Origin of the sequence: Anaeromyxobacter sp. SG64 (assembly GCF_022690745.1) — a bacterium.
Lineage (GTDB): Bacteria > Myxococcota > Myxococcia > Myxococcales > Anaeromyxobacteraceae > Anaeromyxobacter > Anaeromyxobacter soli.
Genome location: NZ_JALCZB010000034.1, coordinates 1 through 45,122 on the forward strand (window position 1 = coordinate 1; position 45,122 = coordinate 45,122).

At 73.9% G+C, this 45,122-nt stretch carries 45 protein-coding genes and 1 other RNA gene; 20 read left to right on the top strand and 26 right to left on the bottom strand.

What is annotated here, in order from left to right; genetic code table 11:
* The coding region (locus MNZ29_RS12050; RefSeq protein WP_374110805.1) for a tetratricopeptide repeat protein at window positions 1-1,040 on the bottom strand (1,040 nt) is incomplete at its 3' end.
* A gap of 69 nt (window positions 1,041-1,109) precedes the next feature.
* On the bottom strand, window positions 1,110-1,745 hold the full coding sequence (locus MNZ29_RS12055) for an excisionase family DNA-binding protein (protein ID WP_242338506.1): 636 nt from the start codon (window positions 1,743-1,745) through the stop codon (window positions 1,110-1,112).
* Window positions 1,746-1,774: 29 nt separating this feature from the next.
* On the opposite strand from MNZ29_RS12055, the gene MNZ29_RS12060 reads away from it, so the two are divergent.
* Complete coding sequence (locus MNZ29_RS12060; RefSeq protein ID WP_242338507.1) at window positions 1,775-2,587, top strand: carbon-nitrogen hydrolase family protein; 813 nt, start codon at window positions 1,775-1,777, stop codon at window positions 2,585-2,587.
* A 41-nt stretch (window positions 2,588-2,628) separates the two neighbouring features.
* Here MNZ29_RS12060 and MNZ29_RS12065 read toward each other — a convergent pair whose 3' ends face one another.
* The 10 genes from MNZ29_RS12065 to uppS all read right to left on the bottom strand — a co-directional run bounded on the left by MNZ29_RS12065 (window position 2,629) and on the right by uppS (window position 13,376).
* A complete protein-coding gene (locus MNZ29_RS12065; protein ID WP_242355380.1) occupies window positions 2,629-3,351 on the bottom strand; it encodes an MXAN_2562 family outer membrane beta-barrel protein in 723 nt (240 codons plus the stop codon).
* A complete protein-coding gene (locus MNZ29_RS12070) occupies window positions 3,348-4,256 on the bottom strand; it encodes a fibronectin type III domain-containing protein (RefSeq protein ID WP_242338511.1) in 909 nt (302 codons plus the stop codon). The genes MNZ29_RS12065 and MNZ29_RS12070 overlap by 4 nt, the downstream gene beginning before the upstream one ends.
* Window positions 4,257-4,410: 154 nt before the next feature.
* Complete coding sequence (locus tag MNZ29_RS12075; RefSeq protein ID WP_242338513.1) at window positions 4,411-5,433, bottom strand: aspartate-semialdehyde dehydrogenase; 1,023 nt, start codon at window positions 5,431-5,433, stop codon at window positions 4,411-4,413.
* Between the two features lie 76 nt (window positions 5,434-5,509).
* The gene (locus tag MNZ29_RS12080) at window positions 5,510-6,412 is read right to left on the bottom strand and encodes a TIGR01777 family oxidoreductase (RefSeq protein WP_242338515.1); all 903 of its coding nucleotides are present in this window, start codon (window positions 6,410-6,412) and stop codon (window positions 5,510-5,512) included.
* A gap of 2 nt (window positions 6,413-6,414) precedes the next feature.
* Window positions 6,415-7,866, bottom strand: coding sequence for a site-2 protease family protein (locus MNZ29_RS12085; RefSeq protein WP_242338517.1), 1,452 nt, complete (start codon window positions 7,864-7,866; stop codon window positions 6,415-6,417).
* Between the two features lie 169 nt (window positions 7,867-8,035).
* A complete protein-coding gene (tsaB, locus tag MNZ29_RS12090; RefSeq protein WP_242338519.1) occupies window positions 8,036-8,791 on the bottom strand; it encodes a tRNA (adenosine(37)-N6)-threonylcarbamoyltransferase complex dimerization subunit type 1 TsaB in 756 nt (251 codons plus the stop codon).
* A gap of 10 nt (window positions 8,792-8,801) precedes the next feature.
* Window positions 8,802-10,478: an RIP metalloprotease RseP gene (gene rseP, locus MNZ29_RS12095; protein ID WP_242338521.1), complete on the bottom strand. Its 1,677-nt coding sequence runs from the start codon at window positions 10,476-10,478 to the stop codon at window positions 8,802-8,804.
* Between the two features lie 105 nt (window positions 10,479-10,583).
* A complete protein-coding gene (locus MNZ29_RS12100; RefSeq protein WP_242355382.1) occupies window positions 10,584-11,741 on the bottom strand; it encodes a 1-deoxy-D-xylulose-5-phosphate reductoisomerase in 1,158 nt (385 codons plus the stop codon).
* 45 nt (window positions 11,742-11,786) lie between these two features.
* Window positions 11,787-12,620 (bottom strand): phosphatidate cytidylyltransferase, encoded by an 834-nt coding sequence (locus MNZ29_RS12105; RefSeq protein ID WP_242338525.1) that lies wholly within the window; start codon window positions 12,618-12,620, stop codon window positions 11,787-11,789.
* Window positions 12,621-12,623: 3 nt separating this feature from the next.
* Window positions 12,624-13,376 carry a polyprenyl diphosphate synthase gene (gene uppS, locus MNZ29_RS12110; protein WP_308197062.1) on the bottom strand — a complete coding sequence of 251 codons (753 nt, stop codon included), beginning with the start codon at window positions 13,374-13,376 and terminating at the stop codon, window positions 12,624-12,626.
* A gap of 101 nt (window positions 13,377-13,477) precedes the next feature.
* Here uppS and MNZ29_RS12115 point away from each other — a divergent pair, with 101 nt between their 5' ends.
* The 5 genes from MNZ29_RS12115 (at window position 13,478) to MNZ29_RS12135 (ending at window position 17,219) form a co-directional block, all read left to right on the top strand.
* The gene (locus tag MNZ29_RS12115; protein WP_242338527.1) at window positions 13,478-14,524 is read left to right on the top strand and encodes a serine/threonine-protein kinase; all 1,047 of its coding nucleotides are present in this window, start codon (window positions 13,478-13,480) and stop codon (window positions 14,522-14,524) included.
* Window positions 14,525-14,652: 128 nt separating this feature from the next.
* Window positions 14,653-15,075, top strand: a complete 423-nt coding sequence (locus tag MNZ29_RS12120) for a hypothetical protein (protein ID WP_242338529.1) — start codon at window positions 14,653-14,655, stop codon at window positions 15,073-15,075.
* Window positions 15,076-15,114: 39 nt separating this feature from the next.
* Window positions 15,115-15,513 (top strand): hypothetical protein, encoded by a 399-nt coding sequence (locus tag MNZ29_RS12125; RefSeq protein WP_242338531.1) that lies wholly within the window; start codon window positions 15,115-15,117, stop codon window positions 15,511-15,513.
* A 125-nt stretch (window positions 15,514-15,638) separates the two neighbouring features.
* Window positions 15,639-16,322 (top strand): hypothetical protein, encoded by a 684-nt coding sequence (locus MNZ29_RS12130; RefSeq protein WP_242338533.1) that lies wholly within the window; start codon window positions 15,639-15,641, stop codon window positions 16,320-16,322.
* 12 nt (window positions 16,323-16,334) lie between these two features.
* Entirely contained in the window at window positions 16,335-17,219 is an 885-nt protein-coding gene (locus MNZ29_RS12135; protein WP_242338534.1) for an ATP-binding protein, read from the top strand.
* 42 nt (window positions 17,220-17,261) lie between these two features.
* On the opposite strand, the gene MNZ29_RS12140 is transcribed toward MNZ29_RS12135, so the two are convergent.
* A complete protein-coding gene (locus MNZ29_RS12140; RefSeq protein ID WP_242355384.1) occupies window positions 17,262-18,425 on the bottom strand; it encodes an aspartate kinase in 1,164 nt (387 codons plus the stop codon).
* A 224-nt stretch (window positions 18,426-18,649) separates the two neighbouring features.
* On the opposite strand from MNZ29_RS12140, the gene rpoZ reads away from it, so the two are divergent.
* Window positions 18,650-18,916, top strand: a complete 267-nt coding sequence (rpoZ, locus tag MNZ29_RS12145) for a DNA-directed RNA polymerase subunit omega (RefSeq protein WP_242338539.1) — start codon at window positions 18,650-18,652, stop codon at window positions 18,914-18,916.
* A 136-nt stretch (window positions 18,917-19,052) separates the two neighbouring features.
* Here the strand turns inward: rpoZ and MNZ29_RS12150 are convergent, their stop codons facing one another.
* Both MNZ29_RS12150 and MNZ29_RS12155 read right to left on the bottom strand, forming a co-directional pair.
* Window positions 19,053-19,739, bottom strand: coding sequence for a hypothetical protein (locus tag MNZ29_RS12150; protein ID WP_242338541.1), 687 nt, complete (start codon window positions 19,737-19,739; stop codon window positions 19,053-19,055).
* Window positions 19,736-20,359, bottom strand: a complete 624-nt coding sequence (locus MNZ29_RS12155) for a hypothetical protein (protein ID WP_242338542.1) — start codon at window positions 20,357-20,359, stop codon at window positions 19,736-19,738. Before MNZ29_RS12155 ends, MNZ29_RS12150 begins: the two co-directional genes overlap by 4 nt.
* A gap of 396 nt (window positions 20,360-20,755) precedes the next feature.
* Here MNZ29_RS12155 and groES point away from each other — a divergent pair, with 396 nt between their 5' ends.
* The 4 genes from groES (at window position 20,756) to MNZ29_RS12175 (ending at window position 24,517) form a co-directional block, all read left to right on the top strand.
* The gene (groES, locus tag MNZ29_RS12160; RefSeq protein WP_242338544.1) at window positions 20,756-21,049 is read left to right on the top strand and encodes a co-chaperone GroES; all 294 of its coding nucleotides are present in this window, start codon (window positions 20,756-20,758) and stop codon (window positions 21,047-21,049) included.
* 39 nt (window positions 21,050-21,088) lie between these two features.
* The gene (groL, locus tag MNZ29_RS12165) at window positions 21,089-22,732 is read left to right on the top strand and encodes a chaperonin GroEL (protein ID WP_242355386.1); all 1,644 of its coding nucleotides are present in this window, start codon (window positions 21,089-21,091) and stop codon (window positions 22,730-22,732) included.
* A gap of 1,015 nt (window positions 22,733-23,747) precedes the next feature.
* Window positions 23,748-23,969 (top strand): hypothetical protein, encoded by a 222-nt coding sequence (locus tag MNZ29_RS12170; protein ID WP_242355389.1) that lies wholly within the window; start codon window positions 23,748-23,750, stop codon window positions 23,967-23,969.
* Window positions 23,970-24,313: 344 nt separating this feature from the next.
* Complete coding sequence (locus MNZ29_RS12175; protein WP_242338551.1) at window positions 24,314-24,517, top strand: hypothetical protein; 204 nt, start codon at window positions 24,314-24,316, stop codon at window positions 24,515-24,517.
* A 69-nt stretch (window positions 24,518-24,586) separates the two neighbouring features.
* On the opposite strand, the gene MNZ29_RS12180 is transcribed toward MNZ29_RS12175, so the two are convergent.
* On the bottom strand, window positions 24,587-25,027 hold the full coding sequence (locus MNZ29_RS12180; RefSeq protein ID WP_242338553.1) for a hypothetical protein: 441 nt from the start codon (window positions 25,025-25,027) through the stop codon (window positions 24,587-24,589).
* Between the two features lie 199 nt (window positions 25,028-25,226).
* Here MNZ29_RS12180 and MNZ29_RS12185 point away from each other — a divergent pair, with 199 nt between their 5' ends.
* Window positions 25,227-26,660: a hypothetical protein gene (locus MNZ29_RS12185; RefSeq protein WP_242355390.1), complete on the top strand. Its 1,434-nt coding sequence runs from the start codon at window positions 25,227-25,229 to the stop codon at window positions 26,658-26,660.
* Between the two features lie 101 nt (window positions 26,661-26,761).
* Here MNZ29_RS12185 and MNZ29_RS12190 read toward each other — a convergent pair whose 3' ends face one another.
* From MNZ29_RS12190 to MNZ29_RS12205, 4 genes are all read right to left on the bottom strand, one after another.
* Window positions 26,762-27,127: a metal-sensitive transcriptional regulator gene (locus tag MNZ29_RS12190; protein WP_242338557.1), complete on the bottom strand. Its 366-nt coding sequence runs from the start codon at window positions 27,125-27,127 to the stop codon at window positions 26,762-26,764.
* A gap of 8 nt (window positions 27,128-27,135) precedes the next feature.
* Window positions 27,136-29,538, bottom strand: coding sequence for a heavy metal translocating P-type ATPase (locus MNZ29_RS12195; protein ID WP_255821425.1), 2,403 nt, complete (start codon window positions 29,536-29,538; stop codon window positions 27,136-27,138).
* Window positions 29,539-29,540: 2 nt separating this feature from the next.
* Window positions 29,541-29,930 (bottom strand): cupredoxin domain-containing protein, encoded by a 390-nt coding sequence (locus MNZ29_RS12200; protein WP_242338558.1) that lies wholly within the window; start codon window positions 29,928-29,930, stop codon window positions 29,541-29,543.
* Window positions 29,931-30,142: 212 nt separating this feature from the next.
* Complete coding sequence (locus MNZ29_RS12205; protein ID WP_242338560.1) at window positions 30,143-31,045, bottom strand: DUF1207 domain-containing protein; 903 nt, start codon at window positions 31,043-31,045, stop codon at window positions 30,143-30,145.
* Window positions 31,046-31,697: 652 nt separating this feature from the next.
* Between MNZ29_RS12205 and MNZ29_RS12210 the strand changes: the two genes are divergently transcribed.
* Entirely contained in the window at window positions 31,698-31,997 is a 300-nt protein-coding gene (locus tag MNZ29_RS12210; protein ID WP_242338561.1) for a phospholipase D-like domain-containing protein, read from the top strand.
* 10 nt (window positions 31,998-32,007) lie between these two features.
* Window positions 32,008-32,367, top strand: a complete 360-nt coding sequence (locus MNZ29_RS12215) for a cupin domain-containing protein (RefSeq protein ID WP_242338563.1) — start codon at window positions 32,008-32,010, stop codon at window positions 32,365-32,367.
* A gap of 115 nt (window positions 32,368-32,482) precedes the next feature.
* On the opposite strand, the gene sucD is transcribed toward MNZ29_RS12215, so the two are convergent.
* Together sucD and sucC are read right to left on the bottom strand one after the other, a co-directional pair.
* Window positions 32,483-33,472, bottom strand: a complete 990-nt coding sequence (gene sucD, locus MNZ29_RS12220) for a succinate--CoA ligase subunit alpha (RefSeq protein WP_242338565.1) — start codon at window positions 33,470-33,472, stop codon at window positions 32,483-32,485.
* Window positions 33,473-33,506: 34 nt separating this feature from the next.
* Window positions 33,507-34,676, bottom strand: coding sequence for an ADP-forming succinate--CoA ligase subunit beta (sucC, locus tag MNZ29_RS12225; protein ID WP_242338567.1), 1,170 nt, complete (start codon window positions 34,674-34,676; stop codon window positions 33,507-33,509).
* 232 nt (window positions 34,677-34,908) lie between these two features.
* On the opposite strand from sucC, the gene prpR reads away from it, so the two are divergent.
* Both prpR and MNZ29_RS12235 read left to right on the top strand, forming a co-directional pair.
* Entirely contained in the window at window positions 34,909-36,840 is a 1,932-nt protein-coding gene (gene prpR, locus MNZ29_RS12230; RefSeq protein WP_242355393.1) for a propionate catabolism operon regulatory protein PrpR, read from the top strand.
* Between the two features lie 37 nt (window positions 36,841-36,877).
* Window positions 36,878-38,701, top strand: coding sequence for a glycosyltransferase family 39 protein (locus MNZ29_RS12235; protein ID WP_242355395.1), 1,824 nt, complete (start codon window positions 36,878-36,880; stop codon window positions 38,699-38,701).
* Window positions 38,702-38,733: 32 nt separating this feature from the next.
* Here the strand turns inward: MNZ29_RS12235 and MNZ29_RS12240 are convergent, their stop codons facing one another.
* From MNZ29_RS12240 to rnpB, 3 genes are all read right to left on the bottom strand, one after another.
* Window positions 38,734-38,880: a hypothetical protein gene (locus tag MNZ29_RS12240; protein WP_242338573.1), complete on the bottom strand. Its 147-nt coding sequence runs from the start codon at window positions 38,878-38,880 to the stop codon at window positions 38,734-38,736.
* Between the two features lie 147 nt (window positions 38,881-39,027).
* Window positions 39,028-39,789, bottom strand: coding sequence for an endo alpha-1,4 polygalactosaminidase (locus MNZ29_RS12245; RefSeq protein ID WP_242338575.1), 762 nt, complete (start codon window positions 39,787-39,789; stop codon window positions 39,028-39,030).
* Window positions 39,790-40,442: 653 nt separating this feature from the next.
* An RNA gene (rnpB, locus tag MNZ29_RS12250) (RNase P RNA component class A) lies at window positions 40,443-40,822 on the bottom strand.
* A 186-nt stretch (window positions 40,823-41,008) separates the two neighbouring features.
* On the opposite strand from rnpB, the gene MNZ29_RS12255 reads away from it, so the two are divergent.
* Window positions 41,009-41,683: a PadR family transcriptional regulator gene (locus tag MNZ29_RS12255; protein WP_242338577.1), complete on the top strand. Its 675-nt coding sequence runs from the start codon at window positions 41,009-41,011 to the stop codon at window positions 41,681-41,683.
* A gap of 31 nt (window positions 41,684-41,714) precedes the next feature.
* On the opposite strand, the gene nth is transcribed toward MNZ29_RS12255, so the two are convergent.
* Window positions 41,715-42,395, bottom strand: coding sequence for an endonuclease III (nth, locus tag MNZ29_RS12260; RefSeq protein WP_242338579.1), 681 nt, complete (start codon window positions 42,393-42,395; stop codon window positions 41,715-41,717).
* A gap of 242 nt (window positions 42,396-42,637) precedes the next feature.
* On the opposite strand from nth, the gene MNZ29_RS12265 reads away from it, so the two are divergent.
* The 3 genes from MNZ29_RS12265 to MNZ29_RS12275 all read left to right on the top strand — a co-directional run.
* Window positions 42,638-43,669 carry a low specificity L-threonine aldolase gene (locus MNZ29_RS12265; RefSeq protein ID WP_242338581.1) on the top strand — a complete coding sequence of 344 codons (1,032 nt, stop codon included), beginning with the start codon at window positions 42,638-42,640 and terminating at the stop codon, window positions 43,667-43,669.
* Between the two features lie 50 nt (window positions 43,670-43,719).
* Window positions 43,720-44,706 (top strand): M23 family metallopeptidase, encoded by a 987-nt coding sequence (locus tag MNZ29_RS24955; protein ID WP_242338582.1) that lies wholly within the window; start codon window positions 43,720-43,722, stop codon window positions 44,704-44,706.
* Between the two features lie 160 nt (window positions 44,707-44,866).
* Window positions 44,867-45,122, top strand: a 256-nt coding sequence (locus MNZ29_RS12275) for a hypothetical protein (protein WP_242355397.1), incomplete at its 3' end; no start/stop codon positions are given.

Sequence of the window (45,122 nt, forward strand, 5' to 3'; positions counted from 1 at the left end):
GCCGGGGCCGTGATCGCCCTCGCCGCGTCCACCACGCTCGCGTGGCAGTTGGCGCACTGGAGTCCCAAGCCGCCGACGTGGAACGTGTGCTTTCCGGTATCGGGCGGGCTGCCGTGACAGGAGGTGCCGCCCTCGCCGGCGGCGCGGGCGTAGCGCTCGAACCACTCGCGCGCCCGCGCGAGCTCTCCCGCCTGCGCCGCGAGCCTCCCCATCGCCGCGAGCGTCGCGGCGTCGTCCGGCTCCCGGCTCAGGATCGCGAGCCGGTCGTCGCGCGCCTCGCCCGGGCGGCCGAGGGCGTCGTGCGCCGCCGCGAGCAGGCGGAGGGACTCGAGCTCTCCCGGCTCGAGCTGCGCGGCACGGCGGAGGTGGCGCTCGGCGAGCCCCGCCTGGTCCCGGTCGAGCAGCGTCCGGCCGAGCTCGCGGAAACCCGCGCTCGCCTCCTCCGGCGCGCGCGCCGCGAGATCCTCGAGCGTGCGGGTGGCGGCCGCGTCGTCGCCGGTGTCGAGATACAGATCGGAGAGGACCCGCCACGGCGTCGGATCGACCTGCTCGCCGCGCGCCGCGAGCCCAGTCTCGACGCGGATGGCCTGGCGCAGGGCGAGCGTCGCCTCCTCGAGCCGGTCGCGCTCCACGGCGAGCCGCGCGAGGAGGACGTGCGCCTCGGAGGCGGCCCGGCCGGCGTCCCCTGCGCGCTCGACGGCCGCGCGCGCCTCGGTCTCGGCCGCGTCGAACCGCTCGAGCTCGAAGAGGGCGCCGGCGAGCGACACGCGCAGCTCCGGGCTCGCCGCGTCGTAGGCGACCGCGAGCGCCAGCGCGTCGGCCGCCCCCTGCGCGTCGCCGGCTCGCAGCCGCCGGTGTGCGTCCAGGTAGCAGGCGATGGCGCGCGCGGAGGCCCAGCGGCGCCCGCCGCCGTCGGAGCCCTCCGCTTGCCCGGCGCGGGGTGCCGTTTCGCCCGGGCCGGAGGCGGCGAACGCGGTCCCCGCGGTGCTCGCCAGGACGAGCACAGCGGCGACGAGGGCGGGGCGCGCGGCGGCGTTCATGACCGTGAGCAGGCGAGGGAGCGAGCGCTTCAGGAACGGGATCGAGCATAGCGACCCCCTTCCGGCGCATCAATCCGAGAGGGGGCGGCGCGGGGGGCGCCGGGTGCGGGTGGAGGTGGGCGAGCGCCCGCCATCGGCGCCGCGCTTCCCCGCCGGCGCGAGCGCGCTCGCGACGGCGCCCTCCAGCGCGCCGTCCGCGGGCGGAGCAGCCACGACCTCGGCACAGCCCGCCTCGCGCAGCGGCGCGAGCCAGTCGGGGTGCCCGACCGCCACGATCGGCGTCGCGCCGAGCTCGCGATCGGTGCGCAGGGAGCGCAGCACCTCGCCGCCGTCCGCCGCGGGCGCGTGGATGACGAACACGTCCGGCGTGAACCGCGCCGCGGCCGCGCCGGCGGCGAAGCCCGGCGACGCCTGGTCCACCGCGTAGCCGGCCGCCGCGAGCTGCCGCGCCGCGCCCTCGCGCGCCGGCCCGGGCTCGGCGATGACGAGCGCCTTGCGCCGGGCGTGCGCCGCGTCGTCGAGATCCGCAGGCAGCGGCATGCCGTGGCGGATCATGAACGTCGCGAGATCCTCGCGGGCGATGCGCCGGTGTCCACCCGGAGTGCGGTGCGCCTTGAGCCGGCGCGCCTTGATCCAGTTCACCACCGTGGGCAGCGAGACACCGAGGAGGCGGGCGGCCTCGAACGTCGTGTAGTAGCGGTTCATCGCGCCTCGAACATGGTAAGGACATCGACATGGCGCCGTCCGCTTACCTCATGGGCGCGGTCCAGATGACCTCCACCGCCGACCGGGCGCGGAACCTGGAGGTGGCGCTGCGTCTCGTCGAGGACGCGGCCGATCTGGGCGCGCGGCTCGTCGCCCTGCCAGAGAACTTCTCCTACATGGGCCCCGAAGAGGGGCGGATCGCCGGCGCCGAGCCGCTGGAGGGGCCCACGCTCGGCGCGCTCCGCGAGCTGGCCAGGCGGCGCGGGATCTTCGTCGTCGCCGGCTCCATCTCCGAGAAGGTGGACGACCCGCGACGCACGGCGAACACCTCGGCGCTCATCGCCGACGACGGCCAGATCGTCGCCGCGTACCGCAAGATCCACCTCTTCGACGTGAACATCCCCGACGGCGCACGCTACGCCGAGTCGGAGGGCGTCGTGCCGGGGGACAAGGTCGTCATCGCGCCCACGCCGCTCGGGCGGGTCGGCCTCACCATCTGCTACGACCTGCGCTTCCCGGAGCTGTACCGGAAGCTGGCGAGCCTCGGCGCGGAGGTGATCACCATCCCCGCGGCGTTCACGCTCTTCACCGGCAAGGATCACTGGGAGGTGCTCGTGCGCGCGCGCGCGATCGAGAACCTCGCCTACGTCATCGCGCCGGCGCAGGTGGGCCGCCACTCGGCGAACCGCCAGACCTTCGGGAACGCGATGATCGTCGACCCCTGGGGCGTCGTGCTCGCGCGCTGCCCGGACGGCGAGGGCGTGTGCGTCGCGCCGTTCCGGCGGGACCGGCTGGAGAAGGCGCGCCAGGAGCTGCCGGCGCTCAAGCACCGGAAGCTCTAGGTGCGGCGCACGAGGCCTGCCTGCGCCGGGCAGGCTCAACTTCAAAACACCAGCATCAGGCCGCCCTGCAGCGAGACGCCGTCGGTCGAGAGGTTCCAGCTCTTGCCGCTGCCGAAGTCGTCCACCTGGGCGCGGGTGACGTCGAAGAACAGGTACGTGTGGTTCACGCCCGTGTCGTTGTCGAGCTCGCGCGCGAGCCCGGGGTCGAAGGCGTCGAGGAGCAGCGCGGCGCCGCCCGTGACGGACCAGCCGTTCGTCGCACCCTTCTTGGACCAGTCGCCGGTGCCCCCCGTCACCCACCAGTTGTAGCGCTCGAAGGCCGCGCGCCCGTAGAACGACAGCGGCACGAAGCGGTAGTGCTCGGCGAGCCAGTCGAGGCGGAGCGTCACGGTCGCGCTGGTCGGGACGATGGCGAGGGTGGTCTTGTCCGGCGACGGGACGAGGACCGTGGTGCCGTCGGGGTTCGCCTGCTCGATGAGCCCCTTGCCGTTCTTCTGGAAGTACCCGGTCCGCAGCCCGACCTCGATCGCGCCGAGGTCGTTCGCGAAGATCGCCTTGGAGGCGCCGAGGCGGAACATCCAGCCGCTTCCGCCGCCGAGGATCCGCTCGTACGGCCCTGGCCTGGTCGCGAACTCCGAGTCGAGGTCGGGCGTGTAGGTGCCCGCGCCGATCTCGAACGAGCCCCACTTCGGGGAGCGGTCCTGCGCGGCGGCGGGCAGCGCGAGCGCCGCGAGGGCGAGGGCGAGGAGGAGCTTCGCGTTCACTTGCGCCTCCGGAACGCCAGCGCGAGCGCGGCGCCGAGGATGCCGAGCGCGCCGGCGGGGCCGCTCGCGCAGCCGCCCTGCTCCTGCCCGCCGCTCGAGTGGTAGTACTCCCAGAAGTCCTCCACCGGCTGCGGCGTCCCGGTCTTCGGCTCCGACGGCTGGCTCGCGTTGTCCGCCGAGGAGTAAGCAACCACGGTCACCTGGTACTCGACGAGGTTCGTGAGCCCGTCGATCCGGCCGCTGACCCGGCCGGTCTCGTCGAGGATCTTCCCGGACCAGTGATCCCGGGCGTCCTTCGTCGCGTCGGTCGCCACCGCGTGGATCTTGAAGTAGCTCGCGTCGGCCGCGCCGCCCGTGCCGTGATCCCACGAGACGCGCAACCCCTGCTCTCCCGGCTCGACCGTCACGTTGGCCGGGCTCGCGGGAGCCTTCAGGTCGAGCTTCATCGAGCCGTTCGCCGAGGCGCTCGCGTCGGTCTGGCCGGAGGGGACGAAGTGGACGCAGACGTAGATCGTGCGCGCCGTCGTCTCCGCGCAGGAGTAGCCCGTCGCGAGCACGAAGTCGGCGGTCCGGAAGTCGGCGCTCTGCGGGTTGGCGGTGGCGCTGATGTCCTCGCCGATCTGGGCCGCGCGCACGCTGTCCGCCGGGACGTCGCTCGTGTCGCAGAGCTTGACCGCGTTCGTGGTCGTGGAGGTCGGCGCGCGCGAGGACGCGTAGACGCGATAGGTCCCGCCCGCGACGCCGGTGGCCGCCACCGCCCACGAGAGGCTCACGGTCGTCGTGCTCGCGGGATCGCAGTCCGCGGAGCCGAGGAGGTTGTCGGGCGTGAACGTGACCGTGCCCGCCGTCTGGGCGCGGACCAGCGCGGGCAAGGCCAGCGCTGCGAGGAGGAGTGCTCGGCGCATGATGGGCGCCGATTCTGCAACCGGAGCGCCAGGGGGGCAAGGGAACGATCCCCCCCGACTCCCTCGCGATTTCCGGCTCGCTCGAGCCGCGCGGGCGCCGGCGGGGCGCCAAAATGGCAGCGCCCGCGCGGGCGGGCTGACAATTTGGCAGAGGCTAGAGGTGCTGCTCGGCGAGGACCCGCGCGATCTGCAGGGCGTTCGTGGCGGCGCCCTTGCGCGTGTTCTCGACGACCAGGAACAGGTCGAGCCCGCGCGCCTGCGAGCGGTCCTCGCGCAGGCGGCCCACCAGCACGGCGTCCTCGTTCGCCGCGAGCATCGGCATCGGGTAGATGCCCTCCCCCGGCGTGTCCACGACCTTCACGCCCGGCGCGGCCCGCAAGAGCTCCCGCGCCTCGCTCACCCCGAGCTTCTCGCGCGTCGTGACGTTCACCGCGACGGCCTCGCCGTAGAAGACCGGCACCCGCACCGCGGTCGCGGTCAGGCGCAGCTCGGGCGCGCCGAGGACGCGGCGGGCGTCGCGGACGATCCCCTCCTCCTCGTCGGTCGCGCCGCCCTCGCCGAAGGCGCCCACCTGCGGGATCAGGTTGAACGCGAGGCGGTGCGGGAAGCGCGCCGCGGGGTCCGGCTCCTTGAGGCCGAGCAGGTCCCGCGCCTCGCGCTCGAGCTCTGCGACGCCCGCGCGGCCGGCGCCGGAGGCCGGCTCGTACGTCGAGACGACGACCCGCTCGATCCCCGCGGCGCGGAGCGGCGCGAGCGCCAGCGCCACGGCCGTCGCGGTCGGGCCGGGCGTCGCCACCACGCCGCGTGCGCGGAAGGCGGCGATCGCCTCGGCGTTCAGCTCGGCGACGACGAGCGGCACCTCGCCGTCGGCGCGGAACGCGGGCGAGACGTCCACCACGGCGCAGCCCTCCGCCCACGCCCGCGGCGCCCACTCGCGCGCGACCTCGGCCCCGGCGCAGAAGAGCGCGACGTCGCAGCCGCGGAACGCGCCGTCCGCGAGCGGTGCGACGCGCAGGTCGTCGCCCTGGAACTCGACGAGCTCGCCCGCCGAGCGGGGCGAGGCGAACGGGCGGAGCGCCTTCACGGGGAGGTCGAGCTGGTCGAGCGCGTCGAGCGCAGCGCGCCCGACCTCGCCGGTGGCGCCGACGAGGGCGAGGGTCATGGGGAGCTTGGGCACGGCGGTTCTCCTGGGCGCGAGGTTCGGGATGCGGTCGAGGCGGGCGTCGGTGAGGTCGAGGTCGAGGGGGCTGCCCTCAGCTCCCGAGCAGCTCCCTGAGCGCGGCCTCGAGGGTCGGAAAGCGGAAGCGGTAGCCGAGCTCGAGCGCCTTGCGCGGCACCACCCGCTGGCTCCCGAGGACGGCCTCGGCGGCCTCGCCCACCGCGAGCCGCACGGCGACCTCCGGCGCGGCGAGGAAGCTCGGGCGTCCGAGCACCTTGCCGATCGCGCGCGCGAGGTCACGGTTGCGGACCGGCTCGGGCGCGCAGGCCGCGAGCGGCCCCTCGACGCGCGCGTCCTCGAGCGCGAAGCGCACGATCCCGACCTCGTCGGCGAGGTGGATCCAGGGCATCCAGAAGTCGCCCCTCCCGAGCGGCCCGCCCGCGAAGAGGCGGAACGGCCGGACGAGCTTCGGGAGCGCGCCGCCGGCGGGAGAGAGGACGATCCCGGTGCGCAGGAGCACGAGGCGCGCCCGCGCCGCGGCCGGCGTGGCGGCGGCCTCCCACTCGCGGCAGACGTCGGCGAGGAACCCCTCCCCGCCGGAAGAGCCCTCGTCGAGGAGCTCGTCCCCGCGCGAGCCGTACCACCCGACGGCGCTGCCGGAGACGAGCACCCGCGGCCCGCCCGCGCGCACGACGGCGGCGATGCGCTCCGTCGCGCGCACCCGGCTCTCGCGGATGCGCCGCTTCTTCGCGGCGGTCCAGCGCCCCTCGACGATGGGCTCGCCCGCGAGGTTCACGCAGGCGTCGCACGCCGCGAGCGCCTCCTCCCAGCCGCCTCCCTCCGCCGGATCGCCGGTGAGGACGCGCGTACCCGCCGGCAGGATCCGGTCGGCGCCGCGGCTGCGGGACAGCGCGGTGACCGCGTGCCCGGCCTCGAGGAGCGCGCCGCAGAGGGCGCGCCCGATGAGCCCCGTGGCGCCGGTGACGAAGACGTGCATGGTCAGGACAGGATCTGCGCGGCGACGTTCGCCCCCGGCACGTGCGACATGAAGTGCACGAGGGCGAGCAGCCCCGCCGCGAGCGCGGCGTAGCCGACGCCGAAGAGCGCCATCTCGAGCGGCCGGAGCGGCGCGGCCTTCGCGGCCTGCTCCATCCGCTGGAGGTCGCGCACGAAGAACGCCTCGGACGGCGAGCCGAGCGGCGGCCCCGCCACCGCGCGCAGGTAGCGGAACTGCGCGGGCCCGAAGCGCGCGCGCTCGGGCAGGAGCCGCAGCGCCCGCCCGCCCGCGCGCGCCTGCGCCTCCGCGACGAGCTCGAGCGCGCCGAGGAGCGCGATGATCCAGACGAGCTCGTAGCCGAGCGTCGTCCCCACCGCGACCGCGGCGCCGAGGCCCAGGATCGTGAGCGCGACCCCGAGGGTCGAGGAGAACGAGAACGCGAAGGCCTGCATGACGCGCCCGCCGTCGAGCGGGGCGATGGGGAGCAGGTTGAAGAGGTTGATCACCGCCCACCAGGTGGCCACGGCGGCGAACATGGGATCGCGCGTCCAGAGCCAGAGGGCGGCGGGGAGGAGGGCGAACAGGGAGCCCCACAGCGGCCCGTTCAGCGCGACGTACGCCTGCTGGCGGCGCGAGGTGAACGCGTCGTCGGTGACGGCGATCGCCCCGAGGAACGGCACGAAGTACATGCCGCGCACGCTCATGCCGGTCCTCCGCATCGCGTGGACGTGGCCGTACTCGTGGACGAAGAGCTGGACGAGGAGCGCCACCGCGAACTTCCAGGAGAAGAGGACGCCGTAGGTCGCCGCAGAGGCGGCCGCCCAGCCGAGGTTGGCGGTCTTCGCGGCCTTGGCGACCGTCCCGCCCAGCTTGCCGAGGAGGCCGAGCAGGCCCACCCGAGATCGCCGCTCTCCCGCGGCCGGCGCCCCGGTGGGCGCGGGCGCCGCCTCGACGACGGGCGGAGCGAGCAGGGCCGGCGGCAGGACGTGCCACGCCGGAGCGCGCTGGACCACGAGGGCGAGCAGGAGCGGGGCGTCGCGCAGGTCCTCGATCTCGACGTCGGCGCCGTCGAGCCCGCGCACCGCCTCGCACCCGCGCGCGCCGGCGAGGTCGGCGAACGCGAAGGAGCGGCCGCGCGCGTCCGCCACGATGGCGTAGGGCTGCCAGGAGCCGTCGGGGCGCGGGCTCCTCCCGAACCCGAGCCGCAGCTCCTCCCAGCGCGCCGAGAGCCCCGCGTCGCGGCCCTTCACCGCGAGGCCGCCGGCCGTCGCGACGACGCGCAGGCCGGTGAGCTGGCGGAAGGCGAGCGCGAGGGCGGCGGCGACCGCCCCGAACGCGAGCGAGAGCAGGAACGGCGCACCCGCGACGACGCCGAGGACGACGCCGCCGGCGGCGCCGGCGACGAGGGAGAGGAGGACGTTGCGCAGCGCGGGGCGAAAGACGGCGGCTTCCATGGGGGCGTCGGGCGTTTGGCCTTCGCGGCCTGTCGGGACCGGTCTGGGGCGGAGGTGGGAAGATAGCCGAGTCGGGGCGTCCGCGCTCGGCGCGCCGGCGCACCATAGGTCGCGCGCCGCAGGCGCAAGGAGCGAGGACGCCCGCCGCAGGCCGGGATCGTGCGCCGAGTCAGCGATCCGCGCCGGGGCCGAGCCCCTTCGGAAACTTCAGCTCCGCCTCGCTCGGGCGGACGTAGTGCGGCTCGAGCGCGAAGAGCGCCTGCGGGTCGAAGCTCGCGCCGGCGAGCCTCGGTCCGGCGAGCGCGGCGACCGCCGCGGCGGTGGGCGCCGCGATCGCGGTCTCGAGCCGCGCGAGGTGCCCCTCGAGCGCGGCGGCGTACGCCGCGTAGCCCTCGCCGAACGCGGCGGCGCCGGGCACCGTCGCGACGCGCTCGAGCAGCGCCGCCGGGGGAAGGGCCGCCTCGGGCAGCACCGCCTCCACCGCCCCGCCCGCCGCGCGGTAGAAGCCCGCGTAGACCTCGCCCTTCTTCGCGTCGAGGAGCGGCACGAGCACCTCGCCCGGGCGGGCGTCCGCCTCCGCCGCGAGCGCCATCGCCGCGAGGCTCGACACGCCCGCGATCGGGCGGCGGTTCGCGTAGGCGAGCCCCTTCCACGTGGCGAGGCCGATGCGGAGCCCGGTGAACGAGCCCGGCCCGATGCCGATGGCGAAGCCCTCCACGTCGGCGAGGCGGAGCCCCTCCGCGTCGAGGAGCGCGACGAGCGCCCCGGGGAGCCGCCCGCCGTGCCCGCCGGTCGCGCCGGGGGCGGGGCGCGCCGGCGCGTGCTCGGTGCGCTCGCAGCGGACGCGCGGCGCCGCGCCCGGGAGGACGTCCACGAGCGCGACGGAGAGCGTGAGCGTGGCGGTGTCGAGGGCGGCGACGAGCATGCCGCGCTTCTTACCCCACGAGCCGCACGATGTCGTTCTTGAACACGAAGAGCATGAGCGTGAAGAGCAGGACGATCCCCACGATGTTGGCGATCTCCCGCGCCCGGAGGGACAGCGGCCGCCGCGTGACGGCCTCGACGAGCGCCTGCGCGATGTGCCCGCCGTCGAGGACCGGGATCGGCAGGAGGTTCATGAGGCCGAGGTTCACGCTGATGAGGGCCATCTTGAAGAGGAACGACGCCCAGCCCTCCTGCGCCGCCTCGGAGGCGATGGAGAACAGCATGATCGGCCCGCCCACCGTCTTGAAGCTGATCTGGCCGGTGACGATCCGCTGGATGCCGAGCACGGTGAGGCGCACCACCTCGGAGAGCTGGCGCCACGCGAGCCCCGCCATCTCGACGGGGCCGCGCGAGAGCGGGACCTCGTCCACCACGAGCGCGCGCGCGTCCACGAGCGCCCGGCGATCGGGCTGGAACCCGAGCACGAGCCGCTCCTTCCGCTCCTTCGTGAGCTCGTCGACGTAGCTCTCCTTCGCGGGGACGAGCGTGGGGGTGCGGCCGTCGGCGAGGGTGAGCGCCACCGGCTTGCCCACCTGGAACTCGCGGGCGAGCGCGTTCACGTCGCGCATGAACGAGCGCACCGGCTTCCCGTTGATCGCGGCGATGGCGTCGCCGCGGCGCAGCCCGGCCTTGTCGGCGGGGCTGCCGGGGACCACCGCCGCCACGAACGTCGAGAGCGACGGGTCGGCGGGGAGGAACGCCGGGCGGCCGCCGGCGCAGGTGGGGACCGCGTCGAGCTTCACCGGATCGAAGGACGCGAGCGTCGCCCCGGGGAGCTTCTCCGCCCGCTCGCGGACGACCTCGAGCGACACGGGCTTGCACGCGGCGTCGCGGACCGCGTGCTCGAGCTCGCCGAGGTGGCGGACCTTCGTCCCGTTCACCGCGACCACCAGATCGAACGGCTCGAGCGGGCCGGCGGCGCCGGCCGTCGCGGGCGCCACCACCGCGGGGGCGTAGAACGCCGTCACGCCGATGACCCCGCGGCGCGTGGTCTCGATGGGGTTCGCCTCCTCGTCCGCGGCGGGCACGATGGTGACCGGCCCGACGGGAGCTCCGTCGCGCTCGACGCGGAACGTGAGCGGCTCCCCCGCGTGCGGCGACACGAGGTCGCGCAGGTCGCCGAAGTAGCGCACCGGCGCGGGCGCCGTGCCGGGCGCCTGGACGGAGAGGATCCGGTCCCCGGCGCGCAGCCCTGCCTCCGCGGCGGGCGAGCCGGGGGCCACGGTGCCGACCACCGGGCCCGCGGTGGGCTCGCCGTTCTGCCCGATCATGAGGGCGAAGTAGATGAGGCCGGGGAAGACGAGGTTCATCGCCGGCCCGGCGAACGCGATGAGGAGCCGCTTCCAGGGCGGCTGCTCGAGGAAGCCGCGGCCGCGATCCTCCGGCGCGAGCTCCTCGCTCGGATCGTCGCCCGCCATCTTCACGTAGCCGCCGAGCGGAAGGAGCGAGATGCGGTACTCGGTCTCGCCGCGCCTGAACCCGAACAGGCGGGTCCCGAACCCGATGGAGAAGCGGACGACCTTCACCCCGAGCGCCTTGGCCACGAGGAAGTGGCCCAGCTCGTGGACGAAGATGAGCCCGCCCAGCAGGAGGACGATCGATCCAGCTTTGAGGAGGAGATCCGGCATGTCACTCCCATCGTACCGGGCGGCCGGGCGATTCGCCCGGACCCGTGCCGAAACTTTGGTCGCCTTGATGGAGCCAGGAAGGCGCGGCGGGGGGCGCGGAGACGGCTAACCCCCCGCGCGGGCGACGCGCTTCTCCGCCTCGCGGCGCCCCCAGTCGCTCGCGGCGAGCGCCTGCTCGACGCTCCTGACGGGCTCGACGGCGTGGGCCTCGAGGACGGAGGCGCAGATGTCGGCGATGTCGGGAAAGCGGCACCGTCGGGTGAGGAACGCGGCGACCGCAGCCTCGTCCGCCCCGGACAGCACCGCGGGGGCGGTGCCGCCCAGCTCGAGGGCGCGGTACGCGAGCATGAACGCCGGGAAGCGCGCCGGGTCGGGCTGCTCGAAGGTCAGCTTGCCCAGGCGGGCGAGGTCGAGCGGCGGGAGGTCGAGTGGCAGCCGCTCCGGGTGGGCCATGGCGTAGCTGATGGGGCCGCGCATGTCCGACACGCCGAGCTGCGCGACCATCGAGCCGTCGATGTACTCCACCATCGAGTGCACTATCGACTCGGGGTGAACGACGATGTCGATGCGGCGCGGCTCCACGCCGAACAGCCAGCGCGCCTCGATCACCTCGAGCCCCTTGTTCATCAGGGTCGCCGAGTCGATGGTGATCTTGTCCCCCATCGACCAGTTCGGGTGCTTGAGCGCGCGCTCCGGGCCCACGTCGGCGAGCTCGGCGGCGGGCACCAGGCGGAGCGGACCGCCCGAGGCGGTGAGGATGAGGCGGCGCACCTCGCGCCGGTTGTGGCCGGCGAGCGACTGGTAGATGGCGCTGTGCTCGGAGTCCACCGGCAGGATGGGCACGCCGCGCGCCGCGGCGCGCGCGGTGAGCAGCTCGCCCGCGAGCACGAGCGACTCCTTGTTCGCGAGGCCGACCGGCTTCCCCGCCTCGATGGCCGCGGCGGTGGAGCGGAGGCCCGCGCCGCCGGAGATCGCCGCGAGCACGAAGTCCACGTCCGGGTGCGAGGCGACCGCGACCGCCCCCGCCTCGCCGACGAGCACCTCGGTGCCGGGCGGCGCGAGCTCGCGCACCTCGCGCGCGGCCGCCGCGTCCGCGACGGACACGAGCCGCGGGCGGAAGCGCCGGACCTGCTCGGCGAGCCGGGCCGCGTTGCGCCCCGCGGCGAGGCCGACCACCTGGAAGCGGTCGGGGAAACGGCCGACGACGTCGAGCGCCTGCACGCCGATGGAGCCGGTGGAGCCGAGGATCGCGACGCGCTTCACGGGGCGAATCTCTATCACGGGCAGGCGAGGCGCGACCGGACGGCCCTACCGGAGGTACGCCGCGCAGACGTACACCCACGGCGCGACGAACAGGAGCGCGTCGATGCGGTCGAGCAGCCCGCCGTGGCCTGGGATGATCTTGCCGGAGTCCTTCACCCCCGCCGCGCGCTTCACCATCGACTCGGCCAGGTCGCCGAGCGGTCCGAGCACCGCCCCGCCGATCCCCACCGCGATCGCCAGCCCCACCGGGAGCTCGTCCGACAGGAGGAGCGCGCGCGTGACGAGCGCGCCCACGACGCTGCCCACCGCCCCGCCGGCGAAGCCCTCCCACGTCTTCTTGGGCGAGATCCGCTCGAGCAGCTTGTGCCGGCCGAGCGCGTGCCCGGTGAAGTAGGCGAAGGTGTCGTTGCCCCACGTCACCACGAACGCGAGGATCACCCAGCCCACGTCGAACCGGAGCCGGAGCCCGACGAGCGAGGCGATGAGCACGCCGCAGTAGAGCCAGGAGAGCGTGACGATCGCGATCGCGCGCGGGATCTCCTCGAGCGGCGAGCGCCGGAAGAGGGAGAACACGAACAGGGAGACGGTCGCGCCGGCGAGCGCGAGCCCCGACCACCCGGGCAGCAGGTTGCCGCTCGGCTCCCACGCGGCGACGAACGGGATCGCGCCCGCGATCGCGACGCCGAACAGCTCGGTCGCGCCCACGGTGCCGAACATCACGACGAGCTCGTACGCCGCGATGGCGGCGGCGGCGCCGGCCAGCACCGCGAACGGGAAGCCGCCGACGTAGGTGAGCCACACCGCGAGCGGGAACAGCACCACCGCCGAGGCGACGCGGAGCACGAGGTTCTGCCGGTTCTTCTGGTCGAACGCGGGCATTCGCTAGGTGCGGGGGCCGAGCTGCGCGCCGGTGAGCCCGAAGCGGCGCTCGCGCCCCTGGAAATCCTCGATGGCGCGGAAGAGCTCGCGATCGCGGAAGTCCGGCCAGAGGACGTCCGAGAAGTGGAGCTCCGCGTAGGCGCACTGCCAGAGGAGGAAGTTCGAGATGCGCCGCTCCCCGCTCGTGCGAACGAGCAGATCGAGCTCCGGGAGGCCGGCGGTCCAGAGCGCCGCCTCGATGTCGTCCGCCTCGAGCGCCGCGCCCTTCGCCGCCGCGGCCCGGCGTGCGGCCTGCACGAGCTCCTGCCGGCCGCCGTAGGAGAGCGCGAGCGTGAGGGTCATCGCCGCGTTGCTGGCGGTCTCGGCGCGCACCACCGCGAGCTTCTCGCGCACGACGTCGGGCAGACGGTCCAGCTCGCCGATGGCGTTCAGCCGGATGCCGTTCGCCATCATCTCGCCGCGCTCGGACTCGAGGAACTCGGCGAGCAGCGACATGAGCGCCCCCACCTCCTCGTCCGGGCGCGCCCAGTTCTCGGCGCTGAAGGCGTAGAGGGTGAGCGCCTCGACGCCGATGCGCCGCGCGGCGCGCGTCACCGCCCGCACCGACTCGGAGCCCTCGCGGTGGCCGAGCACGCGCGGGAGTCCCCGCGCCTCCGCCCACCGCCCGTTCCCGTCCATGATGATGGCCACGTGGCGCGGCACGGGTCTCGCCCGCACGCGTGCCTCGAGCTCTTCGACGGGGGTCTCGCCGGTCACGCGCGGCTCATAGCACGGGTCGCCGGGCGGCCGCGAGCCCGAACGTCAGTCAGGGCGCGGGTTTGACCCATTCCGCGAGGGTTGGCGTATGCTCGATTCCCGTGCCCCCCCGCCGCGTCGGCCCGTACGAGATCCTGTCCGTCATCGGGCGCGGTGGGGTCGGGACGGTCTACCGCGGCCGGCACACCGGGACCGGTCACCTCGCCGCGGTCAAGGTGCTCGGCGGCGCCGCCGCGGCCGACCCGACCGCGGCCCGGAGGCTCGCGCGCGAGTACGAGGTGCTCCGCGCGCTCGATCACCCGAACGTCGTGCGGGTGTACGACGCGGGATTCTCCGAGGGGTGCTCGTACCTCGCGATGGAGCTCGTCCTGGGGCTCCACCTGCGCGCGTACCTCTCCCCCGCCCTCGACGCGCCCCCCACTCCGGCGCCGCCCGGCGACTCCGCCTCGGCCGCCGAATCCGACGACGAGACCGAGTCGGGCGCTTCCGGCCCCTTCCCCGACGCGCGCGCCGCCCTGGCCGCCATGCTCGACGAGCCCGCGACGGAGACGGATTGGCCCAACCCGGCCGATCCCTCGTCGAGCGGCGGGTGCGGGCTCGCGCCCCCCTCGCCGGAGCTCCTCGTCGCGCTCAACCGTCCGGGCCGCGTGGAGCGGCTCCGCTCCGCCCTGGCGCAGGTCGCGGACGCCCTCGCGTACGTGCACGGAGAAGGGCTCGTGCACCGGGACCTGAAGCCGACGAACGTCATGATCGACGACGCGCGGGTCGCCCGGCTCATGGACTTCGGGCTCGTGAAGACCGCGGCGGCCGACCCGGAGGAGGCGCTCACCGCGGTGGGCCGCGTGGTCGGCACGTACCGCTACATGTCTCCCGAGCAGGCTCAGGGCGAGCCGGTGGACGCGCGCAGCGACCTCTACAGCCTCGGCGTCATCCTGTTCGAGCTGCTCGCGGGTGTCCCGCCGTTCGTCTCGAGCGATCCCGTCGCGCTCTGGCGCGAGATCCTCCACGCGGCCCCCCCCGCGCTGCTCTGCGTGAACCCCGGCGCCGACCCGCGGCTCGCCCGGCTCGCGGAGCGCCTCCTCGAGAAGGACCCCGGCCGCCGGCCGCCGACGGCGGCAGAGGTCGCGCGGGAGCTCCGGGGTCGCTGACCGCCGGACGGGCCCCCTCGTTACCTCCACGCCCTCCGGGCGACCACTCCGGCGGCGCGCGGGCGGCGCGCGCCGGAGCTAGGGCCTTCGCGGCGGGCACGTGTCCGCGCGGAGATGCGGAGATGACGATGCGTGATCGTTCGCGGGCTGCGGGTGGCTTCGGGAGACGCAGGCTCCTCACGGCCGGGCTCGGCGCGCTCGGCGTGGCGGGCGTGGGCGGGGGACTCGGGGGTGCTGCGCGCGCGGCGGCGCCGCGCGGCGGCCGAGACGTGCTCGCCGCGCCGGTGGGCGGCTCGAGCGAGCCGTCGGCGATCCCGTGGCTCGACAAGAACGGCAGCCACAACCAGTCGCCCGGTCCCGGGATGGACCCGTCGAACATCTTCCACTTCAAGGGTCGCATCGCGCGCGCGAACGACTTCGAGGGCACGGGCAAGGACGGGCAAGGAAACCCGCTCGTGTGGGGCGCCCCCTCCACCGACTTCTCCTTCATCGACGCGACCTACTGGCCCACGACCCGGATCGAGCGCAGAGGCCTCTTCGCGCACCTCTGACTGACGCTGTTCCGGGGGTCGGCGACCCCCGCCAGCAAGGTGCACGACTTCCATCCCGCCATCCGGCCGAACGGGCTCTACTGGATCGCGGACGTCCCGCCCGGCGCGCTCGTCGTCTCCGGGGACGGGCGCAAGGCGACCCTGCGGCTCACCGGGCTCGCCGTCATCGACCAGCCGCGCTGGCCCGAGCCGGACGCCGACGCGCGCCGGGCGCGCCTCGACGTCACCGTCGTCTGGACGGCGACCGACGAGCCCGTCACCATCGACGACCCCGCGAAGCAGTTCCGGTTCAAGGGCTGGAAGGCCACGGCGCAGGCGGAGGCGCGCGTCGAGGTGCCGTCGCTCGGCTTCACCTGGCGCTCGGACCCGCTCGCCACCTCGCGCGCGAAGTTCGGCGTCATCGGCGAGGAGGCGAACGGGCGCTATTACGGCGCGTGATTTCGGCGGCGGGCCGGCGGCCCGTGTCGCACCTCGCGGTTCGCACGGCCGGGCGCCGAAGCGGCGCGGCGGCGCCGGGGAGGACGCCGCGCCCGTCGTACCCGCCGCGTATCCTCCGCTCCGCCGTGTCGGACCTCCCCGCCTCCGCGCTCGACTACGCCGCCGTGGTCTCCGAGTACTTCCTCGGGCTGCGCGGCGCGGGGCTCATGCTGTCGCCGCTCGACGAGGAGCTCGTCTGCGAGTGGGAGCGGCGCGGCATCCCGGTCGCCGTCGTCTGCCGGGGCATCCGCCGCGGGCTCGAGCAGCAGCAGGAGGGCGGCGCCCGGCCGCCTCGCTCGCTGCGGGCGCTCAGGCTCGCCGTCGACGACGAGTGGCGCGACTACCGCAGCGGCCGGGTGGGCGACGCGCCGCCGGGACCGGCGGGAGAGGAGCCGGTCGCCGCGTCACGCCTCCGCGCCGCGCGCACGCTCCTCACCGAGGCCGGACGTTCCGCGCCGCCCGCGCTGCGGGAGGGCTATCGCGCCGCGTGGCGCGCGCTCGAGCCGGCCCTGGCCCTGGCGGCGGCCGGCGAGACGTCCCCGCTCGCGCGGCTCGACGCCGCGCTGGCCGAAGCCGACGCCCGCATCCTCTCCGCCTGGCTCACCTCGCTCGAGCCGCCGGTGCGCGCGGCCCTGGGGCCCCGCGTGCGCCTGCTCGCCGGCCCGCGCACGCGTTCGGCGAGCCGCGCCGCCTATCGCGACGCGCTCCGGGCCCACGTCTCCGACGCGGCGCGGGCGGCGGGGGTCACGTGCCTCCGCGGTTCGGTGTAGACTCCCGCCCCCATGCCAGACCCCGGGACGACCTCCTGCTCCGACTGCGGCGGCGGCGGCTACGTCGTGGAGCAGGTGCTCGGGCAGCCCGCGCGGGCCCGGCGCTGCACGTGCCAGTCCGCCTGCCCTCGCTGCGGCGAGACCGGCTACACCCTCGTGCCGTCGGGCGGGTCGATGGTCGCGCAGGTCTGTTCGTGCCGGCACCTGGACGAGCGGATCGGGGTGTTCAACCAGATCGGCATCCCCGCCGCCGTCGCGAAGGCCTCGTTCGACGGGTTCAAGAGCTGGTCGCCGGACCACGCCAAGGCGAAGGCGGTCGCCGAGGACTTCGCGCGCAAGTTCCGCAAGGACGCGCCGACGAAAGGCTACCTCCTCTACGGTCGCCCGGGCGCGGGCAAGACGCACCTCCTCGTCGCGACGCTCCGCTACCTCGCGCTCGAGAAGGGCGTCGCCGGGCGGTACGTCGAGTTCATGCTGCTGCTCTCCGACATCCGCTCCGGCTTCGACGCGAACCGCGGCCACATGGAGATCCTGCGGCCGCTCCTCTCCGTCCCGGTGCTCGCCATCGACGAGCTCGGCAAGGAGCGCGGCACCGAGTGGGAGCGCTCGATGCTGGACGAGCTCATCAGCCGGCGCTTCAACTCCGGCCTCGCGACGCTGTTCGCGACGAACTACTTCCTCGAGGCGCGCGCCCCCGCCGAGGAGCCGGGGCGCGTCGTGCGCACCCGCTCGCCCGAGTTCCAGCGCGACGCCGAGGCGATGACGCTCGCCCAGCGGGTGGGCGATCGCATCTACTCGCGGCTCAACGAGATGTGCAGCTTCGTGAAGCTCGACCCCGGCCACGACCTCCGCAAGGACCGGCACGGCGCCGGGAGCGGCGGGTTCTGGGGGTCGTGAGGGGCGGAGGAGCCGCCGCGCGGCGCCCGCGCGAGGCCGCGCTCAGCCGATGAGCCGCCGGTGGAGCTCCCGCGCCGCGTCCGGCAGCGCGCGCGCGTCGCAGTAGGCCGTCACGCGCAGCGCGGAGGTGAAGAGCGCGCGGGCGGGCGCGCCGAGGCCGTCGAGCACGCCGGTGACCTCGCGCAGCACGCGATGCCCGGCGGAGAGTCCGGTGCCCACCACCGAGACCGCGCCGAGCCCCTCGTCCGCGATGTCGATCCCGGGCACGTCGGCGCGGAGCGCGCGCGCGAGCAGCTCCCAGTCGTGCACGTTCTCGAGCGCGAGGACGAGCCCGGCGCGCGCGCCCGGCATCGCGATCTCCGCGGCGACGGCCCCGCGGCCCTCGAGCCGCTCCAGCACGGCGGGGAGCGCAGCGGCGGGCAGGCCGAGGAGCGCGAGCTCCTTCTGCGTCGCGACGCCGGCGATCCGCTCCGGGTGCGTCCCGCCACGAACCACCGTCTCCTCCGCGCCGCCGAACGTCGAGCGGGCGTGGATGGCGATGCCCCGCTCCTTCGCGAACTCGACCGCCTGCGCGTTCAGCACCTTCGCGCCGGCCGCCGCGAGCTCCTGCATCTCGTCGTACGAGAGCGCGTCGAGGCGCCGCGCGGTGGGGACGACGCGCGGGTCCGCGGAGAACACCCCCGCGACGTCCGAGTAGATCTCGCAGTCGCCGCCGAGCGCCGCCGCGAGCGCGACCGCGGTCGTGTCCGAACCGCCGCGGCCGAGCGTCGTCACCTCCTTGCGCGAGGAGACGCCCTGGAACCCGGCGACGATGACGACCTTGCCGCGGGCGAGCTCCTCCTGCACGCGGTAGGGCCGCACCTCGACGATGCGCGCGGAGGCGTGCGCGTCGGTGGTGAGGATGCCGGACTGGCTGCCGGTGAAGCTGATGGCGTCCACGCCCTGGTCCTGCAGCGCCATGGAGAGGAGCGCCATCGAGATGCGCTCGCCGGCGGTGAGGAGCATGTCGAGCTCGCGCCGGGGCGGCGCCGACGAGACCTGCTTCGCGAGCGCGAGGAGCTCGTCGGTCGTGTCGCCCATCGCGGAGACGACGACGCACACGTCCTTGCCCGCGCGCCGGGTCGCGGCGACCTTCGCGGCCACCTTGCGCATCTTCTCGACGTCGGCGACGGACGAGCCGCCGTACTTCTGCACGACCACCGGCATGGGGGACCTCCGGGCGCGAGAGCTTGCCCGCGGAGCGCCCGCCGGTAAAGGGCCGGCAGGGCGCAGGAGCGGCCGCTCGCCCGCCCGGGGCGGGGTGCGATATCTCTCGTGCTTCCGCACCCCCGGAGGCCGCGGGCTCCGGGCGGGCCGCGACGGAGGTTGACCCGACCCGAAGACCCTCTTATCTTCCGCCGTTCCGCCGTAACGGAAAGAAGGAAGAGCTAATGGCCCGCGTCACCGTCGAAGACTGCCTCCCCATGGTCGACAACCGCTTCGCGCTCGTGCTCCTCGCGACCAAGCGGACCCGTCAGCTGATGGCGGGCGCCCGGCCGCTCCAGGGCATGACGAAGAACAAGCCGCCCGTGCTCGCGCTCCGCGAGATCGCGACGGGCAAGGTGCGCTTCGACCGCTCGGTGAAGGACGCGCTCTCCGGCAAGTTCGACAAGGAGAAGTCGACGATCCCGGCCGGCCAGACGCGCACGCTGCGCTAGTCGCCTCCGCTCGCCCTCCGCAAGTCGGGGCGAGCAGGTCGCGGCGATCGCAAGCCGTCGCACCCCGCGGGCGCGCCTCACCGGCGCGCCCCGTTCGTTTCTGTGGCGCGAGGGTCTCGCCGCGCCGCCCCCCTCGTCACTGCGCCGTCCGCGCGCCCAGGTAATCGAGCTTCTCGCGCCCGCCGAGCCTGTAGCTCTGGCGCAGCTCGCGGAGGAGCCCCTCGATGTCGGCGTCCTCGACGAACCGGCCCTCGAGCCAGCGCGCGTAGCCGCCGCCCAGCCGGTTCGCCTCGCGGTAGCGCGCGAGCGCCTCGGGACCGAGGTGGGCGTGGTACCGGACGCGCTCGAAGAGGCGCCGGCGGAGCGCGCCGCTCGTCCGGCGGAGCCCGCGCCGCCACAGGTGCAGGAGCAGGACCGCGAACTTGTCCACCTCCGCCTGCGCCTCGAGCTCGAGGAGCGAGACCGGTCGCCCGGCCGCGGCGCGGGTGGCGAGGTAGACGAAGTGCGAGACGCCCTCGGCGGCGCAGGCGACGCGCGCGAGCGCGGCGCGCGCGACGAGGCGGGGGCGCCGGTGGTGCGGATCGGCCGCCGCGGCGGTCTCCATCACCGCGTCGTCGAGGTAGAGCCCCAGCGCGACCCCGTCGTCCTCCTCGAGGACGAGCAGCTCCTCCGGCGCCTCCGGTACCCGCCCCGCCGCCCTCGCCGCCTCGCGCCCGACGAGGAACGCGGCGACCCGCGGCGCCTCCACCGCGTAGATCGCCTCGAGCTCGCCCTGGAGGAACGCGAGGGTCCGCCCTGCCCGGCCGCGCGCCGCGCGCGTCACTGCGGCAGCTCCCCCTTGCCTCGCCGTGCGCCCGGCCCGGCGAAGAGCGCGACGCCTCGCTCGCGGAGCAGCTGCGCGACGCGCTCGGAGCGCGTCTGGAGGAAGCGCTCGTAGAGCCGCACGAGGCCGCGGTTCGAGCGGAGGTCCGAGAGCTCCGCGATCTCGGCGAAGAGATCCACGAACTGCTCGAACCGCCCGGAGAGCTCGCCGTAGAGCGCGTCGAGCCCCGGCCGACCGCGCTCGGTCTCGGCGAGGGCGGAGTACGCCCGCTCGCCCATGGCGATGTAGTAGTCGACGTCCACCGGCGAGCGCGCGAGCGAGTCGCCGAAGAAGCCCGAGACGAAGAGCGCGGTGTCTCCGAGGCGGCGCAGGTGCGCGGCGCGCGCGCGCCGGTCGGCCTGCAGCGCGCGGAGCAGGACGAGCGCGAGCGGCTCGGAGCGGACGGTCCCGTCCGCTTCCTCCACGAAGAGCCGCTCCGTCTCGAGGAACCGGGTGAGGAGATCGACGAGGTAGAACTCGGTGGCCTCCTGGATCTTGAGCCTGCGGGTCGAGAGCGTGTCCGCGACGAGCTCGCGGAACCATTCCTGCGCGGACTTGCCGACGAGGATCGACTGGCTCACGGTTGCCGGGCCCTCCTCTCGCCCCTCCACGAGGCGCCCTCCCCGACCGGCGGAGAGCGACCTCCTTCCAGAACGGTACGCTCTGCGATCTCCTGCGGCAAGCTGCCGCACTTGCGACGGATTTCCCGGGGACCACGCCGCGTCGCGCCAGCTCGAGCAGCCTGGCCGGGCGACTGCCAGCCGCCGCCTCGGCACTCGATCGGGTCGACTGCCAGCCGCGGGCAAAAAAGGCGCCCGTTTTCGGGGCTTTCGCGATCCGCGGTGCTCGCTTGACACCTCGGGGGCGGTGATTAGGATCCGCCGCGCCGCTGGCAGTCGGTTGGGTCGAGTGCCAGCGGCGTGAACGACCTGCTCATCGTCCCGGCGCGGCGCGCCGGGATCACACCGGAGGCATCCATGACGAAGATCCGCCCGCTGCAGGACCGCATCATCGTGAAGCGCGTGCAGGAGGAGGAGAAGACGAAGGGCGGCATCATCATCCCCGACTCGGCGAAGGAGAAGCCGATCGAGGGCAAGGTGCTCGCCGTCGGCAACGGCAAGGTCCAGGAGGACGGCAAGGTCCGTCCGCTCGACGTGAAGGCCGGCGACCGCATCCTCTTCTCCAAGTACGCGGGCACCGAGATCAAGATCGACGGCGAGGAGCACCTCATCATGCGCGAGGACGACATCCTCGGCGTGATCGAGAGCTAGTCGCCCGCCTTCCCCTCTCAAGAAACGGAGCACATCAGAATGTCTGCCAAGGAAATCTGCTTCGACCAGAAGGCGCGCGACGCGATCCTCAAGGGGGTCAACACGCTCGCCGACGCCGTGAAGGTGACGCTCGGGCCCAAGGGCCGGAACGTGGTCATCGAGAAGAGCTTCGGCTCCCCGACCATCACGAAGGACGGCGTGACGGTCGCGAAGGAGATCGAGCTCGAGAACAAGTTCGAGAACATGGGCGCGCAGATGGTGAAGGAGGTCGCGTCGAAGACCTCCGACGTCGCCGGCGACGGCACCACCACCGCCACCGTGCTCGCCCAGGCGCTCTACCGCGAGGGCTCGAAGCTCGTCGCGGCCGGGCACAACCCGATGGACATCAAGCGCGGCATCGACAAGGCCGTCGAGATCATCGTGGGCGAGCTGAAGAAGCTCTCCAAGCCGACGAAGGACCAGAAGGAGATCGCCCAGGTCGGCATCATCTCCGCGAACGGCGACACGACCATCGGCAACATCATCGCCGAGGCCATGGAGAAGGTGGGCAAGGAGGGCGTCATCACCGTCGAGGAGGCGAAGGGCCTCGAGACGACGCTCGACGTGGTCGAGGGCATGCAGTTCGACCGCGGCTACCTCTCGCCGTACTTCGTGACGGACGCGGAGCGGATGGTCGCGAACCTCGAGGACGCGTACATCCTCATCCACGAGAAGAAGATCTCGAACATGAAGGATCTGCTCCCGCTGCTCGAGCAGATCGCGCGCTCGGGCAAGCCGCTCCTCATCGTGGCCGAGGAGGTCGAGGGTGAGGCGCTCGCGACGCTCGTCGTGAACAAGCTCCGCGGCACGCTGCACGTCGCGGCGGTGAAGGCGCCGGGCTTCGGCGACCGCCGCAAGGCGATGCTCGAGGACATCGCGATCCTCACCGGCGGCCACATGATCGCCGAGGAGCTCGGCCTCAAGCTCGAGCAGGTCACCCTGAAGGACCTCGGCCGCGCGAAGCGCATCTCGATCGACAAGGACAACACCACGATCGTCGACGGCGCCGGCCAGAAGGCCGACATCGAGGCGCGCGTGAAGACGATCCGCGCCCAGATCGAGGAGACCACCTCCGACTACGACCGCGAGAAGCTCCAGGAGCGGCTCGCGAAGCTCGTCGGCGGCGTCGCGGTGATCAACGTCGGCGCGGCCACCGAGACGGAGATGAAGGAGAAGAAGGCCCGCGTCGAGGACGCGCTGCACGCGACCCGCGCGGCCGTCGAGGAGGGCATCGTCCCCGGCGGCGGCGTGGCGTACCTGCGCGCCGTGAAGGCGCTCGAGGGCATGAAGGTGAGCGAGGGCGAGAAGTTCGGCCTCGACATCGTCCGCCGCGCCGTGGAGGAGCCGCTCCGCCAGATCGCCGGCAACGGCGGCTACGAGGCGTCCATCGTGGTGAACAAGGTGAAGGAGGCGAAGGAGGCCAACTTCGGCTTCAACGCCGCCTCGGGCGAGTACGAGGACCTCGTGAAGGCCGGCGTCATTGACCCGACCAAGGTCTCGCGCTCGGCGCTCCAGAACGCGGCCTCGGTCGCGTCCCTCATGCTCACCACCATGGCCCTCATCGCCGAGAAGCCGAAGGAGGAGGCCGCGGCCCCCGCCGGCGGCGGGATGGGCGGCATGGGCGGCATGGGCGGGATGATGTAGCTCGCCTCCCGCCGGCCCCGCGCCCGCCTCAGGGCGGCGCGGACCGCGGGAACGCTCGCAGGAATCGAAGGGCCGCCGGGAGACCGGCGGCCCTTTTTCTTTGGCATTTCCATTGGCGCCGCCAGGCGAGCGCGGTCGCGCTGCTCGCGCTGCTCGCGGTCTCCGCCCCTCGCCGGTCACGTCTACCGGGTTCGCGGGCGTGTCGGTCGAGGGTCTGCAGGTACTCCTACGCTCAGAGCGATCGACGCGACGGGTGTGGCGTTCGGCCGCGAGCCCATGACACCGCTCGTGTGCTGCACGATGCGGCATACAGCGCCGCGGGCAATTCGGGTCTTCCGGTGGACCACTGGTCGGGATTCGGGCCGCCCGGAGAACGAGCACCCGACCGAGTCCTTGTGTTTCACGGGAGTGTATCACGATGCGCGCACGCGAAGTGAAAGGCCGGATTCCCCTGGCCTCTCACTCTTGGAACCACCGGGGTCATCGATGCTCGCCGGGATGGTGGCGGCACAGCTGCTGTTCTTGACGCAGGGAGTCTGTGCCACCGGGAGTACGCGTACCTGCAAGCTCAGCGGCTGCGCCACTGCCGAGCAAGTCTGCCACCTGACGCGACGCCTCCGTGGTACCGGCCCCCACGGAGCTTAGAAGATGTTCAAGTCCGAGTGGAAAGGTTGGCTCATCATCACCTTTGCGCTTCCGGTTGTCGCCCTGGTTCTAGCCCTGCTTGTCGTGCTCGTCCTTCGGTTCGTCCATTAGCCGTGACTCGACATCCGTTGGTCCTGCCGTGGAAATGAAACTCAGGTGTACCCCAGCCACGCCATTGTGGGTTGGCGCGGGTGCGGCGCTACTTGGGATAGGGCTCACCGTCCTGCCGCGATACCGAAACGCCCTCGGCGTCGTGCGATCGGCAAGCGTTCTATCGATATCCGTTGGCCCGGCACTCGTCTGCGCACTGATGCACGTTGGCTGTGCAGTACTGGCAACAACGCGGCAACCCCCTCGAGGTCGCATCGTCGTGCTCTGCGGCGTCTACGACGTCATCGTCGGCGCGTTGATGTGGGTTCCATGGGCGGGGCTTTGGTTCAGTCTGTTCGCGCCGTTCAGCTTCGTGGCTTTCATCGCGGCGTACGGATCTCGCGGCGTCCAAGTACTGGGCTACATCGCAGCGGCCACGGCAACCTTCACGATTGGCATCTGGATCGTGGGTCGAGTCCGTTCGATTGCGCGAAACATCTGAACGCACTGTCGGATGAGCTGTTGAGCGCTCGCTGCCATCGGCGCGCTTTCTGTGGCGAGCGCGCCGAAGCCCACCAGGGCGCCTCCATCGCTCACCGTTCGGCGGGGCGAAACGGATGCTCTTCGGGGATTCCCTCGCCACTGTCCGACGAGATGTTTACTTCGTGACGACCGCGGGAACGCTCGCAGGCTCGAGGGGCTGCCGGGAAACCGGCAGCCCCTTTTCCTTTGGGCTTTCGAGCAGTTCGCGCCCGGCGCTCCCGCGCAGCCCCCCGGGGAGAACCCCTCCTCGCGGACCCCGCCTTTCGCGGCACCCGCTCGCCCTAGGGCGCGCACCATGGGGTCATGAAAAAGCGCATCGTCAGGACGAAGTGGGCGACCATCGAGCGGCCGGGCGACGTGGGCATGGACCTCCCTGCCGGCGTGACCGCGGCGCAGCTCAAGCCGACGGACTACCACCCGATGGAGATGGAGCAGGCGGAGCAGCCGACGCCGAAGGCGCGCGTGGCCGCGAAGGTGCGGCGCGCGCTGCACCACTCGCACCGGTAGTCACTCCCCGCCTCACGCGCGGCTCGCGCCCGTGCGACCTTCGCTGCATGGGCCGGCCGCGCGTGGACTTCAGCCCGGGTTTCGCGGCGCCACCTCTCCAGGGAACAGCGCGCCGGCGACGAGGGCGATCGCGGCCACGACGCGATCGAGGAACACGATCGCCGGCAATGCGAAGGCGAGCCCCAGCGCGAACGCCCACAGCCGCCGGTGCGCCGTCTCGAGCTGCGTCGCCACGAACACCGAGGCGCCGAACATCGCGAGCGTGAGCGTCCCGCCGACGAGCAGCGCCGCGGGCCAGCGCAGCCCCAGGAGCCGCAGCGCGCCGGAGATGGCGACGAGCCCCGCGACGTTCAGCAGATCGCGCCCCGTCCCCGCCCACCACGCGCGCTGCTCCTCGTCGCGCAAGCGGAGCCCGATCTCCTGCAGCAGCAGGAACGCGAGCACGGCGGCGAGGTAGGCCGCGACTGCGAGGGCGCGAGCCGCGCCCGCGGGCGGGACGATGGTCCACACGCCAGGACGTCTACCAGAACCCGCCGCCTCTTCGGACGGTCCCCGGACACCCGCCCCGGACGGCCGGGCAGGGTGGGGCACGGCGCGGGCACCCGCCCCCGGCGGACGCGCGCCCGCGCGGCCGGCCGTGCCCCTGCGCAGGCGGATTGAGCGGCCGCGCCCGGGGGTGGACGATCGAGCTGCGCTCGGGAGGTGCACCGTGAGCCATGCACACGAGCTCGCGCTCGCAGCCGTGCTGCTCGCCGCGGCGGCGTGCGGAGGAAACGGGAAGGACGGCGGCGGTCCCCCTCAGCCTGTGAGCTACGCCGTGCGCATCGCGCTCACCGGACCGGGCTCGGTTGACGTGACGGGCGACGCGGCCGGCAAGTGCCAGCGGACGTGCAGTCTCTCCGTGAAGGCTGGCGGACGGGTGGTCCTCACGCCGGTGCCGGACGCGGAGGCGTCGTTCGAGGGCTTCGGCGGCGCGTGCTCGGGGAGCGGGCCGTGCCCGCTGGAGGTGAACGCGGACGTGGACGTGACGGGGACGTTCGAGGCGACGCCGTCGCCGGCGAACGTGACGCTCACGATCGTGCGCGCGGGCGACGGGCAGGGCGAGGTCACGAGCGATCCCGCGGGCGTGAGCTGCGCCGCCTCCGCGTGCACCGGCGTCTTCGCGAGCGGGGCGACGGTGACGCTCACCGCGACGCCGGACGCCCGCTCGCGCTTCGAAGGATGGGAGGGCGGCGGGTGCAGCGGGACCACCACCTGCGCGCTCGTCCTCACGGCCGCGACGAGCGTCACCGCGCGCTTCGCGCTCGGGGCCCCGGGCACCTACGCGTTGAAGGTCCTCTCCCATCCGGACGGCACCCTCACCGCCGGGAGCGGCATCGACGCACGCGGCGACGTGGCGGGCACGCTCTTCGCCAGCGAGTGCTGCGAGTCGCAGGTGTTCGTCTACGACGCCGCGACCGATCGCGTGACCCTTCCGCTCCCCGACCACCGGGGCGCGCGAGGGGTGGTCATGAACGACGAGGGCATGCTCATCGTGTCCCTCGAGGACGGGAAGTACTACCGCTTCGAGGACGGCGCCATGCTGTCCGCGCTCGGCGCCATGACCCCGCAGGCGCTGAACGTTCACGGCTGGGCGGCGGGCTGGATGGAGGCGGGGCCTGGCCCGCTCCACGCGGCGGTCGACGACGGGACGACGCTCCGGGATCTCGATCCGGGCGGCACCGCCGCCAGTACCGCGAGCGGCATCAATGCGGCGGGGATCGTCGTCGGGAGCCGTGAGGGCAAGGCGGTCGTGTTCGAGGCGGGCGGGCCCCGCGAGCTGCCGGTCCCCGCCGGCTCGGTGGCGCTGGACGTGAGCGACGACGGGAAGGTCGTGGGCGCGGCGAACCGCAGGTTCAAGTGGACGGAGCAGGCGTTCCTCGCCGAGCTCGCGAGCGGCGACGTCACGCTCGTCGATCGCCCGAGCGACGACGCGGGCATCAGCCTCGACCGGATAAACCGGGCCGGCACCATCGCGGTCGGTCAGCTGTATTCGGGCTTCGGGACGGGGGACGGGTGCGTCTACCGGAACGGCAAGCTCGAGCGGCTCGGCGACCTCGTCGAGCTCCCCCGGGCATGCGCATCCTCCACGTGGGAGGCGTGAACGACCGCGGACAGATCCTCCTCACGCTCGTCGACGGGCACGGCCGGACGTCGCCCGCCATCCTGACGCCTCGCTGAGCCGCTCGCCGGCCGGGGTGAGGCTCAGCGCGCGCTGCGGTACATGAGCTCGACGAGCTCGTCGTACATCGCCTCGGCGTCCTCGCCCCCGGCGCGGATCGCGTTCGTCGCGCAGTGCTTCAGGTGGTTTCGCATGAGCTCGCGCCCGACCCCGCGGAGCGCCTCGTGGACGGAGGCGATCTGCGTGAGGATGTCGGCGCAGTAGCGCCCCTCCTCGACCATCTTCTGGAGCCCGCGCACCTGGCCCTCGATGCGCCGCAGGCGCTTGAGATTCGCGTCCTTCGTGGCGGGATCGACCGCGGCGGCCTTCCCGCCCGGCCCCACCTGCTCCGCCGCGCCGCACGGGCACTGCGCCTCCACGGCCACCGCCTCCTTCGCGCTCTTCGCCATGTCGTGCCTCACGCGCCCCTGAAGCGGCGCAGCCGCAGGCTGTTCGTGACCACGCTCACGCTGCTCATGGCCATCGCCGCGCTCGCCAGGATGGGCGAGAGCAGGAGCCCGATCGCGGGGTACAGCGCGCCCGCGGCGATGGGGATGCCGACCACGTTGTAGACGAACGCCCAGAATAGGTTCTGCCGCATGGTCCGCATCGTGCGGCGCGACAGCGCGATGGCGTCCGCGACGGCGCGCAGGTCGGCGCGCATGAGCGTCACGTCCGACGCCTCGACGGCGACGTCCGTGCCGCTCCCCATGGCGATGCCGACCTCTGCCTTCGCGAGCGCCGGGGCGTCGTTGATGCCGTCTCCGACCATCGCGACGACCTTCCCGGCCGCCTGGAGCCGCTCCACCTCGGCGAGCTTCCCCTCGGGCAGGACGCCCGCGACGACGCGCGGGACGCCCGCCGCGCGGGCGACCGCCTCCGCGCTCCGGCGCGTGTCGCCGGTGAGCATCACCACCTCGAGCCCCATCCTGCGGAAGCGCGCGATCGCCTCGCGCGAGGTGGGCCGGATCGGATCCGCGACCGCGAGGAGCCCGGCCAGCGCGCCGTCCACCGCCGCGAACACCGTGGTGTGCCCGTCCGCGGCGTGCGACGCGGCGGCTTCCGAGAGCGGTGAGGTGTCCACGCCCTCGGCTGCGAGGAACGCCTCGTTCCCCACGATGACCCTACGGCCCTGGACCTCGCCGCGCGCGCCGCGGCCGGTTGCCGACTCGAAGCGCGTCGTCTCCAGCGCGGGGACCCCCGCGGCCGCCGCGTGCGCCGCGATGGCCGCCGCCAGGGGGTGCTCGCTCTGGCGCTCGACCGCCCCGACGAGCGCCAGCAGCCGATCCTCGGCGACCGCCGCACGCTCCGGCAGGACGACCCCCACCACGGCCGGCCTGCCCTCGGTGATGGTCCCGGTCTTGTCGAGCACGATCGTGTCGATCGCGTGCGCCCGCTCGAGGGCCTCGCCGCCCTTGATGAGCACGCCGAGCTCCGCGCCCTTGCCCGTCGCGACCATCACCGCCGTGGGCACCGCGAGCCCCATCGCGCAGGGGCAGGCGATGACCAGCACGGCCACCGCGGCCGCGAAGGCGCGCACCGCGGGCGCGGCGTCGGCGGCGACGAACCACACGACGAACGTCGCGATGGCGATCGAGAGCACCACCGGGACGAAGATCCCGCTGATGCGGTCCGCGAGCTTCTGGATCGGCGCGCGCGAGCCCTGCGCGTCGCGCATGAGCTTCACGATGCGCGCGAGGACGCTCTCCGCGCCCACCGCCGTCGCGCGGTAGCGGAACGCGCCGGTGCCGTTCACCGTCGCGCCGATGACCCGCGCGCCCGGTCCCTTCTCCACCGGCATGGGCTCGCCGGTGAGCATCGACTCGTCCACCGCGCTCGCGCCGGCGAGGACCTCCCCGTCCACCGGGATCCGCTCGCCCGGCCGCACCACCACGGTGTCGCCGTGCTCGACCTGCTCGACGGGCACGTCCACCTCGGCGCCGTCGCGCACGACGCGCGCGGTCTTCGGCTGGAGCTGCACGAGGGCGCGCAGCGCGGCGGAGGTCTGGCGCTTCGCGCGCGCCTCGAGGGTGTTGCCGACGAGGATGAGCGCGATGATGAGGACGACCGCCTCGTAGTAGACGTCGGGCGGGACGCCGCGCGCGAGGAAGAAACCGGGCGCGAGCGTGGCGATGACGGAGAGCAGGTAGGCGGCGCCGGTCCCGACCGCGACGAGCGTGTTCATGTCCGCCGAGTGGTGGCGGAACGCCGCCCAGGCGCGGGTGTAGAAGTGGCGCCCCGCCCAGGCCATCACGCCGGTCGTGAGGACGAGGAGCCCGAACGAGATCGCGCGCGGCGGGATGGCGTACAGCCACGGGAGCGCGCGCGAGAGCGTCGGATCGAGGACCCGCATGCTCCAGCGCATGAACGGATCGGCCGGCGCGCCGAGGCCGAGGTGCGCGTGCGTCGCCATGAGCGGCATCGACGCGACCATCGCGACGGCGCCGGCGGCGAGCGAGGCGAGGGCCTTGCCGCGGAGCTCGCGGAACTCGCGGACGCGCGCCTCGTCCTGCTCGGCGAGCGCGTCGCCGCCGGCGAGCGGGAGCGTCGCGCCGTAGCCGGTCGAGCGGACGCGCTCGAGGAGCGCCTCCGCGGAGGCCGCGCTCGGGTCGAAGGCGATCGTCGCCTCGGCCGTCATGAGGTTCACGTTCGCGTCGAGCACCCCCGGCGCGCTCGCGAGCGCCTTCTGCACGCGCGCCTGGCACGCGGCGCAGGTCATGCCCGAGACCTGGACCGTGAGGCGCGCTGGCGCGACCTTCAGCGTCGGGGCGCCGGCGCCGGCCTCGCCGGCGCGCGCCACCGTCCTCGTCGTGGCGTCCATGGTCATTCCTCCTCCACGACGAGGCTGCCGCGGAGCATGCCCATGCCGCAGGTGAACTCGTACGTCCCGGCGCGCTGCGCCGGCAGATCGACGCTGGTCCGCTGGTGGGCGGGGAGGAAGCGCCGGAGGCCGAGTTCCGGGATGACCACCTCCTCGGAGCAGCTCGAGTCCTCGCGGCGATCGAAGACGAGCCGCGCGGGCTGACCGGCCCGCAGCCGCACGCGCGCCGGCGAGTAGCCCCCCTCCACCCGGATCACCGCCTGCTGGACGCCCGTCGCGCCCACCTTGGCGGCGACCGCCGCCTTCCGCCGCTCGGCGAGGAAGAAGTACCAGTTCACCCAGCCGATCGCGGCCACGCCGCCCGCCACGACGGCCACCTCGCTCACGTCCATCTCCTGCCTCCGTTCGGCCGCCCGCGGATACCCCCGGGGCGTGAGCCCGCCGATCCGGATCTAGATACCCCCCTCCCCTATGTCAAGCGAAAGCGAGCCTGGACGCCAGGCGGGCGCCTGGCCGCGCGGAGACCGCCGGGCTGGCCATGACGTGGCGAGGCACGGAACCGTCGCCGGCGAGCGCCCTGACGCACCGGTGAGCCGGCGCGGCGTCAGAGTTGGACGTGGAACCCCACGCCGGCGTAGCGGGTGGACTCGAGGAAGAACTGCCCGTACGGCGACGGCCCGTCGTAGTACTCACCGAGGAGGCTCCAGATCCGCGGCGGGTGCCCCTCGCTGCGCCACCAGGCCGCCTCCACGCCGGCGCGGACGCTGACGGCCGGCTTCCACTCCTGCTGCTCCGTGGACTTCACGTCCGCCGCCGCCACGAGCCGCAGCCCGCGCGTCGGGCCTGCCCGCACCTCCGCGCCGGCGTGGACCAGCTTCGGGTCGAGCGTGCTCGGCTTGCGGTTCACGAGGTACTCGCCGCCCGCGTAGACGCGGAGCGGCCCGAGCTCCTGCGACAGGACGAGCTCGACGGACTCGAACGCCAGGTTCACGCGCTGGATCTCGCTGTCGGCGCGGAGGAGCAGCTCGTCTCCGAGGTGGGAGCTCTGGTGGTAGACGCGGGCGCGCGCCGAGAAGCCGGCGTACCGGTACGTCAGCGGCAGGCCCACGAGGTAGTCCGCGTTCAGGAGGTCGTCGCTCGGGGAGTCGAGGTCGAATTGCGCGAACACGGCGGCCTCCAGCCCGAGCTGGAGCCCTTCGCCGGGACGGGGACCGCCGAGCCGGAAGAGCGCGAAGCCGTCGCCCACGCCGATCGAGCCGAGGTGCAGCGTCTGCTCGCTCGTCGGGAACTTGCCCCACAGATACGACACGAAGGAGCGGATCGCCTTCGGATCGGCGACGAGCGGACAGAAGACGTCCCCCTGCGGCAGCGGCACGAGCCCCTCCGCCTCGCCGGCGTGGACACCGGTTCCACAGCGGAGGATGTGGCCCTCGTCGGCCGAGGCCGTGGACGTGAGGGCGGCTGCAACGAGCGCCGCCACCGCGAGCGGCCGGCTACGTGAGGTCATCGCGTCTCCTTCGGTGAGCGCCGCGGGCTTCCCCGGACGGCGCGGGCTCCACGTTACCGCGCGGCGCCCGCCCGCGTGCTCCCTGGGCGGGCCCCTGCTCCGTCAGGAGCCGCGTTCATTCGCCGCGGCCGCGTGGCGCCGACCTCCTCCCACAGCCCCGCCTGGCGCCCAGACCACGTCCCGCCCGGTCGCGTGATTAGCGTGAGGGCGATGAGGCCCTTCGACCGCCGCGCGGCGTGGCTCGCCACGGCGGCGCTCCTCGCCGGCGCCTGCCGCGCGAACCCGGAAGCGCGCGTCGCGCCGGCGCCACCCGCCGCCCTGGACGCGCGCCTCGAGGCGCAGACCGGGGCGCGGCTCGTCGCGGGGAACGAGCTCACGCCCATCGAGAACGGCGCCGTCTTCGACGCGATGGTGAAGGACATCGCGGCGGCGAGGCGTCACGTGCACATCGTGAGCTTCATCTGGCGCGGCGCGGAGGGCCCCTCGCGCCGCATCACCGACGCGCTGCTCCGGCGCGCGCGTGGGGTCGAGTGCCGCATCGTCGTCGACCCGTTCGGCTCGCTGAAGTTCGACGACGCGCAGCGGGACGCGCTGAGGCGGTCGGGCTGCGAGGTGGCAGCGCGCGAGCTACGAGGAGCTGCTCGCCGCAGGCGTGCGGATCTACGAGTACCAGCCGAGCATGATGCACGCGAAGACCGTGCTGGTGGACGACCGCTGGGTGGCGATCGGCTCGACCAACATGGACCCGCTGAGCTTCGACCGGCTCGAGGAGGGCTCGGTCGTGGCCGACTCGCCCGCGCTCGCCGGGCACCTCGAGCGCACGCTGCGCGCCGACCTCGCCCGCTCGAAGGAGATCACGCGCGAGGAGTGGTCGCGCCGCGACCCGGTCGTGGACGTGGCGCGCGACGCCGCGTCGCTCCGACGAGTGGCTCTAGGGCGGCGCGCCCGCTAGATGAACGCGCATGGAGAAGGTGAACCTCGGGGAGAAGCTCGCGCTCGTCGACGACTTCTGGCACCCGCGCGTCGTCGCGGAGCTGAACGGCCAGCACGTGAAGGTGGTGAAGCTCGCCGGGCCGTTCGTGTGGCACCAGCACGAGCGCGAGGACGAGCTGTTCCTCGTGGTCCGCGGCGAGCTGCGGATGGAGCTCCGCGATCGCTCCATCGAGCTGCGGGAGGGAGAGCTCCTCGTCGTCCCACGCGGCGTCGAGCACCGGCCGGTGGCGGAGCGCGAGGTCGAGGTGCTCCTGTTCGAGCCCGCCGGCACCCTGAACACCGGGAACGTCCGCGACGAGCGGACCGTCGACGCGCCGGAGCGCATCTGAGGCACGCGCGGCGCTCGCCGCCGCGCGACGGCCCGTACCCTGCAAAGTCCGGCGGCGACACCCGGCTCTACCCGGCACGCCGGGTGTCGCCCACCGGTATCCCCGGTTCTCCGCGCTAGAGGTCGGGGGAATCCTGCTCGCGGCGCGCAGCGCGTCGGCCTGCCGCCGTCGCGCGCGCCCGCCGAGGGCCGGGCGACGCGCTCGCGCGCTTCGCGCTCCGCGTCTTTCGTCGCGTGAGGACGTGTCGCACCGCCTCGCCGATCCCCGCGGGGCTCTCGCAGACGACCACGCCCGCCTCGCGGAGCGCCGCGATCTTGGCCGCGGCGGTCCCGCTCGAGCCCGAGATCACCGCGCCCGCGTGGCCCATCCGCCGCCCGGCGGGCGCGCTCCGCCCGGCGATGAAGCCGACGACGGGCTTCGTCACGTTCTTCCCGATGTAGCGCGCGGCCCACTCCTCGCCCGACCCGCCGATCTCGCCGATGAGGACGATGGCCTCGGTCTCCGGGTCGGCCTCGAAGCGCGAGAGGCAGTCCACGAAGTCGGTGCCGTTGACCGGATCGCCCCCGATGCCGACGGCGGTCGACTGGCCGAGGCCGAGGTCCGTGAGCTGCTTCACGGCCTCGTAGGTGAGGGTGCCCGAGCGCGAGACGATCCCGATGGGACCGGGCCGGTGGATGTGGCCGGGCATGATCCCGATCTTGCATTGCCCGGGCGTGATCACGCCGGGGCAGTTCGGGCCGAGGAGCCGGACCCCGGGGCGATCCTGCAGGAACCGCTTCACCGTCACCATGTCGAGGACCGGGATCCCCTCGGTGATGGCGGTGACGAGCGGGACGCCCGCGCCGGCGGCCTCCATGATCGCATCCGCCGCGAACGGCGGCGGGACGAAGATGACGCTCGCGTTCGCGCCGGTCTCGCGCACGGCGTCCGCGACCGTGTCGAAGATCGGGACGCGCTGCTCGAACCGGGTGCCGCCGCGCCCCGGCGTGACGCCGGCGACGACGCGCGTCCCGTAGCCGAGCATCTGCTCGGCGTGGAAGCTGCCCGCGGCGCCCGTGATCCCCTGCACCACGACCTTCGTGTTCCTGTCGACGAAGATGCTCACGATTCCTCCCGCTCGGTGAGTGCCCGGTGCCGTGTCACGCCGCCGCCCGCGCCGCCGCGACCGCCTTGCGGGCCGCGTCGGCGAGGTCGTCTGCAGGGATGATCTCGAGGTCGCTCTGCGCGAGGAGGCTCTTCCCGAGCTCGACGTTGGTGCCCTCGAGCCGCACCACGAGCGGGACCGAGAGCCCGACCTGCCGCGCCGCCGCGAGGATGCCCTTCGCGATGACGTCGCACTTCATGATGCCGCCGAAGATGTTGACGAGGACCACCCGGACGCCCGGGTCGGCGAGCAGGATCTTGAACGCCGCGGCCACCTTCGCCTCGGTCGCGCCGCCGCCCACGTCGAGGAAGTTCGCCGGCCGGCCGCCCGCGAGCTGGATCATGTCCATCGTGCCCATGGCCAGCCCGGCGCCGTTCACCATGCAGGCGATGTCGCCCTCGAGCGCGACGTAGGACAGATCGTGCTCCTTCGCCTCGAGCTCGCGCGCCTGCTCCTCGTCGGGGTCGCGGAGCGCCGCGAGGTCCGGGTGACGGTGGAGCGCGTTGTCGTCGAGCTCCAGCTTGGCGTCGAGCGCGACGAGCTCGCCCTCCGCCGTGACGACGAGGGGGTTCACCTCCACGAGCGAGGCGTCCGTCGCCGCGTAGGCGCGGTACAGGCCCGCGGCGAGCTGGACGAACCGGCCCGCGGCCTCGCCGTGGAGGCCCAGGCCGAACGCGAGGCTGCGGGCCTGGTTCGCCTGGAGGCCGGTGAGCGGATCGATCACCGCGCGCAGGATCTTCTCGGGGTGGAGCCGCGCGACCTCCTCGATCTCGACGCCACCCTCGGTGGACGCCATGACCGTGACGCGCCCGGTCTCGCGGTCGACGGTCATGCCGAGGTAGAGCTCGCGCTCGATCCGGCAGCCCTCCTCCACGTAGATCTTCCGGACCCGCTGGCCCGCGGGGCCGGTCTGGGCGGTGACGAGCACCATCCCGAGCATGGCCTCCGCGTGATCGCGCGCCTCGTCGGAGGAGCGCGCGAGCTTCACGCCGCCGGCCTTGCCGCGGCCCCCCGCGTGGATCTGCGCCTTGATCGCGCAGATCGGCGTCGCGAGCGCGCTCGCTGCCTCCTCGGCCTCGGCCGGCGACGTCGCGAGCTTCCCTCGCAGCACCGTCACCCCGAAGCCGCGCAGAAGCTCCTTCGCCTGGTACTCGTGGATCCTCACGGGTGGGGCTCCTCTCGCTGTCGTGCCGCCTGGGGCATACGAGAGCAATCGCTGCGCCATCGGGCGCATGCCTCGGCCCCTCCCTCCAACCCCCTGGAATGTCTCCGATCGCCTCCGCCGCACGCGGCGCCGCTGGCGTGGCGACCTCCGCTCGCGTACCGTTCTCGGGACACCGCGTCCCGGATTCGGCTCTCCGTCGCGGCGAGCGCACCCCGGCGACGCTGGAGGCCGCGTGCCCTTCCGCAGCGAGGAGAAGCCGGTCATCTGGGCCTTCAGCGCGAGCCGCCTGCGGCGCGTGCTCGAGAGCGCCGCCCCGATCTACGCCGACCGCGCCGAGGTGCGGGTGTTCGACCTCTCCTTCGAGGGCGCGCTGGAGACGGCGCGCAGCCTCACCGAGGCGGACGAGCGTGTGGACGCGTTCGTCGCCGCGGGCTCGAACGGCGCCTACCTGCGCGACCACGCCCCGGTGCCGGTCGCGCTCGTGGACGTCTCGACCACCGACGCGCTGCAGGCGCTCGCGCACGCGCGCACGCTCGGCCGCCGCGTGGGCATCGTGAACCACCGCCGCGTGCTCCCCGGCCTCGAGCGCTGGAAGGACCTCCTGCGCGGGGTCCAGATCGAGCAGCGCTCCTACGTCACCCCCGAGGAGGCCCGGGCCGCGGTCGCGGAGCTCGCGGCGCACGGGTTCGAGGTGGTGGTCGGCCCCGGCCCCGCCTGCGACGAGGCCGAGCGCGCCGGCCTCAGGTCGGTCCTCCTCTACTCGCTCGAGTGCGTCTGCGAGACGATCGAGCGCGCGATCGAGATGGCCCAGGTCGCGCGCGCGGAGCGCCGGCGGCGCGAGCAGCTCGCGGCCGTCATCGATCACATCGACGAGGCCGTCGTCGCGGTGGACGCGAGCGAGCGCATCGCGATCGTGAACCCCGGCTTCGAGCGGCTGCTCGCGGTGAGCGGCGCGGAGCTCCTGGGCAAGCGCCTCTCGAGCGTCGCGCCCGAGCTCTCCCTCTCCCGGGTCCTCGAGACGGGCGCGGCCGAGCTCCGCTCCTTCCAGAAGCTCGGCGCGCGCAGCCTGGTCGTGAGCCGCATCCCCGTGCGCGAGCGCGGCGTGCTCTCGGGCGCGGTGCTCACCTGCCAGGACTCGAGGACGCTCCTGCGCGTCGATCGCGATCTCCGCTCCGAGCTCCGCCCGCGGCGCTTCATCGCCCGCTACGAGCTCGCCGGGATCGTCGGGACCTCGGCCGCCATCCGCACGGTGAGGGCGCTCGCCGAGCAGTACGCCGGCACGGAGGGGACCGTGCTCATCACCGGCGAGAGCGGCACCGGGAAGGAGATGGTCGCGCAGGGGATCCACAACGCGGGCCGCCGGCGCGACCACCCGTTCGTCGCGATCAACTGCGCCGCCTTCCCCGAGGCGCTGCTCGAGTCGGAGCTGTTCGGCTACGAGGAGGGCGCCTTCACCGGCTCTCGCCGCGGGGGGCGGGCGGGGCTGTTCGAGGCCGCCCACACCGGGACGATCTTCCTCGACGAGGTCGGCGACGTGCCCATCACGCTGCAGACCCGCCTCCTGCGCGTGCTCCAGGAGCGCCAGGTGCTGCGGCTCGGCAGCAACGACCCGACCCCCATCGACGTCCGCGTCGTCGCCGCGACGAACCGGGATCTGAAGCGCGAGATCGGCCGGGGAGCGTTCCGCGAGGACCTCTACTACCGCCTCAACATCCTCCCCATCCCCATGCCGCCCTTGCGGGCCCGGAAGGACGACGTCGCGCCGATCGCGGAGGCGCTCCTGCGCGACGGCCTCGCCCGGCACGGCGTTCCGGACGTGCTCCCGCGGGCGCTGGCGCTGCTCCTCCCGTGGCTCGAGGGCTACGCCTGGCCGGGCAACGTCCGCGAGCTCGAGAACGTGCTCGAGCGCGTGGCGGTGCTGTACTCCCACCGCGCCGCGGCGCCCGAGCGCGTCGGCCCGGACGAGCTCCGCGCCGTGCTCCCGGAGCTGTTCCAGCTCCCGGAGGCGCCGCCGGACGCCGACCTCCGCAGCGCGCGCGAGGCCCAGGAGACCGCGGTGATCCGGCGCGTGATCGACGAGTGCGGCGGCAACGTGAACGAGGCCGCGAAGCGGCTCGGGGTGGGGCGCTCCACGCTCTACCGGAAGCTGCGGACGCCGGGCTGAGGACCTCCGCCAATTCCGTGGGCTATAGTCCGCCGCCATGAACTCGGGCATCGGGCGCGTGCTTGTCCGCTGGGCACCGGGCGCGATCATCGCGGCGACCTTCCTCGCGATGCTGGCGCTCAGCTGGGGAAAGTGGCCCGACGTCCTCGTGGACTTCGGCCACGAGCTCTACGCGCCGTGGCGGCTCAGCGAGGGGCAAGCGCTCGGCCGGGACATCCAGTGGGGCGCGACCGGTCCCCTCCCACCTTACGTGAATGCCGCCGTCTTCCGGATCTTCGGCCCCGAGCTTCGCGCGCTCGTCGTGTTCAATCTCCTGCTGCTCGCGCTGTTGACGTGGCTGCTCTACTCGCTGATCCGCGCCCTCTCGGATGGCTCCACCGCGACCCTCGCGTGCGTCGCGTTCCTGTCGATCTTCGGGTTCGGCCAGTACGTCGGGATCGGCAACTACAACTACGTGACGCCGTACTCGCACGGCGTGACGCACGGGCTCATGCTGTCGCTCCTCGCGATCTGGCTGTTCCACCGGTTCGCGACGGGAGGGGATCGGCGCCACCTCGGCGCCGCGGGGATCGCGGTCGGGCTCGCCTTCCTGACCAAGCCCGAGCTCTTCGTCGCGTGCGTGGCCGCGGTGGGCGTCAGCTGGCTGGCGTTCGCGAGAGAAGTCCGGAGCACCCGCCGAGCCGTTCCTGCGCTCGCCGTGCTGCTCGGCGCTGCGTGCGTTCCGCCCGTGGTCGCGTTTGCGCTGCTGCTGCTGAAGCTGCCCGCGCGGGACGCGCTGCACGTGACGCTCGCGCCATGGGCCCTCATGGCGACGCCGCTCACGAAGACCCCCTTCTATCTCGCAGGCGTCGGGCTCGACGCGCCCGCCGTGAACCTCGCTGCCCTCGCGCGCTGGGCCGGTGGGTACGTGCTCGTCGCCGGGCTCGGGGTGGCCGCGGCGCTGGCGGCTCACCGGCTGCGCCTGTCATCCTTCGTGTGGAGCGTCGGCGCGTTCGCGCTCACCGTCGCCGGGCTCACCTCGCTCGTGCCGCCGTGGCACTGGTTAGACGTCGCCCGGCCGTTGCCGCTGTTCGTCCTCTTCGGCGCCGCCGCTTACGCCTGGCGGGCGTTCAGGGGGCCACCCGGCGAGGCGCGGACGAGCGCGTCATCGCTCGGGTTCGCGCTCGCGACGTTCGCGCTCGCGCTGCTCGGGAAGATGCTCCTGAACGCCCGCATCATCCACTACGGGTTCGCCCTCGCGATGCCGGCGTCGCTGCTCGCGATCGTCTGGTTCACGTGGTCAGCCCCGAAGCTCCTCGAGAGCCGAGGACTGCGTGGCGGCGTGTTCCGCGGCGTGGCGACGGGGTTCCTCGCCGTGATCGCCCTCGCGTACGTCCAGCGGGCGTCGAACCTGTTCGCCACGAAGAAGGTCCAGGTCGGTACGGGCGCGAGCGCCTTCGTCGCGGACGACCGCGGCCTCTTCGTGGCCGAGATGGTGCGGCGGATCGAGCAACGCGCCGCCCCCGGCGACACGCTCGCGGTGATCCCCGAGGGCGTGATGATCAACTTCCTTACCCATCACAGCAGCCCGTCGCCGTACCTGACCTACCTGCCGGACGCGATCGCCGCTTTCGGGGAGGCGGCGATGCTCGAGGCGCTACGCCACGCTCCGCCGGACCTCGTGCTCGTCGTGTCGCGCGACGCGTCGGAGCATGGCGCCCGGACCTTCGGGATCGATTACGCGGGAGACACCTTGCAGTGGCTCCGCCAGAACTACGCTCCCCTGACGGTCGTCGGCGGCTCGCCCTTCAACCCCGACCAGTACGGGATGATGCTCCTCGCGCGGACTTTGCCGTCGCGCTCCGCGCGCGCGGGTCCGTAGCCTGTACGCGAGGGCGGCGCGCGCCCCGCCGGTCACGGAGATGCGCTCTCGTGGGCGAGCCGCTGCGCCTCCTCGCGCTCGGGCGGCTCGCCCGGATGCGAGGCGTACCAGATGCCCAGGGCGATCACGATGACGAACAGGACCCAGATCGGCCCGCGCGGCTCGCCGTCCTCGGTCACGCGACGCTCCCGCCGCAGGGGCGAAGCACGCTGACGGCGGCTGTGAGGGGGGCGCTCACGCGGCGAGCGTACCCCTCGGCGGGCCCGCGTGAAACGCGGCGTCCTGGCGCAGGCCGTCCGGCTCCGCCGGCGAGCCGGCGCCGCGGCTCACCAGCCCGGCTTCACGTTGTAGCCCCAGCCGCGGATGTCCCAGGACTCGCTCGTGATGTACGGGACGAAGCCCTGCGCCGAGATGGCGTCGTACAGCTCGCGCGCCCGGTCGCTGGACGGATCCGCGTACTCCGCGACGAAGACCGGGACGCCGCGCTCCTTCAGCGCCTTCATCTGCTGGAACTGCGGCCCCCAGTACCACGGGTCCTCCCACGGCCGGAGATACGCGGCGGGGTAGCTCGAGGTGGAGAAGAGGCCCTCGGTCTCCATCCCGTGGACGTACTGCGGATACGCGAGCGCGAACTCGAACCCCTGGTTGAAGATGAACTTCATGTCCGGGTGCTGGTCGAGGATCCGCTGCATCACCGAGGCGATGGCGTCGTTCACGTCCGCGCGCGTCTTGCCGGGCGGCACGTCGGGAGTTGCCGCGTCCCACTTGATGCCGCGCGAGCCCGTGCGATACGCCTCGTCCGAACGCCGGACGAGCCAGTCCTGCCACGAGGGATGCGTCACGTCGACGAGCTCCAGTCCCCAGTCGCCGTTCGTCCGCAGGATGTCGCCGCTGTAGCCGGACGCGGCGCGCAGCTGACCGTCCAGCTCGGCCAGGTTGACGTACGCGAACGGGCGCACCCCCGCGTTCGCGAGGACCTCGTTCGTCTGCGTGTCGCCCGGGTAGCCGGTCTCGAACCACTCGAAGCCCGCCCGCGCGACCGCCTCGGCCGGCAACCCGCCGCGGGCCCAGCCTCCGAACGACGGCATCGGCGAGTCGTCGCCGCGAAACTTCGTGACCGCGCTCTGAGCGCGGCCGTCGCCAGGAGCGCCGGCGTCGGCGGCCGCGGTGGTCTCGCACGGGGCAGCGGTGCCGCCGCACGACGAGGGGGCGCCGCCACCGCCACCGCCGCAGGCCGTGGCGAGCGAGATGAGCGAGGCGAGGGAGAGCGCTGCGGTGAGGCGTTCCTTGCGAATCAGTGTGGGCTCCTTCCGTTCCTGGTTCCGCGGCGAGAACGGGAGGCCCACCGACCGCATTTCCTGCGGACAGGTAGTCAGCGGTGAGCAGAGGAAGGGGCCGGTGATCCGTATGCCCCCGTTTGCCTACTGGAGCGCACTTGGCAGCCCGATGCCCACACGCAGCTCGGTCGCTCGTTATTTTTCAGCTGGGACTGAGAAAGAGCTGCACGGCTCGCGCCTGGGCCCGCGAGCGAGCATGCGCCCGGAGCCGCACCCTCACCGCGGGCGCCGTCACGCCCCTGGTCATTTCGGGTACGCGCGCGCCCGAGGCTTCGAGCGAGCGCTCGGAATGAAGGTCGAGCGCGGGCTGCGCGTGTGGGAACGAATGGCCGCCGAGGCTCTACGGAGGGGACGCCGGAGCAATCCGGCAGATCCCCCTCGACGCCGTCCATCGGAAAAGAAAATGCCGGAGCCGCCCTGTAAGCCGAGTTCTGTCCCGCGGGTCTCCCCGCGGCGGCGAACATTCCTCTAGGACGCGCGTTGCCGCGCGCCTCCAGCGGGCCATACCCGGAGGCGAAGACCGGGCCAGTCGCCTCCCTATTTGCCCTTGCACCGGGTGGGGTTTGCCATGCCGCGCCGGTCACCCGGCGCGCGGTGCGCTCTTACCGCACCGTTTCACCCTTGCCACGCACGCCTCGCGGCGCCGTTCGGCGGTCTGTTCTCTGTGGCACTTTCCTGCGGGTCGCCCCGACCGGTCGTTAACCGGCACCCTGCCCTGTGGTGCTCGGACTTTCCTCGGCGGCCCCCGTTCCTGCGAGGCCGACGCGTTCGCCCGAGCGGCTCCAGCGAGACCCGTGTAACACGCGAGATGGGTGGCGGCAACGCGAGCCCCCGCGCGGCGGTGCGGCGGACGAGCGGGCGGGGACCGCCGCCCGCTCGAACCTGGCCCTCGAGCTCGCCGCACCAGCGGGGCTTGACGGCTGCCGAATGTCTCCGATATATCGACGACACACGACGAGCTGTCGCTCGAATGGAGGCGCTCATGTTCGGTCCATGGTCGTTTCGGCGGTTCCACCACGATCCCGAGTCCTGCTTCGCCGGCGGAGGCCGCGGCCGGCACCACCGCCATCGCGGCGGCCATCACGGGCACGGCGGCGACGGCCCGGGGCCGGGCGGCGGCGACAACCCGTGGGGCGGGAATCCGTTCGGCGGGAACCCCTGGTCCTTCTTCTTCCGCGGCCGGAAGACCCGGCGCGGCGACGTGCGCGCCGCCATCCTCGCGCTCCTCTCGGAGCAGCCCCGCAACGGCTACCAGATCATGCAGGAGCTGGAGCAGCGCAGCGGCGGGGTGTGGCGTCCGAGCCCGGGCTCCGTTTACCCGGCGCTCCAGCTGCTCCAGGACGAGGACCTCGTGAAGGCGGAGGAGAGCGGCGGAGGTCGCGTCTTCCAGCTCACGGAGCACGGCCGGGCGTACGTGAAGGAGCACGCCGAGGACGTCGCGGCGCCGTGGGAGGCCGCCCGCGCCGCCGCCGGCGAGGATCTCCCCGAGCTCCTGGGCCTCGCCCATCAGGTCGGCGTGGCCGCGGCGCAGGTGGCCCACGCCGGAACTCCCGCCCACGTCGCCGAGGCGCGCAAGGTGCTCCAGGACGCGCGCCGCGCCCTCTACCGGATCCTCGCGGAGGACGCGCCCGAGCACGGGCGGTGACCGCACGGGCGAGGTCGCTGGCCCACCGGCGTCACCTGCGCATCGCCACCGGCACCCCGCGCTTCGGGCACAGCTCCTCGACCGGACAGCGCGAGCACGCCGGCCGCCGCGCGTCGCAGGTCCGCCGCCCGTGCCACACGAAGAGCTGGTGCGCCTCGCCCCAGCGCTCCTCCGGCACGAGCGCCATGAGGTCCTGCTCCACCTTGGACGGGTCCGCCTGGCGGGTGAGCCCGAGCCTCCGCGCCACGCGGCCGACGTGCGTGTCCACCGGGAACGCGTGCGCGGCGCCGAGGTGCACGAGCACGACGCCCGCGGTCTTGCGCCCGACGCCCGGCAGCGCCTCGAGCGCCTCGCGCGTTCGCGGCACGCGCCCGCCGTGCTCGGCGGCGATGGCCGCCATCGCGGCGACGATCGCCTTCGCCTTGTTGCGGTAGAGCCCGAGGCTGCGGATGAACGGCCAGAGCTCCTCGGGCGCGGCGGCGGCGTAGTCCGGCGCGGTGCGGTAGCGCGCGAAGAGCGCGGGCGTCGCGCGGTTCACGCCTGCGTCTGTGCTCTGCGCCGACAGGATCACCGAGACGAGCAGCTCGAGGTCGTTCCCGAACTCGAGCGCGATGCGCACGTCCGGCATGGCGCGGGCCAGCCGGTCGACGATCTCCACCGCGCGGGCGCGCTTCCCGGCGGCAGGGGGCCGCCTCCTCGTGGGTGTCGGCATCGCGCGCGGATGCTAGCACCGCCCGCGATGGTCGCGGCGCCGCGCCGGCACCGGGCGAGGCGTGGCCCACGGCGCTGGATGAGCCGCCTCCGGGCTTCCAGCACGAGCCCGTCTGGTTCCGGCGCGTCGCCCGCCTGGCCGGGCGCGCTCCCGCCTCCACCGAGCGCTCGGGGTGCGGTGAGCCGGAACGCGATCCCGAAAATCCCGCCTCCTCGCGGCGCCGGAGTTAGGCTCCCCTGCCCATGACCCCCATCGATCTCCGGTCCGACACCGTCACCCGGCCGACCCCCGCCATGCGCGAGGCGATGGCCCGCGCCGACGTCGGCGACGACGTCTACGGCGAGGATCCCACCGTGAACCTCCTCCAGGAGGAGGTCGCGGGGCTCCTCGGCAAGGAGGCGGCGCTCTTCGTCCCCTCCGGGACGATGGCGAACCAGGTCTCGCTCGGCGTCCTCACCCGGCCCGGCGACGAGATCGTCTGCGACGCGGGCGCCCACTGCATCTCGTTCGAGAGCGGCGCGCTCGCGGCGCTGTGGGGCGTCCAGGCGCGGACGATCGCGGCGGAGCGCGGGCTCCTCGAGCCGGCCGCGGTCGAGGCGGCGATCCGGCCCGCCGGCGACGTCTACCCCCGCACCCGCGTCGTCGCCCTCGAGAACACGCACAACCGCGGCGGCGGCGCGATCTACCCGCTCGAGCGCGTGCGCGCCCTCGGCGAGCTCGCCCGCGCGGGCGGGCTCTCCCTGCACCTCGACGGCGCGCGTCTGTGGAACGCGTGCGCCGCGACCGGGGTCGCGCCGGCGGACTACGCGCGCGAGGCGACCACCGTCTCGGTGTGCCTCTCGAAGGGGCTCGGTGCGCCCGCGGGGTCACTCGTGGCCGGCGCGCGCGAGCTCGTCGCCGAGGCGCGCCGGCTGCGGAAGCGGCTCGGCGGCGGGATGCGCCAGGCCGGGATCCTCGCCGCGGCCGGGCTGCACGCGCTCCGCCACCACCGCGCGCGGCTCCCCGAGGATCACGCGAACGCCCGCCACCTCGCGGACGGCCTCACGGAGCTCGGCGGGCTCCTGCCCCTGCCGGTCGAGACGAACCTCGTCTTCGTCGCGTTCACCGGCCGGAGCGCCGCCGAGCTCTCCGCGCGCCTCGCGCGCGAGGGCGTCCTCGCGAACCCGGAGGGCTCGCGGCCCGACCTGCTGCGCCTCGTCACGCACATGGACGTCTCGCGCGCCGACGTGGACGAGGCGCTCGTCCGCATCGGCCGCGTGCTGCGCGGCGCGTGACGGGCCGCGAAGGCGAGGCGCGGGAGGGCGCGTGGTAGCATCCGCGGCGCGTGCTCCGCGCCCTCGCGATCGCCCTCGTCGCCGCCGCGCTCGCATGTGGCCGCGCGCCCGCGCGGAAGATGACGTTCGCGGACGCAGGCTTCACGGCCGGCCGGCCGGGGGGCGACGACGCCGGGAGCGCGCAGGAGCCGGAGGAGCCGCCCCCGCCGCCCGTGGACGTCCCCGCGCCCGAGTCCATCGCGAGCGAGGCGCCCGAGGGTCCGCCCATCGACGGCACGCTGCTCCGCTTCGCAGCCCAGGCGCGCGATCGCCGCGCGACGCGCCCCGCGGGCCGCGGCTTCCCCGAGGACGCGGACCGCGCGTGGCGGGGGCTCGTGGCGGAGCTCGACGCGTACCTCGGCCGGGCGCTGCCCCAGACGCCGCTCCTCGAGCTCGTGCGCGCGCGCGTCACCGTCGAGGCGGAGTGGGACTACGACGTGCGCCACTACGGCCCGCCGCCCCGAGACCTCGCCGCGCTGGTGGCCTCGCGTGCGGCGCGCTTCGGCACCCGCATCGCCACCGCCCGCGCGCTCGGCCTCGGCCTCTTCGCGCGCACGAGGCCGCCGCTCCTGCGCTGGCCGGTGGAGCAGGCCGGCATCTCGAGCGTCTTCGGGATGCGCACGCACCCCCTGGACGGCCAGCGCCGGATGCACTTCGGCGTCGATCTCGCCGCCGACGCCGGCCGCGTCGTCGCCGCCGCGGCGAAGGGGTTCGTGGTGCGCGCCGGGTGGATGGGCGGCTACGGCCTCATGGTGGAGGTCCACCACGCCGGCGGGCTCACGACGCGCTACGGCCACCTCGCCGCCCTGCTGTGCGCGCCGGGCGACGCGGTCGAGCCGGGGGGACCGCTCGGCGTGGTCGGCCGGACTGGCCGCGCGACCGGACCGCACCTGCACTTCGAGGTCTGGCGCGGCGGCGAGCCGTCGGATCCGCTCGCGTGGCTCGGGGTCGTCCCCGCGTCGGGCGCCGGCTTCGGCCACCCCGCGGCCCGCCGCTGACGGAGCCAAAAAGCGAGCGCCCCGCGAGCTGCGCGCGGGGCGCCCGGTTCCCACACCCTCCCCCGAGGACCTTGCTCCACCGGGGCGCGGCGGATGACGCTCTCGTGTATCAATGAGGGGCACGCGGGGTCAAATCCCCCCGCCTTCACATGGAGTCCCGATGTCCGCGTTCCTGGCGGTCACCCTCCCGCTCGCGCTCGCGGCGACCCTCGACGTCCCGGCCGGCGCCGATCTCGCCGCCGCGCTCGCGCGGGCCCGCCCGGGCGACGTGGTGCGGCTCGCCGCCGGCGAGCACCGCGGCGGCATCGACCTGCCCGCCGGCGTCCGGCTCGAGGGCGCCGGCGCGGGTCGCACGCGCGTCGTCGCGCCGGAGGGGGAGGACGCGCTCACCGCCTCCACCCCCGGCGCCGCCGAGG

Coding starts and splice junctions, on each gene's coding strand:
- MNZ29_RS12055 (WP_242338506.1), bottom strand. CDS start 1,745: ATGAACCGCTACTACACGACGTTCGAGGCCGCCCGCCTCCTCGGTGTC.
- MNZ29_RS12060 (WP_242338507.1), top strand. CDS start 1,775: ATGGCGCCGTCCGCTTACCTCATGGGCGCGGTCCAGATGACCTCCACC.
- MNZ29_RS12070 (WP_242338511.1), bottom strand. CDS start 4,256: ATGCGCCGAGCACTCCTCCTCGCAGCGCTGGCCTTGCCCGCGCTGGTC.
- MNZ29_RS12080 (WP_242338515.1), bottom strand. CDS start 6,412: ATGCACGTCTTCGTCACCGGCGCCACGGGGCTCATCGGGCGCGCCCTC.
- MNZ29_RS12085 (WP_242338517.1), bottom strand. CDS start 7,866: ATGGAAGCCGCCGTCTTTCGCCCCGCGCTGCGCAACGTCCTCCTCTCC.
- tsaB (WP_242338519.1), bottom strand. CDS start 8,791: ATGCTCGTCGCCGCCCTCGACACCGCCACGCTCACGCTCTCCGTCGCG.
- rseP (WP_242338521.1), bottom strand. CDS start 10,478: ATGCCGGATCTCCTCCTCAAAGCTGGATCGATCGTCCTCCTGCTGGGC.
- MNZ29_RS12105 (WP_242338525.1), bottom strand. CDS start 12,620: ATGCCCGCGTTCGACCAGAAGAACCGGCAGAACCTCGTGCTCCGCGTC.
- MNZ29_RS12120 (WP_242338529.1), top strand. CDS start 14,653: ATGCGTGATCGTTCGCGGGCTGCGGGTGGCTTCGGGAGACGCAGGCTC.
- MNZ29_RS12135 (WP_242338534.1), top strand. CDS start 16,335: ATGCCAGACCCCGGGACGACCTCCTGCTCCGACTGCGGCGGCGGCGGC.
- MNZ29_RS12140 (WP_242355384.1), bottom strand. CDS start 18,425: ATGCCGGTGGTCGTGCAGAAGTACGGCGGCTCGTCCGTCGCCGACGTC.
- rpoZ (WP_242338539.1), top strand. CDS start 18,650: ATGGCCCGCGTCACCGTCGAAGACTGCCTCCCCATGGTCGACAACCGC.
- groES (WP_242338544.1), top strand. CDS start 20,756: ATGACGAAGATCCGCCCGCTGCAGGACCGCATCATCGTGAAGCGCGTG.
- groL (WP_242355386.1), top strand. CDS start 21,089: ATGTCTGCCAAGGAAATCTGCTTCGACCAGAAGGCGCGCGACGCGATC.
- MNZ29_RS12175 (WP_242338551.1), top strand. CDS start 24,314: ATGAAAAAGCGCATCGTCAGGACGAAGTGGGCGACCATCGAGCGGCCG.
- MNZ29_RS12190 (WP_242338557.1), bottom strand. CDS start 27,127: ATGGCGAAGAGCGCGAAGGAGGCGGTGGCCGTGGAGGCGCAGTGCCCG.
- MNZ29_RS12195 (WP_255821425.1), bottom strand. CDS start 29,538: ATGGACGCCACGACGAGGACGGTGGCGCGCGCCGGCGAGGCCGGCGCC.
- MNZ29_RS12200 (WP_242338558.1), bottom strand. CDS start 29,930: ATGGACGTGAGCGAGGTGGCCGTCGTGGCGGGCGGCGTGGCCGCGATC.
- MNZ29_RS12205 (WP_242338560.1), bottom strand. CDS start 31,045: ATGACCTCACGTAGCCGGCCGCTCGCGGTGGCGGCGCTCGTTGCAGCC.
- MNZ29_RS12215 (WP_242338563.1), top strand. CDS start 32,008: ATGGAGAAGGTGAACCTCGGGGAGAAGCTCGCGCTCGTCGACGACTTC.
- MNZ29_RS12235 (WP_242355395.1), top strand. CDS start 36,878: ATGAACTCGGGCATCGGGCGCGTGCTTGTCCGCTGGGCACCGGGCGCG.
- MNZ29_RS12245 (WP_242338575.1), bottom strand. CDS start 39,789: ATGCCGTCGTTCGGAGGCTGGGCCCGCGGCGGGTTGCCGGCCGAGGCG.
- MNZ29_RS12255 (WP_242338577.1), top strand. CDS start 41,009: ATGGAGGCGCTCATGTTCGGTCCATGGTCGTTTCGGCGGTTCCACCAC.
- nth (WP_242338579.1), bottom strand. CDS start 42,395: ATGCCGACACCCACGAGGAGGCGGCCCCCTGCCGCCGGGAAGCGCGCC.
- MNZ29_RS12265 (WP_242338581.1), top strand. CDS start 42,638: ATGACCCCCATCGATCTCCGGTCCGACACCGTCACCCGGCCGACCCCC.